Source organism: Cupriavidus consociatus (genome assembly GCF_017814975.1).
GTDB classification, from domain to species: Bacteria; Pseudomonadota; Gammaproteobacteria; order Burkholderiales; family Burkholderiaceae; genus Cupriavidus; species Cupriavidus consociatus.
This window is the reverse complement of the sequence record NZ_JAGIQA010000008.1, coordinates 57,672-113,823: the sequence shown is the minus strand read 5'-3', so window position 1 is coordinate 113,823 and position 56,152 is coordinate 57,672. Positions and strand designations below refer to the sequence as shown.

Genomic DNA, 56,152 nt, shown 5'->3' with positions numbered 1-56,152 from the left:
GCGTCCCGATCGGGCGGCACTGACTGCCGCTGTGATCGATGCAGGCGGCAAGCCGATTCTGTTTTCGAATGGCGGCGTGCTGGCCGGGCTTTGATCAGGTTCATATCCTGATCTGGAAGCAGCAGCCGCACTGACCATTTTTGGAAGAGGAACAACATAATGAAGAAAGACGGCACATCGCAGGCGACGCCGAAGCGCAAGCCAGATGTAGAGACCAGGCGGCAGCTCCTGCGCATGGCAGCTGTCGGGGCCGTGTCGCTGGCAGCGAGAGAGGTATCGGGGGCTGAAGGCGCCATGGTCACCTCCGCAGGGCGCGACGTGCTGGATGTTGCGATCATCGGCGCGGGTCTGGCGGGGCTGACCGCTGCGCGTGACCTGAAGCGCGCCGGGTGCGAGTCGTTCGTTGTCCTGGAGGCACGGGATCGCGTCGGCGGACGCACCTACAACCACGACCTTGGGCACGGTGTCGTTTCCGAGGCCGGCGGCCAGTGGATCGGCCCCGGGCAGACGGCGATTGCGGATCTGGCCCGCGAGCTTGAGGTCGACACGTTCCCGACTTACTACGCCGGCAAGACCGTCATCCTCGCTGGCGATACGCGGGTGGCTCAAGACCTCCATGGTACTGCCGGCGGTGACGAAGTCATTGGGGCCAAGCTCAACACGCTCGCACGTGGTGTGCCATCCGGTATGCCCTGGCAAGCGAAGACAGCGGCAGACCTCGACAAGCTCACGTATGGCGACTGGTTGCTGCAGCAAGGCGTGAAGCATGAAGACGGATATTTCCTAGGCATTGCAGCGCAACTATCGCTTGGCGGCGCGCCGGCGCAGCTTGGACTGCTGCACTACCTGTCGGTGATCAACAGTGCCAACTGCAACCTCGACCAACTCGAGTCAACCAAAGGCGGTGCGCAAGAAACGCGTTTCGTCGGAGGTGCACAAATTCTCAGCATCAAGATGGCCAAGGACCTCGGTGACAAGGTGAAACTGTCCCGCCCGGTACGCAAGATCTCCGGGTGGAATCGCGACATCATCGAGGTTCTTACTGATCAAGGAGCGATACGCGCTCGCCGGGTGATCGTTGCGATGAACCCGGCGCTGTGCAATCAGGTGGTGTTCGATCCGCCACTGCCCCAGGGACGATCGCAACTGCAGCGGCGATGGCCGGCGAACGCGCCAATGCGCAAGACGGTGCACGTTTATGACAAGCCATTCTGGCGGAATGACGGTCTGAATGGGCAGATCTTCCAGGTGGGCGGCCCGGTCTTCATGGCCTACGATAACTCGCCGCCGGACGGTTCGGTCGGTGTGATCTCCGCGTTCGTGGCGCCTGGCTCGCTGCCCAGCGAGCCAAAGGCTGCTGAGCGGATGTTGTCAGCCATCTATGCCAAGTCTTTAGGTGACAAGGCGCTGCGCCCGACGCAGTTCCACGATTTCGACTGGGGCAAGATTGATCCATGGACGCTTCAGTGCATCCATCCGATTCCTCCGGGCTTCTGGACGAAGTGGGGAAAATTCCTGCATCCCGCGGTGGGCCGGTTGATCTGGTCGGGCACAGAAACCGCAGACATCTGGGCCGGTGCGATGGACGGTGCGGTCCGTGCTGGCCATCGCGCCGCTTTGCAGGCGCTTGCCGCCCTGACCAGTCAAGGCGAGGTGGCGTAAATGAAGCGCACCTTGATCATCGTCGCCGTTGTTACGCTGGCAGGAGTTGCTATTGCTGGCATGCTCTATGGCCGGGATGTCATCGATGGCATGCGCTACGAGAAAGCCATGCACCAGATCGGCGAGACAAACAAGGCCAACGCCGGCCCGTGGCCGCAGCCCCAAGAGGCCTGTTTTGTCTGTCATGGCCCGCGCGGGCAGTCACTCAATGCGTGGTATCCGGCACTGTCCGGTCAGCCGAAGGCGTATATCGCCGCTCAGCTGCATGCGTTTGCTAGCGACCAACGGCCCAACGCATACATGGGCCCGCTTGCGAAGGATCTGACCGATGCAGAGATTGACGCATTCGCGATTTACTTCGCAAAACAAACACCGGCTCGAAACGAAGACGTTCCAGCCGATGCAGCGCTCGAAACACGAGGGCTGGCGCTCGTCCAGGCACGAAGTTGCCAGGCTTGCCACGGCGGGAATCTGATGGGCAAGGATCAGGTGCCGCGTCTGGCAGGGCAAGGGGCGGACTATCTGGCGAAGCAGCTCACCGACTTCAAGACGGGCGCACGCAAGGACCCAACGGGGGCAATGAACGGCGCTGCGTCAATGCTGTCGAGCGAAGACATCCCGGCTGTGGCGCGTTATCTGGCCGGAATGACACCTGAGCATGATGGTGCAGTTGCGCACTAAGTAGTTTCTGACTCGCTTCGATTCGACGGCGCGGCACCGGCACGGAAGCCGTCGGAAGCGGGCACGCCGGGCATGCATTTCTATTAATTAGTCAATATGACCTACGTTTGTCTTTGCGCTCTACAAATTGATGGCCGGATTGGTGGACTCTGATGCCCACCTTTGAAGGGAAACAGCAAGCAGCAGGCGCTTCACGTTAGGGGTGCCTGCGGATTCGGATACTCGATGCACGAGGCGGCTCAGGTATCGACACGCATTGAATTGATTCAATTCTCAACAACCTGAACTAGCAGGAGACAAATCATGGCAAAGCACCCCGTCGTCGTCTATGGCGCGAGCGGTTACACCGGCATGTTGATCATGGACTGGCTGATCGACCAGAACATCCCTTTCACCGCTGTGGCACGCAACGCTGCTCGGACAAAGGAAATGATGGCGCAGCGCGTCGTTCGCCTTGAGTCGGCGAACTACGAAATCATCGAAGCCGAACATAGCGTCGATTCGCTCGTGAACGCATTCCGTGGCGCCAAGGTCGTGTGCGCCACCGTTGGTCCGTTCTTCAATTTCGGACAGGTTGCCGTGGAGGCAGCGCTCAAGGCCGGATGCCATTACCTCGACACCACCGGCGAGCAGCACTACATCCGCCAGGTGCGGGAGCAGTTTGGCGAACTGTACCGTCAGGCCGGTTTGGTGGTGTCGCCGTCGAATGCATACATGTACTCATTCGCAGAAATTGCCGCAGAGCTTGCGCTCGAGACGCCAGGCGTCGATGCGCTGGAGACGGCTACGTTGGCGCGCGGTCCCCGTGGCGCCGGGGCCGGTGTCAGTGTGGGCTCCACAGCGACTATCTTTGGAGGTTACCGGCAGGAGGCCTGCTATCTGTGGGAAAAGGAACTGGTGTCGCACGACAAGCACGCTTCGTTCAGCATCGCCTCGCCGGATTTCCTGCAGCCCGTGTTCGCGCTGCCGTGGGGCGGTACGTCGCTGCCGGTGTACTTCCAGCACGATCCGCGTGTGCGCAGCTGCATCTCTTGCGTGGGCTTCTACGACAACAACGCGATGCAGATGGTGCATGGGCTCGGCCAGAAGTGGGATGCGGAGTACGCCCACTTGCCGCCCGAGCAACAGGAAGCGGTGCTCAAACAGCTCGTAGATTCCGTGACGCCTTCGATGCCGCCCCGGGAGCGAACGTCGCTTCATCGCACTGTCGACTTCGCGATCGGACGCGGCCAGCTCGCAGCAGTGCGGGCGACCGTGCACGGCATCACGCCGTATATCGCGACAGGGGCGCTTCAGGCTGCCGGTGCCATCAAGCTGATCGACGGCGACTTTGCCAAGGCCGGCTTTGCTTCGGGCTCGAAGGCGTTCGGCCACCGTTATCTGCTCGGTTTCCTGGAGCAGCGCGGCCTGGCGCGCGCCACGATCTCGCAGCTTTAAACGTCAGTCGGCCCATTAGTCGTCGGGCAGCGGCGGAAGCATAGAGAGAAGCGCCCCAGGCCTCGTGCTGAAGAGGCGCCAAAAATCAGTGGAGCAAGGAGTTCACCATGCAGCTCAAGCATATTGGTATCGCCGTCGTGATCGTTGGAGGCGCGCTGGTAACAGACAACCTGTGGACACGGGTTGACCACATTGACGGCTTCGAAGTCGCCGCAAAGGACTCGAGCGTTGACGCCGACACCAATACGGACAGCGCTCGGGCCGGCCGCTTCGACCCATACACGCAAGGCCGGCGCGCGGATCGTTTCGACCCGTACACGGAGGGCGCGGCCCGCCACGCCGTCGATCTGCTATTGACCCAAAGGAATACGTAAATGGCAATCATTGATTATTTCGACCGTGGCTGGCGCATTCACCCCCACGGTGTCGCCTATATCCAGGATGAGCGTAGTTTCTCATTCCAGGAGATTGGCGAGCTTTCATGTCGCGTCGCCAACGGGTTGCTCGCTGCCGGGTTGGAGAAGGAAGCGAAGGCTGCGGTATGGGCAGACAACGACGTGATCGGTTGGGGCTGCACGCTCGGCACGTGGCGCGCCGGGATGGTGTACATCCCCGTCAACGGGCGCAACGCATCAGCAGAAAACCAGTACGTACTCGACGCCTTCGACTGCGAGGCACTGTTCTTCACCCAGGCCTTCGCGTCGATCATCGAAGAACTGCGAACCAGCTTGCCGAAAGTGAAGCTTTGGGTGTGCATTGACGGAGAATTGCCATGGGCACCGTCGCTTGCAGCATGGAGCGCAAGACAGCCCTCGACCATGCCGCGTGTCGATTACGACATGGACGACATTGTGACTCTGTCGGCCACAGGTGGAACGACAGGCGTACCGAAGGGCGTGATGAACACGCATCGCGCATTCCAGACGTACTTCGCACAGTTCATGATTGCGTTCCCGTATGGATCGCAACGTCCGGTGAACCTTGCCGCGGCACCGATGACGCATACCGCGGGCATGTTGTCTCTGCCCTGTACCGCGCGCGGTGGCACGGTGGTCGTGCTGCCCAAGCCGGATCCTGTGCTGCTGTTGGCCACCATCGCCAAACATCGAGTCACCGAATTCTTCCTTCCGCCGACGGTCATCTACCGCTTGCTCGATATGCCGGGCATTGAGGAGCAGGATTTCTCGTCGCTCAAGTATTTCCTCTATGGCGCCGCGCCAATGTCGGTGGAAAAGCTCAAGCGCGCAATCGAGGTGTTCGGCCCTGTCATGGCCGGCGGCTACGGACAGACGGAAGCCGCAGCATCGATTTCTTACCTGACGCCGGCCGAGCATTTCGTCAACGGGAAGATCGCGTCTGATGAACGGTTGTCTTCGGTCGGCCGGCCGAACCCGCTGATTCGCGTCGAGATCCTGAATGATCAGGGTCAGGTGCTGCCGCAAGGCGAGACCGGTGAGATCTGCGTGCGCGGCGATCTCATCATGAAGGGCTATTTCAAGGCGCCGGACAAGACTGCAGAGGCCATCGTTGACGGCTGGCTGCACACCGGCGATATCGGCCACCTGGATGCGGAGGGCTACCTGCATATCACCGACCGCAAGAAAGACATGATCATCAGCGGCGGCTTCAACGTGTACCCGAGCGAAGTCGAGCAGGTCATCTGGGCACACCCGGCGGTGCAGGACTGCGCGGTGATCGGCGTGCCCGACGACAAGTGGGGCGAGGCCGTTAAGGCCGTTGTGGAGCTCAACGTCGGCCAGACGGCGAGCGCGGCGGAAATCATCGCGCTGTGCAAGGACAAGCTCGGTTCGGTGCGGGCACCGAAGAGCGTTGACTTCGTCGCGGCATTGCCGCGCAGCACCGTCGGCAAGGTATTGAAGAAAGATCTGCGTGAGCAGTACTGGCGGGCCCAGCAACGCAAGATCTAAGAGGTCTTCTACGAGCGACACATCATCATGAGCAACATCTACATTGTCGGCATCGCAATGACCGTGTTTGGTCGGCACATCGAGCGCAGCATCGACGACCTGGCAGGCGAGGCGCTACGCGGCGCCTTGCAGGACGCCGGGTGCAAAGCCGGCGCCATCGGCGCGGCGTTCTACTCGGGCGTTACCAATGGACATCTGCAGGGGCAAATATCGATCCCGGGCCAGGTCGTGTTCAGCAAGATCGGGCTCGAAGGCATTCCGGTGTTCAACGTCGAGAACGCCTGCGCGTCGGGCAGCACCGCCGTGCATCTGGCTGTGCAGAGCCTGAAGGCTGGTACATGCGACGTGGCATTGGCGATCGGTGCGGAGAAGATGAACGTGCCGGACAAGGCGAAGTCGTTCGCGCTGTTCGAGGGCGGCTGGGATGTGTCGCGCGTCGAAGAGAACTTTGCGAACCTGGTGAAACTGGGCGATGGCGTTGAGCCACCGTCCGGCTCGGAATCCGATCGGCCCTACAGCCGCTTCATGTCGATCTATGCGGCTCTTTGCCGGTATCACATGAAGACCTACGGCACGACGCAGCGCCAGATCGCCGCCGTCTCGGCAAAGAACCACGGGCATTCAGTACACAACCCGCTTTCGCAGTTCCGCAAGCCTTTCACCATTGATGAAGTGCTTGCGGCGCCGCCGATCACGTATCCGATCACGCTGCCGATGTGCGCGCCGGTTACGGACGGTGCGGCAGCAGCGATCCTCTGCACCGAAGAAGGGCTGCAGCGCATTGGTGCCGATCGCAGCCGTTGCATCAAGGTCGCCGCAAGTGTGATTCGCAGCTTCACGCATCGGGGTATCAACGAGCCGGAAAAGAATATCGGCCACCTGGCCGCGCTGCAAGCCTATGAGCAGGCCGGCTTGACCCCGGAAGATATGGATCTCGCCGAGGTTCACGACGCATCGGCAATGGGCGAAATCATCCAGGCCGAAAACCTCGGGTTGGTACCACTCGGCCAAGCGGGTCCTGCAGCCGAGCGAGGCGAGTTCACGATCGGCGGTCGCATCCCCATCAATACCTCTGGCGGTCTCGAATCGAAAGGTCACCCGCTGGGCGCGACGGGAATCGGGCAGCTCTATGAATTGGTGACGCAGTTGCGCGGAGAGGCTGGCGCACGCCAGGTAGAGGGCGCGCGACATGCGATCCAGGAGAACGGCGGGGGGTTGCAAGGCATCGAAGAGGCTGCGCTTGCTATCCATATCTTGAGCAGAGATTGAGGAGAGCAGAAGTGAGCAAGGGGCTCGAGACAAAACAGGCTGATCGATCCGGAATGGCCCGGCGCACATTCGTGAAAGGTGCGGCGGCCACCGCGCTCGTAATGCCCGCCATGGCCGTGATGCAAAGCGCGCGTACGGTGCCGGCGGAGGAGGTCAAAGAGACGGCCGACCTGGAAAAGTATCGCGCGCTTGGTGGGTGGGTAGAAAAGCCGGATGATTTGCAACCCGCGCTCGAAGGCGACGTCAGCGCCGATGTAGTGATCGTGGGTGCCGGCTTTGCCGGGCTTTCCGCTGCCCTGGAGCTGGCGAAGCAGGGCGCGAAAGTAATCGTGCTCGAGCGCGAGTTTGCCGGCTTTGGTGCGAGCGGGCGCAATGCAGGCTACCTGGCAGGCGCCCTTGGGCTTGAATATGAGCTGTTCCTCAAAGACATTGGCAACGAGCGCGCAAAGCAGATCGTCCGCTACTATGAAGACGCTGTCACCTTCGTCGAGGAAAAGCTCAAGGAATACAGCATTGACTGCGACTACAACCAGTCTGGGTTGATCCGCGCCGGCGTTCATCCGTCGCACGAAGAAAAAGTGCGTGAGGGCATGCGGGTCGGCGCCGAGTTGGGGCTCCAATCCGAGTTTCTGGATGAGGCTCAGATGCGCGCGCGCGGGATCCCGCCAGCGTTCCTTTTTGGCAACTACGTGTCGCGCGGCGGCACGCTCAATCCCGGCAAGTATGTGAGGGGACTGCGGTCCGCTGCGCTCCGGGCTGGCGTGAACCTTTATGAAAACACGCCAGTGCTGTCTTACATCGAAGGTCCCGTAATCCAGGTTAAGACGGCTCGTGGCAGCGTGAGCGCTCCGGCTCTGATGCTTGCCACGAACGCCTATACCCCGCAATTTGGTCTTTTAGCGGACAAGGTGATCCCCTTGCGTTTGTCGGCCATCGAGACCGAGCCGCTTTCCGCCGCGCAACTGAAGGCGTTGGGCTGGCCACGGCGTGAAGGCATCGTCACGGCGCACTGGACCATGGAAAGCCACCGCTTGACGGCCCACAACACGCTCTTGGTGACTACCAAGCGACTTCACTATCCATACGGCTCCAAGACGCCGAATGTTCCCGATTTCGACCAGTACCGCGAACTGAGGATCGCTCTGCGCGACCGCTTTCCGGCTTTGAAAGACATCGCTGTAAGGGCATGCTGGAGTGGCTATATCAGCTTCGCAAACGATGCACTGCCGGTGGTCGGCACAACCGGTGCCAACCAGAACATCTACTACGCAGCCGGGTGTTCCGGGCATGGCGTTGCCGCCCAGTCAGTGGTCGGCCACATGATGGCACAGCGGATTCGCGGTACTCAGCCTCCGTTGCTTGCAGCGCTGCGCCACGAGACGCCCTCGACATTACCCGAACCGCTCCGGTGGTGCTTCGTTAACGGGGCGTTGAGTGGGGCAGCCGCGATGGACGACTGGGTGAACCGTAAGGTGCGCGACGCTGCAGCATGAAGGCAGCGCTTTATCTGAAAAAGGAAACGAGGAGCAAAATATGATTCGCCTGAAAGAAAACGTGGAGTTGCCGTCCGTCGGGCTGACCGGCTTTGAGACACCGTTGAGCGAAGAGGAAAGCGCGATCCAGGGCACCGTCCACCGCTTCGCGCGCGAAGTGCTGCGCCCAATTGGGCGGGAGCTCGATCGCATGACGCCGGAAGAGGTGATCGCTCCCGGGTCTCCGTACTGGACGGCCATCGTCGAAAGCGCAAAGCTCGGACTCGACCCGCAATTGATCGCAGAATTTCCACCCGAAGTCGGGATCCGCATCGAGTCGATCATTGGTGAGGAACTCGGTTGGGGCGACGCGGGCCTCGCCATTTCGATTGGCGCCGCAACGATGCCAATGATGATGGCCCAGTCGGTCGGCAACCAGGAGTTGATCGAGATGTGTGCCGGGAAGGTGGGTTGCTGGATGAATACGCAGCCCGACCGCGGCTCCGACGCTGCCATCCTGTATCGGCAGGAACTTGGCATGGGCGGCAAGCAACCGGTTGGCAATGTGACAGCGAAGGTCGGCGCCGACGAAATCGTCATCAACGGCCAGAGCTCGGCATGGGTGTCGAACGGAGCGGTGGCACAGGTCGCGCTCGCCTACATGGCGGCCGACTATGGCGACGGGTTCTTCGGCACCGGCGAGCACAGCATGTTCACCAACGGCATCGGGGTGATCATACCGCTGGATCTGCCGGGCATTTCGCGCGGCAAGCCCTTGGACAAGATTGGACAGCGCTCGCTGCCGCAGGGTGAGATCTATTGCGACAACGTCAAGGTGCCGAAGCGCTTCGCCATTGCGCTGAAGGATGACTATCTCGGCAATCTCGCTTCTACGTGGTCGTACGCGGGCACGCACATGTGCCAAACATTCGTTGGGGTGGCGCGCTCAGCGTTCGAACTGGCGCTCGACTACGGTCACCAGCGCAAGCAAGGTGGTGCGCTGTTGATGGACCACCAGATGACGCACCTGCGCATCGGCGAGATGCTGCGCCGGCTAGAGATGGCGCGTGCGATCGCACGGCGTGCTCTTGCGTACTCGCGCCTGTCGCCGTCGAGCCATCCTTACGCCACCGCCCAAGCCAAGGTCAGCGTGACGGAAGAAGCGATGAAGATCACGCACGAGGCATTCCAGCTCTTTGGCGGTAATGGCACTACGCGCGAATTCCCCATCGAGAAGATCTTCCGCGACGTGCGCTCCGCACTGATCGAAGACGGTGAAAACTACATCCTCACGTCGCGCCTGGGTGTGCTGGCCGGAGAGCTCTATCAGAACGGGTGGACGAAGGAGTAAGCGTCGCGAGTGCGCAGCTGCATCAGTCAAGCAGCCACCGCGCCGGACAAGGGATTCCGCATGAGGAAGTTGACATGACGACATGCTCCAGCACGACGGAAGCCAATTGCGGGCGGCAGTCTACCGCAACGGAGCTCCTTCACTTCATCAGAGCCTCAGTCGAGAGCATTCGCAAGGATGCTGCGAACGATCTGCAGGCAGACGGCGCTGCCATTGAGCGGCGTCTGTCTTGCCTGCTGCGGCAGGCCTTGGTGACACGTTCGCCGTTTCAGATTGCGCTGGTGTTAGGGAGCGCTGCGGAGCTCATGTTGTTCCCGGAACAAGAAGTTCTGGAGCAATGCACCGCTGCGGTGCAGACGGCCAATCAGCAGGTGTTGCGCGGTCTGGTCTGGGCGGTCAGGCATCGGAGCTTCCTTGGTGGCCCAAACACACGCAGGTTCGGGATCGCTGCGCAATGAGGCATACAAGTAATCACCACATTCACAGTAGTCACAGAGACATCATGGAAGAGAAATCTCCCCCGGATTCAGCCAACCTGGCGCGCAGGCAATGGCTTAAATGCGCCGGTGTCGCAGCCGCCGCAGGCGGACTGGTCCTTGGCGCTCGCCAGGCCAATGCCGGTACCGCCAAGGCCGAACAGAAACTGGACGGCGTTTTTGACGTCGTCATCATTGGTGCGGGGCTGGCTGGCTTGACGGCCGCGCGCGATTTGCAACTGGCTGGCTGTGACTCCTTCGTGGTCTTGGAGGCGCGAGACCGGGTAGGCGGGCGGACGCTCAACTACAACATCGAAGGTGGCTATGTCTCCGAAGTGGGCGGCCAGTGGATCGGACCCGGTCAGACCGCCGTGGCGGATCTCGCCCGCCAAATGGAGGTCGGTACATTCCCGAGCTACTACGACGGCAAGACGGTCATCTTGGGGGGCGACGGCCGGCTGGAACTCGATCTCAAAGGGACGTTTGGCACGGATGAGACGGTCAGCGGAAAGCTCAGCCAGCTGTCGCGCGACGTGCCTTCGGGCGAGCCTTGGAAATCGCCGAAAGTCGGTGAGCTGGACAAGCTCTCTGTGGGCGACTGGCTGGGCAATCAGAACATCAAGCCCGAAGACCGGGCCGGTTGGAACGCAACCATCACCCTTACCGGCGGCGCGGCGCCGGCCAAGATGGGGCTCTTGCATTTCCTGTCGATGATCAATTCGGCCGATTGCGACTATTCTCAGCTCGACAGCATCAAGCACAGCGCGCAGGAAACCCGCTTTGTCGGCGGTTCCCAAATCCTCAGCATCAAGATGGCGCAGCAACTAGGAGACAAGGTGCGCTTATCGACGCCGGTGCGCCAGATTTCCGGTTGGGACCGTGATGTGGTCACGCTGCGTACAGACCATGGCGAAGTGCGTGCGCGCAAAGTCATCGTGGCCATTCATCCGGCCCTGTGCCATCAGGTCCAGTTCAACCCCCCGCTGCCGGAAAAGCGCGTCGCCTTGCAGCGTGCCTGGCCTGCGCATTCCCCCGCGCGCAAGACGGCCATGGTCTATCGTCGTCCTTTCTGGCGTGACAAGGGTCTGAATGGACATATCTTTCAGGCCAATGGGCCTCTGATCTGGGCGTTCGACAACTCGCCTCCCGGCGGAGAAATCGGGATCATCAACGCCTTCGTCGTGAATGCCATGCTGCCGTCAGATCCGGACGCCGCAAAGTCAATACTGACCGAACTCTATGCCCGGGCGTGGGGCCGTGACGCCTTGTCGCCGGTGGCCTATCACGATCAGGACTGGGGCAGGATGGATTCCTGGTCGATTACATGCATCTCCGCCATTCCGCCAGGTTTCTGGAGCACTCACGGTGAAGCATTGCGCCCGCCATGCGGCAACCTGATCTGGTCGGGCACCGAGACCGCGGAGATCTGGGCTGGCTACATGGATGGCGCGGTGCGCTCCGGCCACCAGGCGTCTCTCCAGGTGCTCAATGCACTCCGTCGAGCATAAGGAGGCGGACATGAAGAAAATCGTCTTGATTAGCGTTGCCGCCATCACCGCCGCTCTGGCGCTGGTCTTCTATGGTCCGGCTCTGATTGATCTCTATCGGCTGGATCGCTTTATCGACGCATCCGCCAAGGCATACCAGGCGGACGGAGTACCCTGGCCGCGCGTGAACGACACCTGCTTTGCCTGTCATGGTGTCAAGGGCAACTCGCTTCACCAAGGCTATCCAAGCCTGGCGGGACAGTCTGCCGCCTATCTGGAAACGCAGCTCCATAATTTTGCGAGCGGCGCGCGACGCAGTCCGAACATGGGGCCGTTGTCGATGACGATGGATGATGCGCAGATCAAAGACCTGGCGGATTACTTTTCCAAGCAGACAGTCGCTGACAACCGCTACTTCAAGCCGGATCCGCAATTGCGCGCGAAAGGGGACCAGTTAGTGGCGAAAGGCAATTGCGCGGCATGCCACGGGGCTCAGTTGATGGGGCATGACCAGTTTCCGCGTCTGGCTGGCCAAGGCTACGACTACATCCTGGCCCAGTTTGACGCGTTTGCCTCCGGCTCACGCAACGACCCCACTGGCATGATGAAGAGCATTGCCGAACATACTTCACTGGATGATCGCAAGGCGATTGCCCATTACCTCGCCAGTCTTGAAACGAAACATTGACGCGTCTGCGCAATCAATCATTGGCATTGGAGTTGAATCATGGATCTAAGATCTCTCGTTCTTGTGCTTTCCAGCGCCTTGCTGGCACTGACTTCGTTCGTATACGGATGGAAGTTCATGAAAAGTCGCAACTATCTTCTCGGAGTGGAATTGTGGATTGTCGGGATATCTTCGACGAACGCCATTGGATTCTTTTCTACCGGCTCGGAGGTTTTGTATGAGATATCGCACTTTTTCGATGCATTCTCCAGAGGTTTTGGAATTCCGATTATTTCCATTCTAGGTCTGATGGCGGTTACACACGGATATAAACCATCAATTCGCCAGGATGTCGTCGTATTTTTGGCTTCGTTCGCAGGAGCGTTTGTTCTGGTCGGGACGTCCTTCATGGGTGGGGCCTTGCCTTACTACTATTTGGTGATGTGGACTTTGATGTCACTCTATCTCCTCTATTTCATCAAGAGGTTGCTGGGCGTTGGGGCGACATTCCAGGCGATGGCCTTGTTGGTGGCTTTGATTGCTTCCCAAGCCATTGCATGCATCAATGATTTTTACAAAATCCCAGGAGAAGAAACGAACGTCGTGTTCAATTTCTTCACGCTTGCGCTGTGCACGTGGGCTTATTTCTCAGCTGCAATCTATTACGCCTACAGTGCTTTGGAACGCTCGAAAAATGAGGGCGCAGCGTTTGGTGAGCCCACCCCATATCGCATCTAAGTAAAGGGGCAATGCGGCCGTCGGTTGCGAATCGGGTTTTACTACTGACAAGTAAATGGTGGCTGGAAATTAGAACGATTTATGAAGAGACATCAATGAACAACATTCAATCCTTGTTCAGTTTGCATGGTAAGGCAGCCTTCATCAGTGGTGCTTCCAGCGGCATTGGCTTGCACGTTGCGGAATTGATGGCCGAGGCGGGTGCAAAGGTTGTTCTTGCCGCCAGGCGTGCCAGTCTGCTAGAGGACCATGTGGAGCGCCTAAGCACTGCGGGATACGCTGCATCCAGCGTGCCGCTGGACGTGAGCGATCCCGGTTCGATTGAAGAAGCGTGGAGCCAGGCCGAGAGCCAGGTTGGTGGGCCGATCGACATATTGTTCAACAATGCAGGTGTCATCTACACCGAGCGTTTTCTTTCTCAGCAACCAGAGGATATCGATCGAGTTTTCGACATCAACTTTCGCGGCGCATTCCTCCTCGCGCAGCAGGCAGCCAAGGGAATGGCGGCGCGACGTAGTGGATCCATCATCAATGTCGCTTCGACGTCCGGCTTGCGCGCGGGTGGGTACATGACCAGTTATGGAGCCTCCAAAGCGGCGCTGATCAGTTTGACCCAAACCATGGCACTCGAGCTTGCGGGAAAGGGGGTCCGGGTCAACGCTCTTTGTCCCGGAAATTTCAGGACCGATATGCACGCGTCCTTCGAGGAGAAGGGCCTGGAGGAAAACCTGATCAAGCGTATCCCGATGCGCAAGATCGGCGAGGTCGAGCAACTCGACGGGGCGACACTACTGCTGGCGTCCGATGCGGGCAGCTACATGACCGGTTCGTTGATTGTGGTCGATGGCGGTCAGGTACTGAGTTGGATGTGAAGGCTGCGGGCCCACAGGTAGCAAACGGACAATGAGTCCGGCATTTCTTAAGAGTATTGAAGTCATGAAGCTGAAAGACAAGCTGGCCGTCATCACGGGCGCGGCTGCAGGTATTGGGCAGGCGACTGCGCGCAAGTTCGCAGGTGAAGGCGCGACGGTGATTCTCTGCGACCGAGCGGCGGATGCAGTGCAGCAAGAGGCCAGAAGCCTGAGGTCGGAGGGCTATACGGTCGCTGCCTACTCATTGGACGTCACCGACCGCGCGGGCGTGGAAGCTTTGGCCGCGGATATCCTGGAGACATTTGGCCGTATCGACATTCTGGTCAACAACGCGGGCATCACGCTGGACGCAAAGGTCACGCGCATGACTGAAGAGCAGTTTGACCGGGTGATCGATGTCAACCTCAAGGGGGTGTTCAACTGCACGCAGGCGGTTATCGGCGCAATGCTCGTGCAGCAGTCCGGCGTCATCCTGAACGCGTCGAGCGTGGTTGGCATCTACGGCAACTTCGGGCAGACGAACTACGCGGCTAGCAAGTTCGGCGTCATCGGATTTACCAAGACCTGGGCGAGAGAGCTCGGGCCGAAAGGGATTCGCGTGAATGCCGTGTGTCCTGGCTTTATCGAGACGGACATCTTGAAGACGATGCCTGAGAAGGTGCTTGACGGATTTCGTTCCAGCTGCTGGCAGCGACGCTTGGGCTCTCCGAAAGAAATCGCAAATGTCTATGCATTCCTTGCGTCTGATGACGCCAGCTTTGTTAACGGGGAAGCGATCGAAGTTTCGGGAGGGCTTTCGATCTAAAAGCGGTGGAGCAAGGAGGCAGCAAGCTGTGCGACTTCGGGCTGTTTCCCGTCGCGATGGTGGAGTTTGCCGAGCGACTGCAATTGTCCTGACCCTGAGAGAGGCGGAAGCTTCTCGTTCTTCCCACCCATCCACAACTGTTGTCATCAAAGAGGAAAGAGGAGATTCACATGCACGTGACTGAGCAGATGAAGCAGGACTTGGCGCGTGACGGCGCTATCGTCGCCAGGGGCTTGTTTTCCCCCAAGCGGCTCAAGCGGATGCGCGAGGCTTTCGATTATGGGATCGCCCACCCGAGCCCACAGCATGGCTATGCCTTCGAAGGCACGCCGGAGGAGCATTTCAACGACTACGGCAATTTTGACAACCGCGACGTGCACCTCGCGACGGTCAAGGCGTTGGCGCTCGATGAATTTGTCGCGTCGCTATGGGACTCCCAGCATGTATGGTTCATCGGAGAGGAACTCTTCATCAAGAAGGGAGGCAGGGGCGGCCGGTCGCCCTGGCACCAAGACACTTCGTACATGCCGGTGAGCGGGCCGCAGATGCTCAACATTTGGACTTGTTTTGAGAAGATACCCCGCAAGAACGCGCTCGAGATCGTTAGAGGCTCCCATCTCAGCACCCAGTACAACGGTACCTCCTACGACGACGCGAACGACCACACCAAGCCGTTGTGGGCCAACACCGACTGGCCCAAACTGCCCAACATTGAGGCCGAGCGCGCGAAGGATCCGACGTCGTGGGAAGTCCTTTCCTGGGATCTGGAGCCCGGTGATGCGCTGGTGTTCCACTCCGGCACCCTGCACGGTGGTGCTCCCGCGACCGCGGACTGCCCGGACCGCCACACGCTGGTCTACCGGTTCCACGGCGACAAGCTGTCCTATCGGCCCCTGCCGACTGGGGGGTGCAACTACCCCTACGACATTAGCGAACTCAACGATCCATCGCTGACGCCGGGTGAGCCGTACCGGTCCCCTTACTGCACGCAGTTGCGCTGAGCCATGCCACCGTCGGCCGTCTGTCATGCATGACTACCATGCGCAGCGGCGCTACACACGGGCAAATGAAACGAAACGATGAAGAAGATGTCCCAACAACTCGATGTCGCTAGCCTGACACGTTATCTGGAACACCATGTGCCTGGTTTCGAAAGGCCTGTCGACGTGGAAAAATTTGCCGGCGGCCAGTCGAATCCTACCTTTCTGCTGCAGGCGCGCAGCGGCCGCTATGTGCTCAGGCGGCAGCCATCTGGCGAGCTGCTGAAGTCAGCACACGCGGTCGATCGCGAGTTCCGGGTCCTTACCGCACTGTCAGGGACCGCGGTACCTGTCGCGCGTCCATATCACCTGTGCGTGGACCGCACCGTGATCGGCAGCATGTTCTATGTGATGAGCTTCGAGGACGGGCGGATATTCTGGAATCCCGCCCTGCCGGAGCTGCCGCGATCGGATCGTGCAGTCTGCTACGACGCGGTGCTCCGGACAATGGTCGCGCTGCATGACATTGACGTCGAAGCGGCCGGACTCGCTGGCTACGGCCGGCCGGACAATTACTTCGAGCGTCAGATCGGCGTCTGGACGAAGCAGTACCGTGCGGCGGAAACCGAGCGGCTCGACGCCATGGAAGCGCTGATGGACTGGCTGCCGATGGCGTGTCCCGAAGATGCTGGTCCGCCGACGCTCGTGCACGGCGACTTCCGGATCGACAACGTGATGTTCGAGCGCGATAGCTACCGCGTGAAGGCGGTCCTTGACTGGGAGTTGTCGACGCTTGGCAATCCTCTCGCTGATCTCGCCTATTTTTGCATGTGCTTACGGCTGCCTTCCGAAGGCCACGTCCCAGGTCTCGCCGGTCTGGATTGCGTCGCGCTCGGCGTGCCGCGGGAAGCGGAGATTGTCGCGCGCTATTGTGAGCTGCGCGGCATCGAACCGATCCGTGACTGGGATTTCTATCTCGCGTTCAGCTTCTTCCGGCTCGCGGCGATCGCACAGGGCGTGAAGGCTCGCGCGCTGAAGGGCAACGCGTCGAGCACGGCGGCCCTGCGAGTCGGAGAAATGGCGGGAGCGCTGGCTGAAGAGGGCGTGCGCGTGATCGGTGCGCGCGGTTGACACACGGCCGCTCGCGGCTCGCGCGAGCGGCATCGGCGAAATTTATCGAATGCCGAAGCAATTGGATGAGAGAAACATGGCAACGAATCTGTTCGACCTGACCGGAAAGATCGCGCTCGTGACCGGCGCGAGCCGCGGCATTGGCGAGGAAATTGCGAAGCTGCTCGCCGAGCAAGGCGCGCACGTGATTGTGTCGAGTCGCAAGCTTGATGACTGTCAGGCGGTCGCCGATGATATCGTCGAGGCAGGCAGCAAGGCCGAGGCGCTGGCGTGCCACGTCGGCCGGATGGACGACATCGCCGCGGCCTTCAGGCATATCCGCGGCAAGCACGGCCGCCTCGACATCCTCGTCAACAACGCGGCGGCGAATCCGTATTTTGGCCACATCCTCGACACGGATCTCGGCGCGTACGAGAAGACGGTCGAAGTGAATGTGCGCGGCTACTTCTTCATGTCGGTCGAGGCCGGCAGGATGATGAAGTCGCAAGGCGGCGGCGTAATCGTCAATACCGCGTCGGTCAACGCGCTGCAGCCGGGCGACAAGCAGGGCATCTATTCGGTCACGAAGGCTGCCGTCGTCAACATGACGAAGGCCTTCGCGAAGGAATGCGGGCCGCTCGGGATCAGGGTGAACGCGCTGCTTCCTGGCCTCACGAAGACCAAATTTGCGGGTGCCCTGTTTGAGGACTCGGCGATGTACGAGCGATGCCTTGCCGAGATCCCGCTGCGCCGTCACGCGGAGCCGCGCGAAATGGCAGGCACGGTGCTCTATCTTGTGTCGGATGCTTCGAGCTATACGAATGGCGAGTGCATTGTCGTCGACGGCGGTCTGACGATCTGATGGCGGCTGCTCAGATGAACGGCCGCGCATGTTAGAGGGGGCACGACTCCCATGAACCATCTAAAAGAATAGCCCATATGTATATCGGAGTGCCAGTAGAAAAGCACGCGTGCGAATCGCGCGTCGCCGCGACCCCGGAAACCGTCAAGAAGTACGTCGCACAAGGCCACAAGGTCGTGGTGCAGGCGGGTGCCGGCATACGGGCCAGCCAGCCTGACAGCGCCTATGAGGCCGTCGGCGCGACAATCGGCACCGCTGCCGAGGCGCTCGGCGCCGATCTTGTGCTGAAGGTGCGTGCACCGGAAGCCGCAGAGCTGGCCCAGATGAAGCCCGGCTCGGTGCTGGTGGGCATGCTCAACCCGTTCGATACCGAGAGCAACGCGCGCATGACCGCCGCCGGTATCACCGCGTTCGCGCTCGAAGCGGCGCCGCGCACCACGCGTGCGCAGAGCATGGACGTGCTGTCCTCGCAGGCAAACATCGCCGGCTACAAGGCCGTGCTGGTCGCGGCCCATCACTACCAGCGCTTTATGCCGATGCTGATGACCGCCGCCGGCACCGTCAAGGCGGCGCGCGTGCTGATCCTTGGTGCTGGTGTGGCGGGCCTGCAGGCCATTGCCACGGCCAAGCGCCTCGGCGCGGTGATCGAAGCATCGGACGTGCGCCCGGCGGTGAAGGAGCAGATCGAATCGCTCGGCGGCAAATTCCTGGACGTGCCGTTCGTCACCGACGAGGAGCGCGAGATCGCGCAGGGCGTGGGGGGTTATGCGCGTCCGATGCCGCCGGACTGGATGCGCCGCCAGGCCGAACTGGTGCACGAGCGCGCCAAGCAGGCCGACATCATCATCACCACCGCGCTGATCCCGGGCCGCAAGGCGCCCGTGCTGCTGCAGGAAACCACCGTGCAGCAGATGAAGCCGGGCTCGGTGGTGGTCGACCTGGCCGCCGCGCAGGGCGGCAACTGCCCGCTGACCGTGGCCGATGAAGTGGTCGAGCGCCACGGCGTGACCTTCGTGGGCCATACCAATCTGGCCAGCATGGTCGCCGCCGATGCCTCGGCGCTGTATGCGCGTAACGTGCTGGACTTCCTCAAGCTGGTCATCGACAAGGACGGCCAGTTCGCGCTCAACCTCGAAGACGACATCGTCGCCGCCTGCCTGATGACGCGGCGCGAAGAAACGGCGCTGGCCGGCTAAGGAGACAACCATGGAAATGGTGAACCACACGGTGATCAACCTGATCATCTTCGTGCTGGCGATCTACGTGGGCTACCACGTGGTCTGGACAGTAACACCCGCTTTGCACACCCCGCTGATGGCCGTGACCAATGCAATCTCGGCCATCATCATCGTCGGCGCCATGCTGGCCGCCGGCCTCACCGAGGGCGCCACGGGCCGCATCATGGGCACGCTGGCGGTCGCTCTCGCCGCCGTCAACGTGTTCGGCGGCTTCCTGGTAACCCAGCGCATGCTGGAGATGTTCAAGAAGAAAGAGCCGAAGGCCAAGGCCGGCGCCAAGGAGGCTGCGTGATGACCGATCTCGTCAGCATGAACCTTGTCACCCTGCTCTACCTGATCGCCTCGGTCTGCTTCATCCAGGCACTCAAGGGGCTCTCGCACCCGGCTTCGGCCCGCAAGGGCAATGCCCTCGGCATGATCGGCATGGCCATCGCCGTGGTCACCACGCTGGTGCTGATCGTCAAGCTCAAGAACGAGTTCCTGGCGGCCGGCACGGCGCAGTCCTCGGTCGCTTCGGGCCTGGCGCTGATCTTCGGCGCGCTGGTGGTGGGCGGCGGCATTGGCGCCTACGTGGCGAAGAAGGTCGAGATGACCAAGATGCCCGAACTGGTAGCGGCGATGCACTCGCTGATCGGCCTCGCAGCGGTGTTCATTGCCGTGGCGGCGGTAGCCGAGCCCTCGGCCTTTGGCATCGCACCCGCAGGCTCGCATGAAATCCCGACGGGCAACCGCATCGAACTGTTCATCGGCTGCTTCGTCGGCGCCATCACGTTCTCGGGTTCGGTGATCGCCTTCGGCAAGCTGGCCGGGCGCTACAAGTTCCGCCTGTTCCAGGGTGCGCCGGTGGTATTCACCGGCCAGCACATGCTGAACCTGGCCCTGGCCGTTGCCATGGTCGGTTTCGGCATCGCGTTCTTCATGACGCAGGAATGGCTGCCGTTCGTGGTCATGCTCGCCATCGCCTTCGTGCTCGGCGTGCTGATCATCATCCCGATCGGCGGTGCCGACATGCCGGTGGTGGTGTCGATGCTGAACTCCTACTCGGGCTGGGCGGCGGCGGGCATCGGCTTCTCGCTGAACAACTCGATGCTGATCATCGCCGGCTCGCTGGTGGGGTCGTCCGGTGCCATCCTCTCGTACATCATGTGCCGCGCGATGAACCGCTCGTTCTTCAACGTGATTCTGGGCGGTTTCGGAGGGGAGGTTGCCGCCGCCACGGCGGGCGGCGCGCAGCAGCAGCGTCCGGTCAAGGCAGGGTCGGCGGACGACGCCGCGTTCGTGATGAGCAATGCCGAGACGGTCATCATTGTCCCGGGCTACGGCCTGGCCGTGGCGCGGGCCCAGCACGCGCTCAAGGAGCTGACCGAGTTGCTAGTTGAGAGGGGGGTGACGGTGAAGTATGCGATCCACCCGGTGGCGGGCCGCATGCCCGGGCACATGAACGTGCTGCTCGCCGAGGCCGAGGTGCCATACGACCAGGTCTTCGAGATGGAAGACATCAACAACGAGTTCGGGCAGGCCGACGTGGTGCTGGTGCTCGGCGCCAACGACGTGGTGAACCCGGCGGCCAAGAACGACCCGAAATCACCGATCGCCGGCATGCCGATCCTGGATGCATACAAGGCCAAGACCGTCATCGTCAATAAACGCTCGATGGCGGCTGGCTATGCCGGCCTGGACAACGAACTGTTCTACCTGGACAAGACGATGATGGTCTTCGGCGACGCCAAGAAGGTGGTCGAAGACATGGCAAAGGCCACGGCTTGATGTCGGGGGATGTACGCACAGAAGGCCAGGCACTGAGCCCGGCCCCGTTTCTTTGGTGAGGGACCGTCGGGCACGGCAAAACGGCGTTACGTGATGTCGAGCCCGGTCGGCGGTAGTGGCAGTGAAGTAGTAGAGATGAGATCTCCACTAGGTGCTGCAAATGGCCACCCCCCACCGCAAGGTGGGGGTTTTTTTGCTGGAGGAGGTCCCTTCCGGCGCTAGCCCCTGTGACATCAGGCATCTGAATTCGGAGCGTGGGACTCCGGGCAGAGGAGGGGGCGCAATGAGAAAGATCGAGGAAGACAGGGGGGGTGGCAAAATGTCCAGCTCGAGACACTAGCGGCGAATGAGGGAAAACATCCGCGCTGCGAACGTGACGTGGCCCGACTCCGCGAACGATTCTCGCGAAAGCCGGTGTCATACGACGTTCCGGCGCATTCGCGACATTGGGAGCGTCCCACGCGGTTGGCAGCGAGCGTGGTGGCCGTCCTCATGCTTTGCATGGCGGCCGCCATGGCCATGACTCCGCACAGCGCCTACGATCATCCCGAGGCGCCTCGCCTGCAGGCAAGCCTGCGCCAGCCCGAGCTGCACGATCAACTCGCTAGTCTGACTGACGCATCTGCCACATATATCCGGGAGGAAGCCATACAACGCGGCGACACCATCGCCTCGCTGCTCAAACGGCTCGGCGTGGACGACCCCGACGCGCAGGAATTTATCCGCGGCAACGCAGCCGCACGCAACCTTTTCGCTCTCGAGCCGGGGCAGGTTGTCCGGGTCGAGGCCGACCAGGACAACCTGCTGGTCTCGCTGCATGCCACCCTTGGCGGCAACGTGTCCACCTCGAACGAACTGGTGATCGGGAGAGCAGGCGACGACCCTGACGAGCCCGCTTACAAGGCGGAGGTCCACACGGTCAAGAATGAACTGCGCTATGAGATGCGTTCCGGCATCGTCGCGGCGGAGGGGTTCTTCAAGACAATGGACGCTGCCAAGGTGCCCGACGAGATCGTCCGGCAGATGGTTTCCATTTTCTCGGGCGTGATCGATTTCCAACACGATATCTTCGCCGACGATCGCTTTCGCATTGTCTATGAAGCCGGGTTCCGTGACGGAACCTTGGTGCGCAATGGCCGCGTGGTCGCGGTCGAACTCATCAACCGCAGCCAGCTTTACCAGGCCTTGTGGTATGCCGCTGACGGCAGCAATGCCGGGGACTATTACACCTTCGACGGCCGCAGCATGAAGCGCCCGTTCCTCCGTTCACCGGTCGAGTTCTCGCGCATGTCGTCGGGCTTCGGCTGGCGCAATCACCCCCTGCACCATCAGTGGGTCCAGCACAAGGGGGTCGACTTTGCCGCCCCCGCCGGGACCAGGGTCTTCGCCACGGCCAACGGGACAGTCGACTTTGTCGGCCGGCAGACCGGCTACGGCAATATCGTTACCCTCAGGCATCCGGGCGGCTTCTCGACTTATTACGCGCACTTGTCAGGATATGCTGACATCCAACCCGGTCAGAGCGTCACGCAGGGGCAATTGATCGGATACGTCGGGCAGACCGGCTGGGCGACCGGACCGCATCTGCATTACGAGCTTCGCTTCAATGACGTGCCGCAGGACCCCTTGAGCGCCATCCTGATGGAACCTGTCACCCTGTCTGGACGCGTACGCCAGCGGTTCCTGAATTTTACGAGCGACATGCTGAGCCGCATCAACGTGCTGCGCACTTATAGCGTGGCCTCAAACGGCAACTGATCAGGAACCGCTCTTGCCGGCGCACAGATCGGCTCAAGGCCATCTCCCAACTACGAGAAGGTGACGTTCTGTCGACCCGTGATCCGGCTATAGAGGTCTTCCCGCTTGTTACCTTGAACCGGCAGTGGCAAAGCGTATTCTGGTTAGTGCCCTTTTAGCTATGCTGACTTCAGCCGGTCGCGAGCGGCCTGACCTCTCATAGAGGTCCCTGCGTTGTTCCGACGGCTGCAGGTGATGAATCATGCGCAAGCAGCCTTCCGACCGATCAGCAAAGGATCGTTCCCTGGCGCCCGACCTTCGGGAGGGCGAACTGCACTTCAGATTGCTCGCGGACGGGATACCGCACATGGTGTTGACCGCCAATCCGGATGGCTGGTTTGATTACTGCAACCAGCGATGGGCAAGATATACCGGACTGAGCCTCGAGCAGACCCAAGCCGGCGCGTGGAGAACGGCCATACACCCCGAAGATCTGGAAAAAGTCGACCGATGGTTGGACGCCGTTGCGAGCGGGTGTGAATACGAGATTGAATACCGTCTGAGAAGGGCATCCGATGGTGCCTATCGATGGCACCTCGAGCGCGGGGCACCCCTTAAGGACGCCGACGGAAATATCGTGAAATGGCTGGCATCCTGCACCGACATCGAAGAACAAAAACAGGCGCAAGCAGCGGCTGAGAGCGCCAACCGCACAAAGTCGGAATTCCTCTCAAGCATGAGCCATGAGTTGCGAAATCCCTTGAACGCCATTCTCGGCTTCGCGCAGTTGATGTCCTCCGAGTCTCCGCCGCCCTCCCCATCGCAGCAGGCCAGCATCGACCAGATCCTCAAGGCAGGCTGGCATTTGCTGGAACTGATCAATGAGGTGCTTGATCTCGCCAAGATAGAGGCTGGACAGGCGTCGCTGTCCCCGGAGCCGGTGTCGGTCGTTGACACCTTGCACGAATGTCACTCGATGCTCGAGCAACAGGCGTTGAAGCGCGCGGTTCGCATGCGATTTCCCTTGCTCGATTCACCGTGTTTCGTCCGTGCTGACAGGACCCGCCTGAAGCAGATTCTGCTTAACCTGCTTTCCAATGCCATCAAGTACAACCGAGACCAGGGAACAGTCGAGGTGCAAGTGACGATGGGGGATCGCGTTCGCGTCAGCGTGCGCGACACCGGCCCGGGACTGGCACCGGATCGGCTGGCACAATTATTCCAGCCGTTCAACCGGCTTGGGTACGAGGCCGGCCCCGTGGAGGGCACGGGCATTGGCCTCGTTGTCGCCAAGCGGCTGGCCGAACTGATGGGAGGAACCATTGGCATCGAAAGTACGGTTGGCGTGGGCAGCGTATTCTGGGTCGAACTTCCCGTTGCACGCGCGCCGGAAATGACTGGTGAGAGCGCAGAGCCAGCGGTACCGGCCCAGCCGCAATCGGAGGGTACCTCGTCGATGCATACCCTGTTGTATGTCGAAGACAACCCCGCCAACCTGAAGCTCGTTGAGCAACTCATTTCGCGCCTGCCAGATGTGCGCCTGCTGACCGCGGTCACCGGGACGCTCGGCGTCGAACTCGCGCGCACGTCGCTGCCGGATCTGATCCTGATGGATATCCATCTGCCAGACATCAACGGCATCGAAGCACTGCGACTCCTGCGCGAAGACCCGAAGACGGCGCGCATTCCAGTCATCGCCCTCAGTGCCAATGCGATGCCGCGCGACATCGAGAAGGGCATGGAAGCCGGATTCTTCCGGTACCTGACCAAGCCGATCAAGCTCAATGAGTTCATGGACGCACTGAACGCTGCCTTGGAACAGCCGCAAGGGGGGACGGATTGGAGTCCATGAAGCCATGATCAGCGCATCGGACATTCTGGCAGCGAAGATCCTGGTCGTTGACGATCTGGAGGCCAATGTCCTGCTGCTCGAACAGATGCTGCGTGGGGCCGGCTATGTATGCGTTGCGTCGACCACGGACCCGCGCATGGTTTGCGAGCTGCACAGCAGGAACCACTATGACCTGATCCTGCTTGATCTGCAGATGCCCGGCATGGATGGGTTCGGAGTCATGGAAAAGCTCAAGGAAGTCCAGGCGGACAGCTACCTTCCGGTGATCGTCATCACCGCCCAGCCCGATCACAAAGTGCGCGCACTGCAAGCGGGTGCGAAAGACTTCGTCAGCAAGCCGTTTGACCTGGCAGAGGTACTGACGCGGGTTCGAAATATGCTGGAAGTGCGTCTGCTGCACGAGGAGTCGTTGAAGTACGGCAAAGCGCTTGAGCAGAAGGTGCGCGAACTGGAAGCGAGCCGGGAGACAATCGTTCGCCAGAGTGATGAGCTCAGACAACTCTATGAGAAGCTTGTTTGCGAGCAGCAGGTGACCGGTCGACTGCTTCTCAACGTGCTGCCCGCCCCCATTGCCGAGCGGCTTAAACTGCGTTCCGATCTCGTCGCCACCGGCCCACCAGAAATCATCGCCGACAAATTCCCGGAAGTATCGGTGTTGTTTGCAGACATCGTGCAATTCACCCGTTTCTCCCCCAGCATGAGTCCTGAACGACTGGTGGCGGTGCTGAACGAGATATTTGCGGACTTTGACAATATCGCAGACAGCCGGGGGCTCGAAAAGATCAAGACCATCGGCGACGCCTACATGGCAGCCGCCGGGCTACCCGTCCCTGCGGCAGACCATGCGGTGCGGGCCGCCCATATGGCCTTGGACATGATTGAGTCGCTGGGCCGGTTCAATGCGCGAAGCGGCTACAACCTGCAGTTGCGAGTGGGCATCCACAGCGGTGCTGTCGTAGCCGGCGTGATCGGGAGGAGAAAGTTCATCTATGACCTGTGGGGTGATACCGTGAACATTGCCAGCCGGATGGAATCGCACGGCGTAGTCGGTCGCGTTCAGGTCACGGAAGCTACGCGGCAGCAGCTTGGGGCATCATTCGTGCTCGAAGAGCGCGGTTTGATTGCAGCAAAGGGCGTTGGTGACATGCATACGTGGCTTCTGGTTGGGAGAACCACCGAGGCGAGCGGCTAAGGGCCGCTAACAAAATGGCCGGCGGTTCTGCCCCCCTACCCGAGGGGCGGCCGGAGTTCGCAATTATGCTCTGCAGCGCATACAGTTGAATGCTGCGCTCGGCCAGCGCGGCGGGAGCAGCGGCGCGGTCTGCCTCGGCCTTGTCCATGCGCCACGTGCCGGTGACTCGTCCAGCCGCGCGAGCATCTGCCCCGCGCAAACCCGGTCACCCACCTCCACCTAAATGGCCACCACCCGGGCGGCAGCCTTGACCACGGCTGCGAGGACGGTGATGCCGACAGTGGGCTGGGAATGGGTACGCACAGCAAGCCGACCTGCCGGCTGCCGTAGGGCTATTTCGACTTCAAGGCGCGACGCAGGTCAAAGGGAGTCCCAGATCCGTTCGCTGTGTACGAAGTGCGGCGCTGCGCCGCCTGCACACGCGCCTGCAGGTGGCGCAGCGCCGACGGACTGGCGTAGTCCGTCGGCCGGCAGGCCGACTGGAACAACCGCATCGGGCGCTGGAACTCGCCAGTACCGGACCGTGGCCAGATTGTCGCCGTGGTGGGCGAGGCCGGGGTGGGCAAGTCGCGCCTGTTCCGCGACTTCAACGCTGTCTCGCGGCGGGGCTGCATGGTACTGGAGACATTCTCGGTCTCGCACGGCAAGTCCTTCGCCTACCTGCCGCTGATCGAGCTCGTGAAGAACTATTTTCGAATCCAGAACCAGGACGACGAACGGCAGCGCCACGAGAAGGTCGCTGGCAGGATGCTGATACTGGGCCGTACGATCGATGACGTGCTGCCCAGCATGCTCTATCTCAGCGAACTGGGTTCGGCTTTCCAAAGATGATGAGCTGATCCTGGCAAGTAGTTTTGGCGACCGAAGCAGCCTAGCAAGGCGTGAGCCTGAACCGACTAGTCTCGGCGCGCCTGGTAGCCTGACTGGGCGGCATCTTGCGCCGGTCTCCTATAGCCAGGCCCGAGTGCAACCGTCTGTTGTCCTGCTCATGCGCAGACTTAGCACACCGGCTTTCGCTGCCGCAGGAACGTTCCACCGCAATCCATCGACTTCGGCCTCGCGAAGTGGCTACTTCGAAAGCAAAGCCTCGCGCCTCGGAATCGTCCGAGTTTTGCGGCGTTACTGTGAAAGCGCCGGCTCCACATGAAGTCTTGCCGTCTTGGGCAAATTTATTTGATGACCTACTTCCCCGGTCCGGAGTTCGGCGGCTACTAACAATAGAAATTTCAATAAATTCAGTTGGCTAGCAGAGGCTGCTTCTATTTGATGGTCATTTGACGCGCAAGGCCGCAGATGCTTCTTGCGTATCTTTTTGTGCTCGGTCACATCGAGGCACTCCCCAGAGCCAGGTGATGCAGCCAGACTGGGCGGAGGAAATCGAGTGGGCGCAAGGCTTCGCGCGCACTGCTGAGAGGCGCCTCGCGCTGCTCGTCAACCTGAAGTGTTTCCAGATCCTGCGGCACTTTCCGGCAGTGGAGGCGGTTCCCGCCGAAGTCGTCGAGCGCGTGTCGGCCTGCCTGGGCATGGCACCGGTTCAGCGGATCACTATCCCGCCGCGCATACCGCGCTCTATCGGCATCACAAGGTGATCCGCACCTTGCTGGGCATCAAGTCGTACACCGATGCCCAGACGCGCCTCGTCGCGATCCGACTTGCCGAGGAAGCCGCCGGCGTGGTGGACACACGCGTGGACATCATCAACATCACGATAGATGAACTGGTTCGGCTGGGCTACGAGCTGCCCGCCTTCAGGACGCTCGATGAGATCGCGGAGCAGGCCCATGCCGTGGCCGAAGCCGCGCTCCATCGCCACATCGCGCAGCGCCTGTCCGCCGACCAGCGCCAATGGCTCGATCAACTGCTGGAAACCGAGTTGCCGGCGCGGCGCTCGCTCTATCAGCAGATCAAGCGATCCGCAAAAAAGGCGACGCGCAAACACCTCGACCTGGTGCTGGACCAGTTGAAGTGGCTCGAATCGCTGCCTGACAACGACACGCTGCTCGACAGCGTCCCGGCCACCAAACTGAAACACTTGGCAAACATGGCATCGGCCCTCGACGCGGGTGACATGAAGGACTTCCGGCCGGCCAGGCGACACTTACCTCCCTCGGCCATTGCCTTGCAAGCCGCCATCGACAGCCGTCTCGTGCCGCGCAACCTGCTGGACTTCCTCGCCAACATCGAGCACTGGACTGGGTTCACCCGCCATTTCGGGCCGCAGTCCGGGGATGATCCGAAACTGCGCAACGCGCGCGAACGCTACCTGCTTACCGTCTTTGCCATGGGTTGCAACCTGGGCCCCAACCAGGCGGCGCGGCACTTGTCGAACGGCGTGACGCCACATCAATTGTCGTACGTGAATCAGCGCCACATGGGCCTGGAGCAGCTGGACAGTGCTTGCCGTGACCTGACCGAGCTGTATCTGCGCCTTGATTTGCCGAAGCTGTGGGGCGAAGGCAAGAAGGTGGCCGCCGACGGCACCCAGTATGACGTCTACGAGCAGAACCTTCTGGTGGGCATGCATTTCCGTTACCGCCGCATGGGTGCCGTGGCCTACCGGCATGTGGCCGACAACTACATCGCGGTGTTCCGCCACTTCATACCGCCAGGCGTGCTGGAGGCCATCTATGTCATTGAGGGCTTGCTGCAGAATACGGTCGATATGATGCGGATCATGCAAGACCTTCACGCGCCGGAAAACCAGTGTCCGCCGCCGATGTCGCCTTCATGAGCCCTTATGGCACGACCGGGGTCAAGCGCTTCGGGAACTACCACCTCGATTTGAAGAGGCCGCCGGAAGCTTGGCTCAAGGAATCCTTGTTCCGCCAAGCCATGAAACGAGCGCGCGCCGACACCGGCGATGGTTGAGCAGCAACAACAAACCCGAGCCGCTGGAACAGTTGACACCACGTAACTAATCGCATAAAGGCGGCGTTCTTTATTACTTTTAGTGTTAAGTGTCATTTCCGGCTTTATTCCGGCATGACCCCTTCTATGTTGAGAAGAAGTGGGTCAAGGTATTTTCACGTCGGAAGCCAGCGGACCTCCATTAGCGGTAGACCAGCACCGGAATTTTCGTATGCGTCAGTACCCGCTGCGTCTCGCTGCCGATCAGCAGCGCCTGCAACCCGCGCCGCCCGTGCGATGCCATCACAATCAGGTCGCATTTCCTCGCCTCGGCCTCGTCCAGGATGGCCTGGAAGATATGGTCGCCGGTCAGGCAAACGGTATCGCAGGTTACGCCTGCCGCGGCGGCCTCGTTCGCAATCGACGCCAGGTACTCCTCGGCCTGCCGGTACGCTTCCTCCATGTAGCGCGCCCGGGTGTCCTGCAGCAGGGCCGTCTGCAGGCGCATCACGTCGTAGTGTGCGACGACCTGCATGGCCGTGATGCTGGCCTTCAGCGGCCGGGCCAGTTCGATGGCCTTGCGGTACGCCGTATCGGACAAGGCCGAGCCGTCGACCGCCACGAGCATGTGCTTGACCATTTTCGTCTCCTTTCAAGGCGGTGCCCGAACACTGGCAAAGATCAGGCCCCGAGAAACAGCCGGCCTACCTCGGCGTCATGGCTCAGGTCGGCGCCGGGGCCGGCCATGGCGAGCTGCCCGGCCACGAGGACGTAGCCAAGGTCGGCAAAAGCGAGCCCCTTGCGGGCGTTCTGCTCGACCAGGATGATGGTCTTGCCGTCCTCTTGCTGCAGCTGGCGCAGCAGTGCGAACACCATTTCGATGTAGCGCGGCTCAAGTCCGATCGAGGGTTCGTCCACCAGCAGCACGGCAGGATCCATCATCAGCGCGCGAGAAATCTCCAGTAACCTGCGTTCTCCGCCGGAGAGAACGCTGGCGCGCTCGTTGCGGCGCTGAGCCAGCGCGACGTGGCGCTGGAATATGCGCTCTGCCACCGCCGCGGCGTCGCGCGGGTCGCGCATCAGGTAGGCGCCCATCAAAAGGTTTTCCTCGACCGTCATGTCGGGAAAGATCGAGCTTTCCTGCAGCACATAAGCCACGCCCGCGTGCCGCAGCTTCTGCTCGGCGCGAAGGTGCGTGACCGGCTTGCCGTCGACGCTGATGGTGCCCGCCATAACCCGGGCCAGGCCGTAGATGGCGCGCAGCACCGTGGACTTGCCGGCGCCGTTCGGGCCGATCAGGCACAGCGAGCCGCCGCGCGCCACGCGCAGGCTGAAGCCGTGCAGGATCTCCATGCCTCCGTAGCCGGCCACCAGGTCGTCGACTGCGACCATTGGCGCGGCGCCGGCCAGCTGCTCGAGCTGCGCGACGGTTGGCGCAGACCGCGCGAAGGCGGTGGCGATCTTGGCGGCAGCCGCATGTGCTGGCGGCTGCGTCAGTGGCGGCGCCGTATCGCGTATCGCATTCATGGTTGCGCCCCAAGGTAGGCCTCGATCACCGCGCGGTTGGCAGCGATCTGCGCCGGCGAGCCCTGCGCCAGCACCTCGCCATGCGCGAGGCAATAAACGTGGCCGGCCAGTTGCATCATGACCCGCATATTGTGTTCGATCACCAGCAGCGTGAGGCCGAGCCGCGCATTGATGTCGCGCAGCAGCGCGATCAGGCTCTCGATCATCACGGGGTTAACGCCAGCGGTGGGTTCGTCCAGCAGCAACAGCCTCGGTTCGTTCATCAGGGCCATGCCGATCTCGAGCAGCTTTTGCTGGCCGAACGACAGATCGCCGGCGTGCTGTTCCGTGTGTTCCTGCAGGCCGACAAGGCGCAGGATCTCGCTTGCCCGTGCCATCACCGCCGGCGGCTGCCCCGCGCACATCGCGGCGAGGCCTTCGTGTACGTGCGGCACGCTGACCAGCAGATTCTGCAGGCAGGTCATCTTGTTGAATACCCGGGTCTGCTGGAAAGTGCGCACCAGCCCAAGGCGCGCAATCCCAGGTACGCGCAGCCGCGAGATCTCGCGCCCCTCGAATGCGATCGACCCCGTGTCGATGGGGTGGTAGCCGACGATGGAATTGAACAGCGTCGTCTTGCCCGAGCCGTTCGGCCCGATCAGTCCCACGATGGCGCCATGCGGCACCGCCAGAGAGACGCTATGGTTGGCGACCACGCCGCCAAAGCGCTTGGTGACGTCGCGCACTGCAAGCAGGTCGGTCATGGCGCGGCACCCCCGGTGAGGTTGCGGCGGTTTGCCCTGGTCTCGTGCAGCCAGCCCATGATGCCGGTCGGGAACAGCACCACGATCAGCACGATCAACACGCCCAGCGCCACGCGCTGCCAGTTCAGCAGGTAGGTCCAGAACAGCTCCTGCGTGAGGTGGAAGAGGGCGGCGCCGATCACGGGCCCCCACAGCGTGCCCTTGCCGCCCAGGATCGCCATCACCACCATCCAGACGCCGAAGGTGGCCCCGGCAAAGGCCAGCTCGCGCGGATCGATGAAGCCCACCAGGTTGCCCGTCAGCGCGCCCGCCATGCCGAGGAAGAGGGCACAGACGCACCAGGCCAGGATCTTGTAGCGCGTGGTATGCAGTCCGAGCGCTTCGGCCTTGTCTTCGTCGTCGCGGATGGCGTTGAGCGCCAGGCCGAACGGGCGCGCATAGAGCCAGCGAAGCGTCAGCAGGGTGACGGCGGCCAGCGCCAGCATTGCGTAGTAGTAGAACGGCTCGCGGCTGCCGGCCGCGCCCGGGAACAAGGGCAGCGCCATGCCCGATCCCGCGCCGATGAAATCCCAGCCGGCGGCGGCATCGGCAAAGGCGATGCCAAGACCCAGGGTCCCGATGGCGAAGTAGTGGCCGCGCAGGGCCAGCATGGCCGGTCCCAACGCCAGCGCTACCACGATCGCGGCCAGCGCGGCCAGCCCGGTCCCCGCCGCCAGACCGGAGAAGTATCCCAGCCCGAAGTCGCGCTGTGCCACCGCGCACACATAGGCCCCCACGCCGAAGAAGACGATGTTGCCAAATGAGTTGTAGCCCATTTGCCCGCCCATCACGTCCCACGTCAGTGCAAACAGCACCATCAGCCAGAGAAAAGTCAGCTGCGTGGTGACGCCGCGGAACAGCCACGGCGCCGCGAGCGCGCCGATGCCGCCGGCGAGCAGAGCCAGCCAGGTGACCAGGTAGACGTGGTTCGCCGCCACATCCGCTTCGAGCCGGCGTGCGCCGCGCAGGTGGATCTTCATCGCAGGTAGCCTCGATGGCGGCGCTGCATCAGGTTGCGGCTGACCAGGATTGCGACCAACAGGGCATAAAGGAAGGCGGTCTGGTATTCGGCGCCCAGCAGGAACCCGGCGTAGTTCTCGGCGATGCCAAGCCCGCCAGCGGCACCAAGGACTGGCAGCATGCTGCCCAGGCCGGCAACCACCACGATCATGAAGGCGCGCACGGTATAGGGCAGGCCCAGGTACGGATGGATGATCCAGGTCATCGCCACCAGTCCGCCGGCCGCACCGCAGATGGCCGCATTCAAGGCGAAGGTCGTGGCATACACGCGATCCGTGTCCACACCCAGCACGCGGGCGGCGCGGGCGTTCTGCGCGGTGGCGCGGATTGCCTGGCCCCGTCGGGAATGTCGCAGGAACAGCATCAGCGCGGCGCCCAGCGCGAGTGCCGCGGCAAACGCAGCCAGCTTGACCTTCGGTACCACCAGTCCGCCGGGCAGGAACAGGCTGCCGAAGCCCGCATCGAGCGTGCGCACGTCCGCGCCGAAGACAAGGTTGGCAAGCTGCTGCAGCACGATGCTCAGGCCGAAGGTGGCCAGCACCGAGACAAAGAGATCGCGCTCGACCAGCCGGAAGATGACGATGCGGTAGAGTCCCCAACCCACTGCATACATCAACGCCGCGGCAAGCGGTACCGCCAGCGGCGCGGGCATGCCCCGCCCGACGAGCCAGATCACCATGTAGCCGCCCAGCATCACCAGCTCGCCCTGCGCCACGTTGATCAGATTCATCACGCCCCAGACCAGCGCCATGCCATAGGCGGCCAGCGCGAAGATCGCGCCGGCCAGCAGGCCATCCACCACGAGCTGCGCGTTCAGCTCGGGACTCTGTAGCAGCACCGTCAGGTCTGTCATCGGCGTCGGGCCGCGATGCAGCGGCTCCCTACTTGCGCTTGGCCCAGGACGGTGCCGGATAGATGACCTTCGACGAAGCCCACTTGCCCGGCGCGACCACCTTGAACTGGCCGTCCTGTACCTGGTACAACACCATCGACTTGGCGATGTTCTTGCCGCTCTGGTCAAACTTGAGCGGGCCGTAGAACGTCATCAGGTCGGTCCTGGCCAGCGCCTCGCGGACCTTTTCCGTATCGAACGAGCCGGCACGCTCGAAGGCGTCGGCGAAGGCCAGCACCGCGGCGCTAGACTCGGCCGCCTGGTAAGGCGCCTCGTAGCGGTACTCCTTTTCGAAGCGCTGCGCGTACTGGTCGGCGGTGCCGAACCAGCGGTCCTTGTAGCTCAGCGTGCGGTCCCATTGCGAGCCGCACACCACGAACTCTGCGCCCTTGCCGAACTTCTCGATGATCTGCGCGGAATCGCAGTGGGTCAGCGCCAGCATCGGCACGTCGAGGCGCATTTCAGATACCTGCCGCACCGCCAGCGTCGCGCCCTTTTCATGGCCTGACACCACCAGGATGTCCGGCTTGAGCGCCTTTACCTTGGCCAGCGTGACCGACATGTCGTTCAGTTCTGGCGGCAGCTTCTCGTCGATCACCACCTGCATGCCCAGGCGTTTCGCGTCTTCGGCCACGCCGTCGCGCACGTCCTGCGAGAAGTTGTCGTTCTCGATGGCGATGGCCACCTTCAGGCTCTTCGGTGACTTGCCGGCGCGCTGCACCTCCTCCGCGGCAAGGTTGATGGCAGCGCGCAGGTAATAATCCGAGGTATTGAGCACCGCGAACATATAGCGGTAGCCCTGCGTGAACAGGTTGCGGTCTGCGCCGTTGCCCTCGACCATCGGAATCTTGTACTTCTCCGTGATCGGGGCGATAGCCTTGGTCAGCCCGGAGCTGTAGGGTCCCAGCACGAACTTCACGCCGTCCTGGCTGATCAGGCGCTCGGCCAACTGCGCGCCCCGCGCCGAGGTGGATTCGTCGTCGTAGTAAAGGACCTTCAGCTGGTAGGCCTTGCCGCCGACCTTGACGCCGCCCATCTCATTGACACGCTTCACGGCGAGGTTGTAGCCGTCCTGGGTGTTTTTGCCGTTGGTGGAGTACTTGCCCGTGAGCGAGACCGCGGCACCGAGGATAATGGTGTCGCCCTCCACCTTGGCTGCGGCGGGGACAGTCACCGCCAGGCCAAGTCCGGCCAGGGCCCAGATGCAGGCATGGCGTAAAGGGATAGCCGGCCCGGCACCGGCTGGCGGGCTTTGTTCGGACGCGTGTTTCATATCACCTCCTCACTCTCTCTAACGTAGGACCCATTTCCGAAAGGGGAAGTGCCGTATGTCACGGGCCCATCACTTCATGATGTGTGCCGGGATTCCCTATTCATGAAATGAGGCCTACGCTTGAGGTGATCAGACAGATCGTTGCTCGACCGGGATGGGAGCCGACCGCTTTCTCGCAAGAGGAGATAGCCATGGCCAAGACAGCGCATCCAGGTGGACCCGACATTGCAGTCGCCACCAGCAGCCATACGAATACCAACACCGGCAGGCGCAGCTTCATCCGGGCCACCGGCGCCGTCGGGCTTGCCGCCGGCCTTGGGCCTTTCTTGATCACGCGCCACGCCCACGCCGCGAAGCGCACGCTGAAGATCCTGCAGTGGAACCACTTCGTGCCAGGCTACGACAAGTGGTTCGACGACACCTATGTGAAGGAGTGGGGCCAGAAGAACGATACCGAGGTGGTGGTCGACCACGTCGGCATCCCCGCGCTGGCCACGCGCGCGGCGGCGGAAGTGTCGGCGCAGAAGGGGCATGACCTCTTCATGTTTCTGTCGCCGCCGCCGGTGTACGAGGAACAGGTCATCGATCATCGCGAGATCTACGAGGAGTGCCAGCGCAAGCATGGCAAGCCGGTGGAGCTAGCGATCAAGAGCACCTATAACCCGAAGACGAAGAAGTACTTCGGCTTCTCCGACAGCTTCGTGCCAGACCCGATCAACTTCCGCAAGGACCTGTGGGACGAGGCCGGCATGAAGCCACCCGACACCTGGCTGGATGTCCTGGCCGCGGGGCGCAAGATCAAGATCAGCCGCGGCATCCCAGTCGGCGTTGGGCTGTCGGCGGAGCTCGACACCGCGATGGCGATGCGCGCCATCCTGTATGCTTTCGGTGGTTCGATCCAGGATGACCGGCATACCGTGGTGCTGAACTCGAAGAACACCCTGGAAGCGGTCAAGTTCGTCAAGGCACTGTATCAGGAGACGATGACCCCGGAAGTGTTGGCCTGGGACCCGTCGTCCAACAACCGCGCCATGCTGGCCGGCAAGATCTCGCTGTGCCTGAACGCCATCTCCATCACTCGCGAGGCCGAGAACAAGAACCTGCCGATCGGGCGCGACATCTGGCTGACGCAGGCGCTGCAGGGGCCGGTGCGGCGCATCGCGCTGGAGCACGTGATGGACTGCTACGTGATCTGGAAGTTCGCCGAGAACATCGCTGGGGCGAAGAAGTTCCTGGTCGACTATATCGACAATTTCAGGCAGGGCTTCCTGGGCAGCGAGTTCTACAACTTCCCGTGCTTCCTCAGCACCGTGCCCGATCTGCAGAAGCTGATCGCGGACGACCAGAAGGCCACGCCGCGCGATAAGTACAAGGTCCTCGGTGCGCTGATGAACCAAGCGACCAATGTCGGCTATCCCGGCTACGCCAACGCGGCCGTCGACGAGATCTTCAATACGTGGGTGCTCAACACCATGTTTGCCAAGGCAGCCACGGGCGACGAGACCCCGGAGAATGCCGTCCGCATTGCTGACGCCGCCTGCAAGCGCATCTTTGCCAAGTGGCGCGACAAGGGCATGGTGTAGCGCTATCGTGACTGTCTATGGCTTCGGTGGAAGTTCGCTCGCTCACCAAGCATTTCGATGGCGCCAATGCGGTCGACAACGTCGATCTTGGCGCCCGAGATGCCGAGTTCCTGGTCCTGCTGGGGCCTTCCGGTTCCGGCAAGACCACGCTCCTGCGCCTGATTGCGGGGCTCGAGGCGCCGAGCCGCGGCGACATCCTGGTAGACGGGTGTGTCGTCACATCGCTGCCGCCACGGCTGCGCAATATGGCCATGGTGTTCCAGAGCTATGCCTTGTACCCGCACCTCAACGTGTTCGACAACATCGCGTTTCCGCTACGGGCCCGGCATATGTCGCGCGAGGAGACCGAGCGCAAGGTGGATTGGGCAGCGCAGCTGTTCGGCATCGACCATCTGCTGCAGCGCAAGCCGCGCCAGCTCTCCGGCGGGGAACGCCAGCGGGTGGCGCTGGCGCGCGCGGTGGTGCGCGAGCCAGTGGCGTTCCTGCTTGACGAGCCCTTGTCCAATCTCGACGCCAAGCTGCGCACTTCGGCGCGCGACGAACTGCAGCGCTTCCAGCGCCGGCTGGCCATCACCACTATCTATGTCACGCACGACCAGATCGAGGCGCTGGGCCTAGGCGACCGCATCGCCATTCTCGATCACGGCAAGGTCCATCAGATCGGTACGCCGCAGCAGGTCTACGAGCATCCCGCCGATCTCTTCGTCGCCACCTTCATCGGCTCGCCGCCGATGAATTTGATTGAAGCCGACGGTGTCGTGACCGGCTTCCGGCCCGAGCATTTCCTGCCGCACGAAGCGTATCCCGGGGAGGCAGCGCTGCGATCCTTCGCGGTGGACGTGACGCGTATCGAGAACCTTGGCTCGGACCGTCTCGTCTATGGCAGGCTGGAGCCGCCACTGCCGCAGGCCAGCGTGGTGTCGCGCATTCCCTGCACGGTGACCGTTCCGATCGCGCCCGGCGGCGGACACCGCTTCGTGGTGCCCGAGCGCAAGCTGCGCCGCTTCGATGCCAGATCCGGCGCCAGCCTGGGAGAGCCACCGTGAAGCTGTTGCACATTGCCACCGGACACCCTGCGCAGGAAGGGGCGCGGCAGCCCGTGCCACGCCTAGCCGACGACGACCGCTGGCTCGGCCGCGTCATGCTCGCGCCAGCGGTAATCTACATCGCGCTGCTGGTCGGGTTTCCGTTCCTACTGTCGTTCTACTATAGCCTGACGGATGTCACGGTGGGCAGCCACGCGCTGAACTTCGTCGGGCTGCGAAACTTCAGGCGCGTGCTGGAGAGCAATACGTTCTGGCGCTCGCTGGGCAACGCGATGGTATTCACACTGGTGTCGCAGGTGCTGGTGGTGGTGCTGGGCAAGATGCTCGCCATGGCCCTGTACAGTGACTTCCGCGGCAAATGGCTGGTGCGCCTGCTGATCTTGCTGCCGTGGGTGGCGCCGATCTCGCTCGGCACCATCGGCTGGCTGTGGATCTTCGATCCGGTCTACAGCATCATCAACTGGATCCTGCGCGCAGTCGGGGTGCTGGGGCCGCATGGCGGTCCGGTGTGGCTCGGCCAGCCGGATCTGGCGATGGCATCGGTCATCGTGGTGGACGTTTGGCGGCTGCTGCCGCTGGCCACGGTGATCATCCTCGCCGGCCTGAGCGGCATCCCGCAGGACATTCACGACGCCGCCGAGATGGACGGGGCCGGCTTCTGGCGCCACCTGATCCTCATCAATATTCCGCTGGTGATGCCCATCATGCTGGTGGCGCTGCTTTTCGGCATCGTGTTCACCTTTACCGACATGATCATCATCTACGTGCTGACCCGCGGCGGGCCATACGACACCACGCAGGTGCTGGCCAGCCTGGCCTTCTTCACCGGCATACAGGGCGGTGACCTGGCGGAAGGCGCGGCGATCTCCCTGTTCCTGTTCCCGGTGCTGGTGGCGGTCGTGATCGTGCTGCTTACCATAGCGCGCCGCACGGAGGTGACCTAACATGCGTCCCGCTGCCATCACTTTCCGGCGCTGGGCCGCGCGCACCGCCCATTTCGGCATCATCGCCGCATTCGTGGCGTTCTGCGCGTTCCCGTTCTACTGGATGCTGATCACCACCTTCAAGGATGTGCACGACCTGATCAACACCGCCAACAACCCGTTCCTGTTTAATCTGCCACCCACGCTGGAGAACCTGCAGGTGCTGTTCGGCGAGACCCGCTATATGCGCTGGATGCTCAATACGCTGGTGGTGGCGGTCGGCGTGGTGCTGATCACACTGCTGCTGGCCGTACCCGCGGGCTACAGCCTGGCGCGCCTGTCAGGGCGCTGGGGCCGGCAGTGGGCCATCGGCATATTCCTGACCTACCTGATCCCGCCCACCATCCTGTTCATCCCGTTCTCGCGCATCATCGGCGCGCTTGGCCTGCAGGATTCGCTGTGGTCCCTGGTGCTGGTGTACCCCAGCTTTACGGTGCCGTTCTGCAGTTGGCTGATGATGGGGTTCTTCAAGGCGGTGCCGCGCGACATCGAAGAAGCTGCGATGATGGACGGACTAAGCCGCTTCGGCGCCTTCCTGAAAGTGGTGGTGCCGTTGTCGTCGAGCGGGATCCTGACTGTGGTCATCTTCAGCGCCACATTGGCAATGCAGGAGTTCGTCTATGCGTTGACCTTTATCACAAGTTCGTCGCAGTACACAGTGAGCGTGGGCGTGCCGACCTTTCTGGTGCGGGGTGATGTCTATTTCTGGGGCTCGCTGATGGGCGCGTGCCTGATCGTCAGCGTGCCGGTGGCGGCTCTCTACAACAGCTTCCTTGACCGCTTCGTGGCCGGGTTTACCGTTGGCGCGATCAAGTGAGCTCACTAGAGATCCTATGAGACAGGGGACCGTCGACAAGCGCCGATGCTTAAAATCAGCGTGTCGTGCGTGGCTCATAGAAGGAGCTTGCTGATTACCGGCGCCGCCCCCCTTTCTCCTCGCCGCATTCGCCTTGGCGAGCAGGAGGCCTTCTGCGAAGTTACTTGAAGGGAGACCGCGCCAAAGCAGGGCAGACGACCGGACTGCTGCTGAGAGCCCCATTACGCACCTACAATTCGCGCATGGCTTCCGATCCCGGGCCGGCGACCTCCGTCCTTCAACTTCGAATTGCGAACTGCCGATGATCGCGTTTCATCTCCGCGAACACGAAGGCTTCGCCTATTTGTATGACTTCAATGCGTGGTGGCGCCACGAGATAAGGGTGGAGCGGCGTATGTTGCGGCAACATCCTGGCCTGCTGCCACGGTGCGTGGCGGATTGGCGGCCTTGCCCGCCAGAGGTAGGGCTTCCCGGTATTGGGCTTGCAGCCTCGGCGCGGTCCGCGCAAGGCCCCGGCCGACTCCAATGCCGAAAGCCGCCAGCCAGCTCGCAATCGTTTCGATCCCTTTCTCCGACACATCACCTGCGCCACGGCAGGCGCAAGGGGCCAGGACGCCGCTCGCCCCGACGCGGCGTTACAAAGCTGCCGGGACGATCGCACGGCCCGGGCCTATCCTTGTTACATCGCTACTGCCACCACGAAAGGAGCGAGCGATGACGACAATCTGGACGCTAGCCGCAGATAGCACCCATGCACGGATCTTCCAGGCGCATGGAATGGAAAGGGACATGGAAGAAATTCAGGACTTTGTCAATCCGCTTGGGCGGGCAAAGGACGGCGAGCTGCGCGACGATGCGCAAGGGCGCTTTGCCGGCAAGGGCGAGCCCATGCATTCGATGGCGGCGCGGGTCGATCAGGCCGATAAGGAGCGTGACGAGTTCGCCCGCATGCTGACACGGTATCTCGAGCAGGCGCGCACCGAACAGCGCTATGACAAGCTGCGGCTTGCCGCCTCGCCGAAGTTCCTGGGCATGCTGCGCGAGCACCTGGGTAAAGAAGTGCAGAAGGTGGTCTTCGAGGAGATCGACGAGGATATGTCCAGGCTGGGCGCACGCGAAGTGCAGAACCGCCTGGCCAGCCGCTGAACCGGGCCAGCGCCGATATTCTGGCCTGGCTACCATAGAATCGGCTGGCGATCGCGGAAGAAGCCACCGGTGGGGCCATCGTCGGGCAGCGTTGCCAGCCAGATCACGGTGTCGATGCCCTCTTCGGGCGATCGTGGCGCATCCAGGCCGCCCAGGTCGGTGCGACACCAGCCGGGACACACCGAGTTCACCTTGACGCCGCTGTCGGCCATCTCGGCGGCCAGGATGCGCGTGACGGCATTTAGCGCCGTTTTCGAGATTCGGTAGGCTGGCACGCCGCTGCTCATCTCCGCCAGCTGTCCCATGCCCGACGCCAGGTTGACCACCCGGCCGGCACGGTTGGCGCGCAGCAGCGGCGCCAACGCCTGGGTGGTCCGCAGCACGCCGAAAAGATTGGTTTCCAGGGTGCGGCGCAGGGTCTCGAGCGGCAGCTCTAGCAGGCTGGTGTCGTAGTGGTCGAGCGAAACACCAGCGTTGTTGATCAGCACGTCCACGCGGCCGAAGCGTTCGGTCAGCCAGCTGGCCAGCGCAGCTGCCGAGCTGTCCTCCGTGACGTCAAGGGGGTGGCAAGCGATCGGATGACCCGCAAGCCGGAGCTCTGTCTCAAGCACCCCGAGGTCCGTCGGCTTGCGCGCCGTGGCGACGACCAGATGGCCTTCCACGGTGGCCAGCCGGCGCACGGCTGCGCGGCCCAAGCCGCGGCTCGCGCCAGTGATGACGGTAATAGGTTGGTTGACCATGCCTGCGTCTCCTCTCCGCTTGGAGTGAGGTGGGCCTGCACTTGCGGCGTAGAGACATTGCCCACATCGCACGCCCGCGCACGTTGTTAGCGGGACGCGATGAACGCGGCCCAGGGTCCTCTGAAGAGTCTCGGCGTTCGCATGTCCCTCAAGGTGCAGCTACTCATCTATACACCTCCGACGGCGGCCTGGTGATAGGGGGTTCCTCCCTATCCTCGCCTGACGCGAAACAGGGATGCCGGAACAAATGAGGACCAAAGTGGTTCTAATTTGCAAATACTGGTGGCGACGATGCTCAGACTCAGCAAGCTGACCGACTACGGCACGGTAATCATGACGCACCTGGCCCGAAATTCTGGCCGAATTTACAGTGCCGCCGAGATCGCCGCCGCGATCGGCGTGACGGTACCGACGGCGAGCAAGATTCTGAAAACGCTGGCAAAGCGCCACCTGCTGCAGTCGTTACGCGGTGCCAATGGCGGCTATCTGCTGGCACGACCGCCGGAACAGATCTCGATCGCACAGGTGATTGACGCCATGGAGGGCCCGGCCGGCATGACCGAATGCAGCGTCGCAGCCGGCCTGTGTGCACAGGAAGGTCTGTGCGCTATCCGTGCCAACTGGCAGTCGATCAATAGAGTGATCTTCATGGCGCTTAACGACGTGACACTGGCAGATATGGCACAACCGGTGTTGCACCCGGTGGATATTGGCGCCTTGCACGCCCGACACGCACACGGACCGCAAGCTGACATTTAGTGATTGAGATGACAGTGGCAAGCGCAGGCAGAACATGGCAATCCCGGCACGCAAGCTCGACGAACTGATCAGCCAGGGCTATAAGCATGGCTTCTACACGCCCGTAGAGACGGACACGGTGCCGTGCGGGCTGAATGAGGACGTGATCCGCATGATTTCGGCCATCAAGGACGAGCCGGAATTCATGCGCGAGTGGCGCCTCAAGGCCTACCGCCACTGGCTGACGATGTCCGAGCCGCACTGGGCGACGGTGAAGCACCCGCCTATCGACTACCAGGCAATCGCCTACTATGCAGCGCCACGCTCCCAGAAGGCCGGGCCGAAGACGCTGGACGAGGTCGATCCCGAGTTGTTGCGCACCTATGAAAAGCTGGGCGTGCCGCTGCACGAACGCGAGTTGCTGGCAGGCGTCGCCGTGGACGCGGTATTCGACAGCGTCTCGGTCGCCACCACCTTCAAGCAGAAGCTGGGCGAACTCGGCATCCTCTTCTGTTCGTTTTCCGAAGCGGTGCGGGAGCATCCCGAGCTGGTTCGGCAGTACCTCGGCACGGTCGTGCCCTATACCGACAACTACTTCGCCACGCTCAACTCGGCCGTATTCAGCGACGGCTCGTTCTGCTATATCCCGCCCGGGGTACGCTGCCCGATGGAACTGTCCACCTACTTCCGCATCAATGCCCGGAACACCGGCCAGTTCGAGCGCACCCTGATCATCGCCGATGAAGGCGCTTACGTCAGCTATCTGGAAGGCTGCACCGCGCCGATGCGTGACGAGAACCAGCTGCACGCCGCCGTGGTGGAACTGATCGCACTGGAAGGCGCACAGATCAAATACTCGACCGTGCAGAACTGGTATCCGGGCGACAAGGAAGGCAAGGGCGGCATCTATAACTTTGTCACCAAGCGCGGCGACTGCCGCGGCGCGCGCTCCAGGATTTCGTGGACCCAGGTGGAGACCGGCTCGGCCATCACCTGGAAGTATCCAAGCGTGATCCTGCAGGGCGACGACTCCGTCGGCGAGTTCTATTCGGTCGCGCTGACGAACCACTACCAGCAGGCCGACACCGGTACCAAGATGACCCACCTCGGCAGGAACACCAGGAGCACCATCCTCTCCAAGGGCATTTCGGCCGGCCACGGCCGGAATGCCTACCGCGGGCTGGTGAAAGTGGCCAAGAGCGCGATCGGCGCGCGCAACTACTCGCAGTGCGATTCGCTGCTCCTGGGCGACAAATGCGCCGCCCACACCTTCCCGTATATCGAGGTCAAGAACGCTACCGCCCAGGTCGAGCACGAGGCCTCCACCTCGCGCATCGGCGAGGACCAGTTGTTCTATTGCCAGAGCCGCGGCATCAGCGCAGAGGACGCGGTATCGATGATCGTGAACGGCTTTTGCAAGGAAGTGTTCAAGGAGCTGCCGATGGAATTCGCGGTGGAAGCCCAGAAGCTGCTGGGCGTAAGCCTGGAAGGCAGTATCGGATAAGGGTAGCGCGCACGCATCGGCGCTGCGTCGGAGAAAGAGGCCAGCCATGCTTGAGATTCGCAAGCTGCACGTCAGCGTAGACGGCAAGCCCATCCTGCACGGCATTGATCTCAGCATGAAGGCCGGGGAGGTGCACGCCATCATGGGCCCCAACGGTTCGGGCAAGAGCACCCTGGCCCATGTGCTGGCCGGCCGCGACCGCTTCACCGTGACTGCCGGCGAAGTCTTCTACGAGGGCACGAGCCTGCTCGGCGTGCCGCCGGAAGAGCGCGCCCGCGCGGGCATCTTCCTCGCCTTCCAGTACCCGGTGGAAATCCCCGGCGTCTCCAATATCTACCTGCTCAAAGCGGGGCTCAACGCAATCCGCAAGCACCGCGGCGAGCCGGAGCTGGACGCCATGGATTTCCTCGCCCTGGTCAAGGACAAGCTCCGGCTCATGGAGATGGACCAGGACCTGCTTTACCGCTCGGTGAACGAGGGCTTCTCCGGCGGCGAGAAGAAGCGCAACGAGATCCTGCAGATGGCGGTGCTGGAACCCCGGCTGGCCATTCTCGACGAGACCGACTCCGGCCTCGACATCGATGCGCTCAAGATTGTCGCCAGGGGCATAGAAGCGATGCGCAGCCCCCAACGCGCCATTGTGCTGGTCACGCACTACCAGCGCCTGCTCGATTACATCGTGCCGGATCAGGTGCACGTGCTTGCGCACGGCCGCATCGCCAGGTCCGGCGGGCCCGAGCTGGCGCGCGAACTGGAGCAGCACGGCTATGCCGGGATGGAGGCGCAGGCCGCTGCCGGGACGGAGTCTTCAGCATGAGCGCGAGCGGACTGGAACACTATCTCGCCGAGTTCAACCGCGTTGAGGCCGCACTGCCGGGCCGCCGCCTGGGCTGGCTTGCGCACGCCCGCCGCCAGGCGCTGGATCATTTCGCCCATGCCGGGTTCCCCACGCTGCGCCAGGAGGACTGGAAATACACCAGCGTAGCCGCACTCGAGAAAAGCCGCTTTGCCGTGGCACTGCCGCAGGCCGGCGACAGCCTGGAAGCCGCGGTGGCAGCGCAGGTCGAGGCGCTCGCCCTGAGCGGCGCGCACCTGCTGGTGTTCGTCAACGGCGCGCACCAGCCACAGTGGTCGCGCATCGGTGCCCTGCCTGCGGGGATGGAGCTCGCCAGCCTGGCCGCCACGCTGGAGCGCGCACCGGACTGCCTGGAAGCGCTGCTCCTGCGCGATGCAAGCGACTACCCGTCCGGTTTCGCCGCCTTGAACATGATGTTCATGACCGACGGTGCCTATGTCCGCGTGGCGGCGGGCACCGTCCCGGAACAACCGATCCACTTGCTGTTCGTCACCACCGCCGGCGAGCTGGCAACCCATGCGCGCAACCTGGTGGTGGCGCAAGCCGGCAGTCAGGTCTGCATCGTGGAGCATCACGCGGGACTGGACGGCCTGGGCTATTGCACCAATACCATCACTGACATTGTTGCCGAGCGTGATGCACAGGTCGAACATCACAAGCTGCAGCAGGAGAGCCTCAAAGCCTTCCATATCGCCGGCGTGAACCTGGACCAGCGGCAGGGTAGCCACTTCGCCTCCAGTTCCTTTGCCCTGGGCGGCGCCCTGGCGCGGGTCGACATCGATGTCGGGCTCAATGCCGAGCATACCGAGTGTTCGCTGGACGGGCTGTATATGACCGCCGGGCGGCAGCATATCGATCACCACACCCGCATCGACCACGCCAGCCCGCACAGCAAGAGTCGCGAGTTGTATAAAGGCGTGCTGGCGGGCGCCTCGCGCGCCGTCTTCAACGGCAAGGTGGTGGTGCATGCCGATGCCCAGCACAGCGATGCCCACCAGTCCAACCGCAACCTGCTGCTGTCCGACCACGCCGAGGTCGACACCAAGCCGCAACTGGAGATCTATGCCGACGACGTCAAATGCAGCCACGGCGCCACCGTAGGCCAGCTCGATGCCGAGCAGATCTACTACCTGCGCTCGCGCGGGATGGACGAGGGCGCGGCGCATGCCCTGCTGACCTTTGCCTTTGCCGAGGAGGTCGTCAAGCGGCTCGGTCCCGCCCCATTGCGCACGCGGCTGGATACACTCTTGCGCGGCCGGCTGCCCGAGCCTGTGAAGGAGCTGCCATGAACACGGCAGTGCATGAACCGATGGCCGTGGAGCGGGCGGTACCGGCCGCCAGCCTGGAGGTAGAGCGGCTGCGGCAGGATTTCCCTATCTTGCGCCAGACCGTCAACGGCAAGCCGCTGGTCTATCTGGACAACGCCGCCACCACCCAGAAGCCGCAAAGCGTGATCCATTGCGAAGCGCGTTACTACAGCGCGCTCAACGCCAATGTCCACCGCGGCGTGCACACCCTGAGCCAGCGTGCCACCGATGCCTACGAGGCCGTGCGTGACGCGGTGCGAGGCCTGATCAACGCGGCCGGGCGCGAGGAAATCGTGTTCGTGCGCGGCACCACCGAGGCAATCAACCTGGTGGCGGCAAGCTTCGGCCAGCGCCTGCGCCCGGGCGACGAGATCCTGATCAGCGCGATGGAGCACCACTCCAATATCGTGCCGTGGCAACTGGCGTGCCAGCGCACCGGCGCGTTGCTGCAGGTGGCGCCGATCAATGATGCCGGCGAGCTGATGCTGGAGCAGTTCACGCAATTGCTCAGCCCGCGCACCAGACTGGTCGCGCTGACGCACCTTTCCAACGCGCTCGGCACGGTCAACCCGGTGCGACACATCATCGAGCTGGCGCATGCCCAGGACATCCCGGTGCTGATCGACGGCGCCCAGGCGGTGCCGCATCTCAAGGTCGACGTACAGGCCCTCGATTGCGATTTCTACGCCTTCTCCGGCCACAAGCTCTATGGCCCCACCGGCGTCGGCGTGCTCTACGGCAAGGCTGCGCTGCTCGATGCCATGCCGCCTTACCAGGGCGGCGGCGACATGATTCGCGAGGTCACGTTCCGCAAGACCACGTACAACGCGCTTCCCTACAAGTTCGAGGCCGGCACCCCCAATATCGCCGGCGTCATTGCCCTTGGCGCCGCCATCGGGTATGTGAGCGCGCTCGGCCTGGAGGCCATCGCCGCCCATGAGCATGCGCTGCTCGCCTACGCCAGCGCGAAGGCAACGCAGGTCGCCGGCCTGCGCGTAATCGGCACGGCTGCCGACAAGGCGAGCATCCTCTCGTTCACCCTGGACGGCATCCATCCCCACGATGTCGGCACCGTCCTCGATCAGCACGGCGTGGCGGTCCGAGCCGGCCACCATTGCGCCATGCCAGTGATGGAGCATTTTGGCGTGCCTGCCACGGTGCGTGCTTCCTTTGCGCTGTACAACACGCGTGAAGAAGTCGATGCCCTGTTTGCTGCCGTGCGCGCGGCACAGGAGGTATTCGCCTGATGTCTGACCTGCGCAACCTCTACCAGGAAGTGGTTGTCGACCACAGTCGCTCGCCGCGCAATTTCGGGCGTCTGGCGGCGGCGAACCGCAGCGCCGAGGGCTTCAACCCGCTGTGCGGCGACCGGCTGACGCTGTACCTGCGAATTCGCGATGGGGTGATCGAGGACGCCAGCTTCGAGGGTTCGGGCTGCGCCATCTTCACCGCCTCAGCCTCGCTGATGACAGAAGCGCTCAAGGGCAAGACCGAGGCACAGGCGCGGGCCATGTTCTCGGGCTTTCACGCGCTGGTGACCGGAGTGCCGGAGCAGGGCGGCGTGCCGATGGGCAAGCTGGAGGTCCTGGCCGGGGTGCGCGAGTTCCCGACGCGCGTGAAGTGCGCAACCCTGGCCTGGCACACCATGCAAGCCGCTTTGGAGAACAGCGCCAAGCCGGCTTCAACGGAGTAAAACGATGAGCATTATCGATTGGCTGCGCAAGGCCGAGGAACACGAAGACAGGCTCGAGCCTGAGCCGGACAGTCTGGAGGGGCGGGTAATAGCGGCCTTGCGTACCGTGTACGACCCCGAGATCCCGGTCAATATCTACGACCTTGGCCTGATCTATCAGTTATCGGTGGACGAATCCAGCGGCCAGGTGGGCATCCGCATGACGCTGACTGCACCGGGCTGCCCGGTGGCGCAGACTTTCCCCGGTGTGGTTGAGGGTGCCGTGATGGAAGCCAGCGGGGTGGAAGAAGTCGAGGTTGAACTGGTGTGGGACCCGCCCTGGTCGAGAGAACGAATGAGCGAGGCGGCCCGCCTGGAACTGGGGCTGCTCTGAGATGAGCGAGTGGATCGATGTCGCCAGGGCCGACGAGTTCGCGCCCGGCACTTGCCGCAGCGTCGATGTCGATGGCGTACAGGTCGCGGTATTCAATGTGGGCGGCAATTACTACGCCATCGAGGACCTCTGCTCGCACGAGGCCGAGCCGCTTTGCGGCGGTGACGTGGAAGGCCAGGAAGTCGTCTGCCCGCGCCACGGCTCGCATTTTTCCCTGCTTACGGGCGAGGCGCTGTCCCCGCCGGCCTACGAGCCGGTGGCGACCTTTCCGGTTCGGGTGGAGGCCGGCACGGTACAGGTCAGGGACGAACGCTGGAAATAATTGGCCGCGCCCTCTGGCCATTCGACTTGGTTGTCAAATGGCCGAGAATGTTAAGGGTTATTCGATGCCTGCTCTCGCGCGCTGTGGGGATGGCAAGGATTTGCTTGTCGTATCGGTCCATGTCCGTTAGCTGGCTGAGCCCGAGGCTTGAGTAAAGTCCGGGCGGAGCATCAGTAGCTTGTCTTTCACTTTCTCTCTCAGGAGCGGGTCAAACATGCGCCCCAGCGTCTGCGAGTCAATGGTGGGCCGCTGTTCCTGACCTCGAAACGAACTTCTGCATCAGCGTCGATCACCACCACGCGTACCGGCATATCCGGTGCTCCGTAATTGATGGCGTTAAGCACCAGATTGCCGAGCAGTTGCTGCATACGCTGACCATCCAAGAACCCCTGCAGGTTACCCTTTGCGTCCAGATCGATCTGGCGGCCTGGATGGGCTGCGCGCAACTGGTCCACCACATCGGCAAACACTTCAGTCAAATCCACGTCACTGCGGACGATGTTGATACCGCGTCCGCTTGACGACCCCTCGAACCGGCGTCCACAGGTCCGCGACATTGAGCCGGCGTGCGCGGCCCGAATGCTGCTCCCCCGGCGCGCCTTTGGACGAAGCCGTTAGGCCAAAGTGGGGCCATGAAGAGACATCCGACCTTGTTGCCGGGATCGGTCATTCAACGCCGCCTTTGCCGCGATGACCGCCCCTGTGCTAGAGAGCCCTTGACAGGGTCAATTCATATCAGTGTCCTGCGTTTGCGGATAGACGAAGGTCAGCTAGATGCCCCGCATCTCGAGGGAGAGCCAAGCATGCTTGAACGACTGCGTGCGCACGTGCCGTCCGATTTCGGGCTGCCGTCAATCGTTGCCCATGAGCTGTTCTATGGTGCCTACAAGAGCCAGCGGGCGGCTGCGAACCTGGCACGCATCGAAGTGTTGCAGTTCGAGGTGGTTCCGTTTGATGCCGAGGACGCTCAGCATGCCGGAGAGATTCGCGCGCAGCTGGCGGCGGTCGGTACGCCGATCGGCCCTTATGACGTCTTGATTGCAGGGCAGGCGAGGGCGCGTAACCTGATTCTCGTGACGCACAATATCCGGGAATTCGCCCGCGTCGCGCAACTGACGGTCGAGGATTGGCATACCGGTCACTGACAGCACCTAAATCGCCGCTGCGCGCGTTACACTTGCATCGGCTGTCGATCTGGGCAAGCTCAGTACGCTGCGCCACGATTCGCGAGCGCTCTTTCTGAGCAAGGCTACTTGAATTCGCCCCAACTCAATCGCATCGCTGTCTCCGACCGAAGAGTCCCGTACTTAGCAATCTCTCGGCTATCCTCAGAGCGATGGCAATGCGCTTTCGTTCCGTGCTGCAAATAAGGAGCCGGCCCTCGGCGGCTATTTGAACATAACGCCCGATCAGCGATTTTTGCTTGTTGCTGTTTGCGTTGAGCGTCCCGATTGATGCAGGCGTAGCAAGCCGGAATCAGCTGAACTAGGTGCGCACTAGCTGGACTGAGAATCCGGAGTTAATTCCTTACCGCTAACTCGGCAAGATCGACGTTGGGAGTCGTGGAGACGATTACGTCCATACTCTGCTACTTCCCACGTCCACTGCCGAGGTAGACATCTGGACGCAGTATCTCCATATGGGCGTCGGGCGAGTGCCGCCGCCGGGGACGTAGCGCTTCGCTCCGGGCTGATAAGTTGGCGTGGTGACGCATTCAGCTTCCTGTTAAGCAGCCAAGCGAACTCAATTCGCGTTTTGTGCAGTCCATCCTTAGAGCAAGACTCGATGCAGCAGATCAGTGCCTAGCTGCACGAGTTGCCTCGCCATGTCAGCAATGCTCAGATCCATCCCCAAGGCCCTTCCTGAGACGTAAATGACAGCCGCCAGCGCAGCTAAGACCAGAAAACTCACCTTAAGGCTGTCGCTCATCACGCCTCCTCGCTATGTGCCTGGGTCTGGATTTCCCCGGTTTACGCATAGCAAGCAGCGGCGCGTAACACTCGAATCCGGACCGTTTCTCTATAGAAACATTGACACACCACAATGCGCATACTCTGTGCGACATCGCTCATGGCGCAGTCCAAGTAGACGCGACGGGCGGTATCCATCCAAGCGATTACGTGACGGCATTGAAGCCGGCTAGCCTTCGGTCCGGTCTCCGGGGAATATCGCGTCATCAACCAGCTCGGAGGCCGTTCCAAGGCCGGGCTAAACCAATGATCCTCTGCTGAGAGGCGAATGAGCCAAGTTGAAAACCTTCGGCACGGTGAGCAGCCCGACAGTTATGTTGCACGGCAAACGTTTCACTCTCGCCAGAGGGCGTTTCCTCAATGAAACTTAAATCTATGTCGGCGCGATTGGGAGGATCTTGACATTTGCATTTTTGCCCATAGCCTTTCCAGGCTGCGTTCTCGGCCGATGTTGATACTCGAAATATGGGGTCCCAGGGCGCCAGGCATAAATTCCTAACAAGCGATCCTGTTCGGCGTGACGACGCGTGGGTTAGGGTAGCGAGATAAGAACCAAGAGTCAGTGTTGCCCCTCTAGTGGAACGCTGGCAATACGTGAGAATGCGATAGCCTGGCCGTCGGGCCAGTTAGGGCAGTCGGCCGGGGGGTCATATTGTGAGCACAATCGCAACCGTTCCTTGCTTACTATGCGCTGCACTGGCGCGACGCTGGCAAGACCCCAACGATCGTCTGCGTGGTACCCGTATGTACCGCTGCGCTGCCTGTGGCGGGCGATTCGCAGTCACTGGCGATGCTTTAGGACCCATCGAGCAGGGGCAATGGGATGCTGCTGAACTGCTGGCTGCCGTCAGGCAGCATATCGCTGCGGGCGCCCTACCGCGTATCGAGAATGTTGAAGGCAAGCCATGCGTGATTGCCGTCGGCCGTCAGACACCCTGAACTCCATCGCAACGAAGTGGGCGGCTGCGTCGGCACCGCGGAGCATCAGTTGCATCTCGGCCAGCGTGATGTGGGCGTGGTGCCATCCCGCCCGCTACCTTCAGGCTGTCACGCGTGCTGGATCGCGCAGCGGCCGGCAATGCCCTCGGCGTTAGAATCAGCGGCATCAGTGTCGCGGCCGGCGGCGCGGCGGGTTCGGCGCTGGGCGACAAGCGTCGCGCAACACGTATGCCGACGACTACAGCATGGCAATCGCGGCAAGCACAAGGGCCACAAGGATCATCGTCACAATGGCCAAACCGAACCAAGCAACCAAAGCCGGAGAACCATACAGACGTTTCAAGGCTGAATCAGTCTTCTGAGGCCAGCGCCGCAGAAGTGGACATTTCTACTAGCCTGCTTGGGTGATTGGCTCCGCGTGCTGATGCACTATGCTCCAAATATCACACCACTGAAACCGGGGGGAATCATGGGTGAGGGGAATCCGTGCGTGCGGCACGAGTCCGCTGGTCTTGCGCTATGCGAGGCGCCGGCACCGGAGGTAGGAGGTGTATCAACACCAGGGCGGCTGGCACAGGAAATCAAGACAATACCCGCAACGCACCCCAACACTTCCGATTTATACGTCATGGCCGGCCACTGTGAGCCGCCTGCTGCGATGAACCAGCTGCCGGGTGCGGACGATCCAATGCTGGGCAGCCTAATGTTGCTGAACCGGGCCTTGCACCGGCCCGTTCCGCCTGCAGTTCTGCTAGAAGGGCTGCCACTGGAAGGCCAGCGTCTGACGTTGCCGCTGCTCTCGGCCGTGGCGGCGCGCGCCGGCTTGTCGACCTGGCTGGTGGAGCGGGATCTCGACGAGATCCCGGACACCTCGATGCCGGCTATCTTGTTGTTGGGCAAGAACAGACCCTGCGTACTGCTGCAGCGCTGTGAGCACGGACGGTTTCTCGTCGCACTGTCAGGTTGGGGCGGCGGAGAGCAGGAAGTCAGTCGTGACGAACTGCTGGCCCAGTACAGCGGATATGCAGTCTTTGCGCAGCCCGTGCAACAAGCGGAAGTGTGGCTCTAATCATTGCTGCTCTAACGGCCGACGAAGTATTTTTTTCGTAAGCACGCACTTACTTAAATCGTGTATTGCACACACAATACCTTGACGTAGTCTTTTTGCCCACCCTGTCCGATTAGGGTAAAACCCCAGAATCCAGGGTACACCTTAAAAAGGATACATTTAAAGAGGTTGCAACGCCTCAGCGGGCTGGTCTCCGACGCGCCGCGCATCATCGTCTTGGGGATAGAGAGTGCGCGGCACGCTACCGAGCAAGCCGCGCTGTGGTGTTTCCCTAGGTTTTCGGTCCCTACGAAAGGGGGACGCCAGCAAGCACGATCCCGTGTGACGATGTCGGCGACAGGTCTGCGACTACCCGTCAACTCTCAAAGCCCTCGACCAACTTGGCCGGGGGCTTTTCTTTCATCGGACGCCAGCCTGTAACGCAACTGGCGCGCGTAGACCGCTTCTCGCCCCTGCTTTGCAAGCAGGGGGTCGTCGCTTCGACGCCCGGCACCGCAGCAGCAACTTGCCCCGTTCCAGTTCACTGGCCGCATCTTTCGTATGTCTGCGCACAAAACATGCTGGTCAGGCACCCGTTTGCGTTTTGATTGCTGCGAGTGCATGAGCAACAATGGACTGCGAGGGAAAAGGAAGGCTTCATGCAAGAAATCGCCACAGAATGCGACGCGAAGCATACTGGATCTGATCTGGTACGCGAGCCGATGAAGGGTGATTCCCGGAGTGCGGGGGAGGCGCCAGGTGTCGCCGTGCTCCCCGTCCTTGCGTTCGTGCTTACGTCAGGCCATGGCACGTCCTGGGAGCACGAGTTTGTGAATCGGCTTCGTGCGTCCGGCATCTGCGAGGCCGTTGTCTGGGAGCTTGAACCGGGTCATGACCACTGCACAGGCTCGGCGCGACCCAGTTGCGATGAGGCTGCACCCAAGGTGCGCGACATCACTGCAATCGTCGATCTGACCGGCCGGCTTGGCACCGACTGCGAGGGCGACGCTGTCGTAGATGTATGGCGCATCTGCGATCGGCGAGGTGTAGTACTAGGTGAGAAGCACCACGGACTCGAAACGATTGCGGCGGGGGTTGGTATTCAACTGCACTTAGTGGCGAGGACGCCGTCGGGAACCACCCTGATCGACAAGGCGGGGGCGTTTGCATGTCCAGGCGAGCGGGTATCAATGCAGCGATTGTGCGGTTATGCGGCGACGTTGCTACTTTCGGCTGTGCGCGAGATTGCGGTGCTCGGTGCCCTGGAGCCGCGTCCCGCGTGGAAGCCAGAAGGCAAGCGGGCGACTTCATTGCAACGGATGAAGTGGAAGGTCCTAGAACTGGGCAACCGACTGTTGCGCTGGCTTAAGGGTGGCCTGCTGATTGACTACTGGATGGTCGGCATCGTCGACATGCGGCTGACAGAAGCCATGCGCGCGCCACACTTGCCAATACGATGGGTCGGCAAGCGCAGGGGAACCCGGTATTGGGCTGATCCGTTTGGCATGCCCGGCAGCAAGGATGAGATCTATTGTGAGGAGTTCGATCTCAAGCGGAACGTTGGCCGCATTGTCAGATTGAAGCTTAACGGGTCTGCCGACCCGGATCCGCCGGCGCCTGTCGATCTCGGGCTGGCGGGGCACGTGTCCTACCCATACCTGTTTTCTCACGAGGGCGCGTTGTATTGCGTCGCGGAATCGGCACAATGCCGTCGCTGCGTGCTGAACCGGCTCGACGAATGCGGGCAGTGGGCACAGGTCGCGGTGCTCCTTGACAATACGGAGGTTGCCGACCCCACGATCTTCAGGCACCACGGATACTTCTGGCTGGCGTACACCGACGTATCACTGGGGGCGTTTGACAATCTTTGCCTGTGCTATGCATCCGATCTTCTCGGGCCATGGCACGGTCATCCACAGAATCCCGTGAAGATCGATCACCAGTCATCTCGCCCTGCGGGCGCCGTCGTCAAGGACGGCAATCAGCTACTGCGTGTGGCGCAGGTATGCAAGAGCGGATATGGACAAGCCATTGCTGTCAATAGAATCCTGCATTGCACGCCACACCTCTATCGAGAGGAGGTGATTCGAACTGTCAGCGCGGAGCGAGATCAACTGAATCCACGCGGTCTCCACACGATGTCGGCCTGGGGCGATCGTACGCTTGTGGATGGCAAGCACTCCGTTATCAATTTTTGGGTCCTGCAACGCAGGATAGGAGCTCGCATCTTGCGCGCGGCGAAGACGTTGCTTTGTCTTGGCATCTACCAGCATTGCGACGATCCCCTGCTTCGATGCGTGCTGGAAGTGTAGTGGGGTTTGGCAGACTGATCAGCAGAGCGTGGATTCAACGGCTCTGCAGGTCTGAGCGGGACTCATAGTGCCGACACGGGTTTTCTGACAAACCGTCGTCTGGCGGCTCCATGTTAGCTGCAGTAACAACGCGGGCGTATCTCGAATACAAGCAGCCTGGCGAACCAGTAACAATTCGAATCACCTCGGACTGCGGGATCGACACGCTCTTTGAGGCGCTACCGATATCTAGCTACAACGCGAGCGTTATTTCCCGAACGCTGGTTGTTAGTGATGGTGATGGTGACTCCCATCGCTTCACGTGGCCCCCTGGGCAGGAGATACTGCCAGCCGGGGCTTCTCGTCTGACCATTTCAGTCGTCGATGTAGGCCCTACCGTCGAAGGGGAACACGTTGCTTTCTCAGTTAAACCACCGCTTCAATTCAAATTCGTCGCTCGAGGTTACGAATGGCTGCACTGGCTCTTCTTTTGGCCCCTGTTCGTTGCGTTACTTGCCATCTATGGCGCCATACTCTTATGGCGTAGTTATCGGACAATAAGGCAGTGAAAGGTAGGCTACAACGCCACAGTGAATTGGCCGAGAAGGGGTAGCGCCGGAAGAAAGACTGCAGGCGCAAGCACGCCACGCGAGGGCCGCCGGCTGGCCGGACATCCCCGCTCTTCCACGCGCCGGTAAAAGGTGGCGCGGTTGGCCAGCCCCGTGAGGGAATCTGTATCGGGACGCCTCGGCACTGTGCGCGGCCGGGATCCGCGCGCTGATGGTCAGCTGCCCCGAAAGACGCTGGCTGCCTTCCTGCGCGGCCATTTCGATGCGGCGCAGCTCCAGCCTGTCGGCCGCCATCCGCCCCAGTTCGCGCAGGCGCTCACAGTCCTCGTCGGAGAAATCGCCATGAGGATGGACATCGATGACGCAAAGCACCCCGACCGCATGGCCGTTTACGGACGATCAAAAACAGCGGCAGTGGCAATCGCCGGTCAAAATATACGAAATTGGCGTCAACACGGGCCCGGCTTCGCGTGATGCCGAGTGCCACGGCTTCACGCATTGTGGTGCAAAAAAAAGCACCTCGCAAGGACCGTAAAACGGGGCGCTTCGATAAATTCGATAACACACTGCTTATCGCGCGGCGTGCCGGAAGCCGGGAGGGCGCAGTTTGAGGGGAGCGGGTCGGTCGAGCAGTGAAACGGCGTGACCAATCGTCGACGGAATTGGAGCTCGACTCACCCAAGAGTGCGCCGAAGAAGCGAAAACGAGCGATCGCTTACTGACCCCATCATCGGCCCAGGCACGAAATGAAGTTAGTTGCTACTGTCGGCTCGCCACGTCCACCGGCATCCGGTGTTATACGAAGCGAGCGGCAGTATCGTAGCAGCCACGCCAGCGGGTTATTTTTCCACCTTGAACGGTGAACACATGAATCCATTCGGTCTCGACCAGTTTCCCCTCTGGCCGGCAAGTGAACCGTTCAAAGCCTAGGACGGTCACGTGTTCGCCGGATTGGATGAACTCTCGTGGCTCGAAGCTTTGCATGTCATCTGCCTGCGCGACCTCAGCGAAGAAGCGCGCTACGTCGTGCTTGTCGTTGCGCTGGCCTGCGTAGGGAATTGCCGATGGCCCCAATAGCTTCCAGTCCACTTTTTCAGCGACAAGATCCAGGATGGCTGCGACATCGCCTCGCCCAAAGGCGTCGTAAGCAGCTTTGACGACAGATAGTGAGTCGGCCATGGGAGCTTCCAAGTCGCAGTTGCGGGAGACAGGCGATTCCAACTTAGTCTCAAACAAGAGCGTGTTCAACCTTCAAGACGACCAAGCGTCGTCTTTGGCTCGCGACCGCCCCGAGGCGAGCGATGGGGCCCACGAAGAACGACCATCGAATGCCGCACCGAAGTTGGTGGCGGGACGGCCAAGGTTTCCGCGCGTTGACATGTGGCAAGCATGAAGCGCAGGCACAAAATGCAGAGTACCAGTTTGCGGTTCAGGAGCGACTCTCACAGCCAGCCATGGAGGCATTGGCAGAACATCACCACATGCGCATTCCGGCCGGCAAGCCGATTTCTTTCCCTCCGCATGACTCATGTGATGTTTGCGCCGCGTGCCGTGCCGGTTTGCCCTTTGGATTGCGGGTGAGCCCCCTCGCGCCTTGCGGCAACGAAGTACTCGCCGCGCCTCCGGCATTCATCCTTAGCAAGGAGTTCATATTGACACTTCTCCTTTGGTGAACCATCTATAGGAGGGGAGGGCAAGATGAACCAGGCACAGGTGGTCCGGCGTCGGGCGTTCTCCAGCTTAATTCACGACGGCAGATCATTCCTGACCGGGCTCCTGCTGTTGGTGACCGTTCCATCGTGCCTAGCGCAGGTCTACCAGTGGCGTGCCGAGGTTCCTGGCGGACTACCAGAATCGGAAGTGGCGGCTGTCGCCAGGCTCACTGAGCGCTTCAGCGCCCAAGCCTCGCGGGCATTGCGGATTGCGCCAGCGACTGCCTCCCCGATCCCACCGCAACAGCTCATGGAGAAGGTAAAGCGCGGTGATGTCCAGCTGGCGGTGATCCCGATCGATACCGTGGCCACGCAAGTGCGTGATTTCACCATTTTCGATTCACTGTTTCTGTTCAAAAACCTCGATGCGGTGGCGCAATATGAGCGCAGCATGGATGGCCTGCACCTGCTGTCGCATCTCGGCAGCCAAGGGTTGGCCGGGCTCGGATACCTGCACGGCGGGATGCTGCAGCTCGTCTCGAGCAAGCCCCTGCCGGCGCTCAGCAATCTGAAGGGACTGCGACTGGGCACCCGCAGAGCGGGCGACATGGCGAAGCAATGGGCCCGCCTCAGTGTAATTCCGGTCCCGCT

Annotated in this window: 55 protein-coding genes and 1 pseudogene (2 of these 56 only partly in view); 46 read left to right on the top strand and 10 right to left on the bottom strand. The window is 61.8% G+C overall.

The window, feature by feature from the left end; genetic code table 11:
• From J8I82_RS13290 to J8I82_RS39595, 27 genes and pseudogenes are all read left to right on the top strand, one after another.
• Positions 1-94: the 3' end of a WD40/YVTN/BNR-like repeat-containing protein gene (locus tag J8I82_RS13290; protein WP_209758108.1), read on the top strand. The gene continues 878 nt to the left of window position 1, outside the view; only the last 94 of its 972 coding nucleotides appear in the window; the start codon falls outside the window, past its left edge; its stop codon occupies positions 92-94.
• A 65-nt stretch (positions 95-159) separates the two neighbouring features.
• Positions 160-1,662, top strand: coding sequence for an NAD(P)/FAD-dependent oxidoreductase (locus tag J8I82_RS13285; RefSeq protein WP_209758106.1), 1,503 nt, complete (start codon positions 160-162; stop codon positions 1,660-1,662).
• Positions 1,663-2,343, top strand: a complete 681-nt coding sequence (locus J8I82_RS13280) for a c-type cytochrome (RefSeq protein WP_209758104.1) — start codon at positions 1,663-1,665, stop codon at positions 2,341-2,343.
• Between the two features lie 303 nt (positions 2,344-2,646).
• Entirely contained in the window at positions 2,647-3,780 is a 1,134-nt protein-coding gene (locus tag J8I82_RS13275; RefSeq protein ID WP_209758102.1) for a saccharopine dehydrogenase family protein, read from the top strand.
• A 107-nt stretch (positions 3,781-3,887) separates the two neighbouring features.
• Positions 3,888-4,154, top strand: a complete 267-nt coding sequence (locus J8I82_RS13270; protein WP_209758100.1) for a hypothetical protein — start codon at positions 3,888-3,890, stop codon at positions 4,152-4,154.
• A complete protein-coding gene (locus J8I82_RS13265) occupies positions 4,155-5,708 on the top strand; it encodes a class I adenylate-forming enzyme family protein (RefSeq protein ID WP_209758098.1) in 1,554 nt (517 codons plus the stop codon). It abuts the gene before it with no gap.
• 27 nt (positions 5,709-5,735) lie between these two features.
• Entirely contained in the window at positions 5,736-6,977 is a 1,242-nt protein-coding gene (locus J8I82_RS13260; RefSeq protein ID WP_209758096.1) for a thiolase family protein, read from the top strand.
• A gap of 119 nt (positions 6,978-7,096) precedes the next feature.
• Positions 7,097-8,470 carry an NAD(P)/FAD-dependent oxidoreductase gene (locus J8I82_RS13255; protein ID WP_431831548.1) on the top strand — a complete coding sequence of 458 codons (1,374 nt, stop codon included), beginning with the start codon at positions 7,097-7,099 and terminating at the stop codon, positions 8,468-8,470.
• A gap of 40 nt (positions 8,471-8,510) precedes the next feature.
• Positions 8,511-9,800: an acyl-CoA dehydrogenase family protein gene (locus J8I82_RS13250; RefSeq protein WP_209758094.1), complete on the top strand. Its 1,290-nt coding sequence runs from the start codon at positions 8,511-8,513 to the stop codon at positions 9,798-9,800.
• Between the two features lie 74 nt (positions 9,801-9,874).
• The gene (locus J8I82_RS13245) at positions 9,875-10,258 is read left to right on the top strand and encodes a hypothetical protein (RefSeq protein ID WP_209758092.1); all 384 of its coding nucleotides are present in this window, start codon (positions 9,875-9,877) and stop codon (positions 10,256-10,258) included.
• Positions 10,259-10,302: 44 nt separating this feature from the next.
• Positions 10,303-11,784 carry a flavin monoamine oxidase family protein gene (locus J8I82_RS13240; RefSeq protein ID WP_209758090.1) on the top strand — a complete coding sequence of 494 codons (1,482 nt, stop codon included), beginning with the start codon at positions 10,303-10,305 and terminating at the stop codon, positions 11,782-11,784.
• A gap of 10 nt (positions 11,785-11,794) precedes the next feature.
• Positions 11,795-12,451 carry a c-type cytochrome gene (locus J8I82_RS13235; RefSeq protein ID WP_209758088.1) on the top strand — a complete coding sequence of 219 codons (657 nt, stop codon included), beginning with the start codon at positions 11,795-11,797 and terminating at the stop codon, positions 12,449-12,451.
• Positions 12,452-12,490: 39 nt separating this feature from the next.
• Positions 12,491-13,168 (top strand): hypothetical protein, encoded by a 678-nt coding sequence (locus J8I82_RS13230; protein ID WP_209758086.1) that lies wholly within the window; start codon positions 12,491-12,493, stop codon positions 13,166-13,168.
• Between the two features lie 95 nt (positions 13,169-13,263).
• Positions 13,264-14,040, top strand: coding sequence for an SDR family NAD(P)-dependent oxidoreductase (locus J8I82_RS13225; RefSeq protein ID WP_209758084.1), 777 nt, complete (start codon positions 13,264-13,266; stop codon positions 14,038-14,040).
• 64 nt (positions 14,041-14,104) lie between these two features.
• A complete protein-coding gene (gene fabG, locus J8I82_RS13220) occupies positions 14,105-14,845 on the top strand; it encodes a 3-oxoacyl-ACP reductase FabG (protein ID WP_209758082.1) in 741 nt (246 codons plus the stop codon).
• Positions 14,846-15,015: 170 nt separating this feature from the next.
• On the top strand, positions 15,016-15,846 hold the full coding sequence (locus J8I82_RS13215; protein WP_209758080.1) for a phytanoyl-CoA dioxygenase family protein: 831 nt from the start codon (positions 15,016-15,018) through the stop codon (positions 15,844-15,846).
• A gap of 78 nt (positions 15,847-15,924) precedes the next feature.
• Positions 15,925-16,956 carry a phosphotransferase gene (locus J8I82_RS13210; RefSeq protein WP_209758078.1) on the top strand — a complete coding sequence of 344 codons (1,032 nt, stop codon included), beginning with the start codon at positions 15,925-15,927 and terminating at the stop codon, positions 16,954-16,956.
• Positions 16,957-17,032: 76 nt separating this feature from the next.
• The gene (locus J8I82_RS13205) at positions 17,033-17,797 is read left to right on the top strand and encodes an SDR family oxidoreductase (protein ID WP_209758076.1); all 765 of its coding nucleotides are present in this window, start codon (positions 17,033-17,035) and stop codon (positions 17,795-17,797) included.
• Between the two features lie 77 nt (positions 17,798-17,874).
• Positions 17,875-18,993, top strand: a complete 1,119-nt coding sequence (locus J8I82_RS13200; protein ID WP_209758074.1) for a Re/Si-specific NAD(P)(+) transhydrogenase subunit alpha — start codon at positions 17,875-17,877, stop codon at positions 18,991-18,993.
• A 10-nt stretch (positions 18,994-19,003) separates the two neighbouring features.
• On the top strand, positions 19,004-19,327 hold the full coding sequence (locus J8I82_RS13195) for an NAD(P) transhydrogenase subunit alpha part 2 (protein ID WP_209758073.1): 324 nt from the start codon (positions 19,004-19,006) through the stop codon (positions 19,325-19,327).
• Positions 19,327-20,802, top strand: coding sequence for an NAD(P)(+) transhydrogenase (Re/Si-specific) subunit beta (locus tag J8I82_RS13190; protein ID WP_209758071.1), 1,476 nt, complete (start codon positions 19,327-19,329; stop codon positions 20,800-20,802). The genes J8I82_RS13195 and J8I82_RS13190 overlap by 1 nt, the downstream gene beginning before the upstream one ends.
• 513 nt (positions 20,803-21,315) lie before the next feature.
• A complete protein-coding gene (locus J8I82_RS13185) occupies positions 21,316-22,560 on the top strand; it encodes a M23 family metallopeptidase (protein WP_245179704.1) in 1,245 nt (414 codons plus the stop codon).
• A 241-nt stretch (positions 22,561-22,801) separates the two neighbouring features.
• Positions 22,802-24,391: an ATP-binding response regulator gene (locus tag J8I82_RS13180; protein WP_209758068.1), complete on the top strand. Its 1,590-nt coding sequence runs from the start codon at positions 22,802-22,804 to the stop codon at positions 24,389-24,391.
• 4 nt (positions 24,392-24,395) lie between these two features.
• Positions 24,396-25,583 (top strand): adenylate/guanylate cyclase domain-containing protein, encoded by a 1,188-nt coding sequence (locus J8I82_RS13175; RefSeq protein WP_209758059.1) that lies wholly within the window; start codon positions 24,396-24,398, stop codon positions 25,581-25,583.
• Positions 25,584-26,123: 540 nt separating this feature from the next.
• Positions 26,124-26,414: a hypothetical protein gene (locus tag J8I82_RS13170; RefSeq protein WP_336620898.1), complete on the top strand. Its 291-nt coding sequence runs from the start codon at positions 26,124-26,126 to the stop codon at positions 26,412-26,414.
• 539 nt (positions 26,415-26,953) lie between these two features.
• Positions 26,954-28,233, top strand: a pseudogene (locus J8I82_RS39065) (Tn3 family transposase); the annotation flags it as partial.
• 53 nt (positions 28,234-28,286) lie between these two features.
• Positions 28,287-28,451: a hypothetical protein gene (locus J8I82_RS39595; protein WP_245179703.1), complete on the top strand. Its 165-nt coding sequence runs from the start codon at positions 28,287-28,289 to the stop codon at positions 28,449-28,451.
• A gap of 181 nt (positions 28,452-28,632) precedes the next feature.
• Here J8I82_RS39595 and J8I82_RS13160 read toward each other — a convergent pair whose 3' ends face one another.
• The 6 genes from J8I82_RS13160 to J8I82_RS13135 are packed head-to-tail and all read right to left on the bottom strand — an operon-like array spanning position 28,633 to position 33,924.
• Positions 28,633-29,070 carry a universal stress protein gene (locus tag J8I82_RS13160; RefSeq protein WP_209758057.1) on the bottom strand — a complete coding sequence of 146 codons (438 nt, stop codon included), beginning with the start codon at positions 29,068-29,070 and terminating at the stop codon, positions 28,633-28,635.
• Positions 29,071-29,111: 41 nt separating this feature from the next.
• Positions 29,112-29,957, bottom strand: coding sequence for an ABC transporter ATP-binding protein (locus J8I82_RS13155; RefSeq protein ID WP_209758055.1), 846 nt, complete (start codon positions 29,955-29,957; stop codon positions 29,112-29,114).
• Positions 29,954-30,700 carry an ABC transporter ATP-binding protein gene (locus J8I82_RS13150; protein WP_209758053.1) on the bottom strand — a complete coding sequence of 249 codons (747 nt, stop codon included), beginning with the start codon at positions 30,698-30,700 and terminating at the stop codon, positions 29,954-29,956. The genes J8I82_RS13155 and J8I82_RS13150 overlap by 4 nt, the downstream gene beginning before the upstream one ends.
• Entirely contained in the window at positions 30,697-31,719 is a 1,023-nt protein-coding gene (locus J8I82_RS13145) for a branched-chain amino acid ABC transporter permease (RefSeq protein WP_245179702.1), read from the bottom strand. Before J8I82_RS13145 ends, J8I82_RS13150 begins: the two co-directional genes overlap by 4 nt.
• On the bottom strand, positions 31,716-32,612 hold the full coding sequence (locus J8I82_RS13140; protein WP_209758051.1) for a branched-chain amino acid ABC transporter permease: 897 nt from the start codon (positions 32,610-32,612) through the stop codon (positions 31,716-31,718). The genes J8I82_RS13145 and J8I82_RS13140 overlap by 4 nt, the downstream gene beginning before the upstream one ends.
• Positions 32,613-32,640: 28 nt before the next feature.
• Positions 32,641-33,924 (bottom strand): amino acid ABC transporter substrate-binding protein, encoded by a 1,284-nt coding sequence (locus J8I82_RS13135; protein WP_209758049.1) that lies wholly within the window; start codon positions 33,922-33,924, stop codon positions 32,641-32,643.
• A gap of 191 nt (positions 33,925-34,115) precedes the next feature.
• Between J8I82_RS13135 and J8I82_RS13130 the strand changes: the two genes are divergently transcribed.
• From J8I82_RS13130 to J8I82_RS13105, 6 genes are all read left to right on the top strand, one after another.
• On the top strand, positions 34,116-35,507 hold the full coding sequence (locus J8I82_RS13130; protein ID WP_209758047.1) for an ABC transporter substrate-binding protein: 1,392 nt from the start codon (positions 34,116-34,118) through the stop codon (positions 35,505-35,507).
• A 17-nt stretch (positions 35,508-35,524) separates the two neighbouring features.
• Positions 35,525-36,553, top strand: coding sequence for an ABC transporter ATP-binding protein (locus J8I82_RS13125; RefSeq protein ID WP_209758044.1), 1,029 nt, complete (start codon positions 35,525-35,527; stop codon positions 36,551-36,553).
• Positions 36,550-37,497, top strand: a complete 948-nt coding sequence (locus J8I82_RS13120; protein ID WP_284183060.1) for a carbohydrate ABC transporter permease — start codon at positions 36,550-36,552, stop codon at positions 37,495-37,497. The genes J8I82_RS13125 and J8I82_RS13120 overlap by 4 nt, the downstream gene beginning before the upstream one ends.
• 1 nt (position 37,498) lies before the next feature.
• Positions 37,499-38,353, top strand: coding sequence for a carbohydrate ABC transporter permease (locus J8I82_RS13115; RefSeq protein WP_209758042.1), 855 nt, complete (start codon positions 37,499-37,501; stop codon positions 38,351-38,353).
• A 301-nt stretch (positions 38,354-38,654) separates the two neighbouring features.
• Positions 38,655-39,071 (top strand): plasmid pRiA4b ORF-3 family protein, encoded by a 417-nt coding sequence (locus J8I82_RS38275; protein WP_245179701.1) that lies wholly within the window; start codon positions 38,655-38,657, stop codon positions 39,069-39,071.
• Positions 39,068-39,499 carry a host attachment protein gene (locus J8I82_RS13105; RefSeq protein ID WP_209758040.1) on the top strand — a complete coding sequence of 144 codons (432 nt, stop codon included), beginning with the start codon at positions 39,068-39,070 and terminating at the stop codon, positions 39,497-39,499. The genes J8I82_RS38275 and J8I82_RS13105 overlap by 4 nt, the downstream gene beginning before the upstream one ends.
• A 29-nt stretch (positions 39,500-39,528) precedes the next feature.
• Here J8I82_RS13105 and J8I82_RS13100 read toward each other — a convergent pair whose 3' ends face one another.
• Positions 39,529-40,239, bottom strand: coding sequence for an SDR family oxidoreductase (locus tag J8I82_RS13100; protein WP_209758038.1), 711 nt, complete (start codon positions 40,237-40,239; stop codon positions 39,529-39,531).
• A gap of 291 nt (positions 40,240-40,530) precedes the next feature.
• Here J8I82_RS13100 and J8I82_RS13095 point away from each other — a divergent pair, with 291 nt between their 5' ends.
• From J8I82_RS13095 to J8I82_RS13060, 8 genes are read left to right on the top strand one after another with little or no spacing between them, the layout of a single operon-like run.
• The gene (locus J8I82_RS13095) at positions 40,531-40,998 is read left to right on the top strand and encodes an SUF system Fe-S cluster assembly regulator (protein WP_209758332.1); all 468 of its coding nucleotides are present in this window, start codon (positions 40,531-40,533) and stop codon (positions 40,996-40,998) included.
• A gap of 34 nt (positions 40,999-41,032) precedes the next feature.
• The gene (gene sufB, locus J8I82_RS13090) at positions 41,033-42,481 is read left to right on the top strand and encodes a Fe-S cluster assembly protein SufB (RefSeq protein WP_209758036.1); all 1,449 of its coding nucleotides are present in this window, start codon (positions 41,033-41,035) and stop codon (positions 42,479-42,481) included.
• A 46-nt stretch (positions 42,482-42,527) separates the two neighbouring features.
• Positions 42,528-43,298: a Fe-S cluster assembly ATPase SufC gene (gene sufC, locus J8I82_RS13085; RefSeq protein ID WP_209758034.1), complete on the top strand. Its 771-nt coding sequence runs from the start codon at positions 42,528-42,530 to the stop codon at positions 43,296-43,298.
• On the top strand, positions 43,295-44,626 hold the full coding sequence (gene sufD, locus J8I82_RS13080) for a Fe-S cluster assembly protein SufD (protein WP_209758032.1): 1,332 nt from the start codon (positions 43,295-43,297) through the stop codon (positions 44,624-44,626). Before sufC ends, sufD begins: the two co-directional genes overlap by 4 nt.
• A complete protein-coding gene (locus tag J8I82_RS13075) occupies positions 44,623-45,891 on the top strand; it encodes a cysteine desulfurase (protein WP_280906857.1) in 1,269 nt (422 codons plus the stop codon). Before sufD ends, J8I82_RS13075 begins: the two co-directional genes overlap by 4 nt.
• Positions 45,891-46,337: a Fe-S cluster assembly sulfur transfer protein SufU gene (gene sufU / locus J8I82_RS13070; RefSeq protein WP_209758030.1), complete on the top strand. Its 447-nt coding sequence runs from the start codon at positions 45,891-45,893 to the stop codon at positions 46,335-46,337. The genes J8I82_RS13075 and sufU overlap by 1 nt, the downstream gene beginning before the upstream one ends.
• A gap of 4 nt (positions 46,338-46,341) precedes the next feature.
• A complete protein-coding gene (locus J8I82_RS13065) occupies positions 46,342-46,710 on the top strand; it encodes an SUF system Fe-S cluster assembly protein (protein ID WP_209758028.1) in 369 nt (122 codons plus the stop codon).
• Between the two features lies 1 nt (position 46,711).
• Positions 46,712-47,032: a Rieske (2Fe-2S) protein gene (locus tag J8I82_RS13060; protein WP_209758027.1), complete on the top strand. Its 321-nt coding sequence runs from the start codon at positions 46,712-46,714 to the stop codon at positions 47,030-47,032.
• Between the two features lie 197 nt (positions 47,033-47,229).
• On the opposite strand, the gene J8I82_RS13055 is transcribed toward J8I82_RS13060, so the two are convergent.
• Entirely contained in the window at positions 47,230-47,517 is a 288-nt protein-coding gene (locus J8I82_RS13055) for an ATP-binding protein (RefSeq protein ID WP_336620897.1), read from the bottom strand.
• Positions 47,518-47,835: 318 nt separating this feature from the next.
• On the opposite strand from J8I82_RS13055, the gene J8I82_RS13050 reads away from it, so the two are divergent.
• Positions 47,836-48,177: a type II toxin-antitoxin system VapC family toxin gene (locus J8I82_RS13050; RefSeq protein WP_209758025.1), complete on the top strand. Its 342-nt coding sequence runs from the start codon at positions 47,836-47,838 to the stop codon at positions 48,175-48,177.
• A gap of 625 nt (positions 48,178-48,802) precedes the next feature.
• On the opposite strand, the gene J8I82_RS13045 is transcribed toward J8I82_RS13050, so the two are convergent.
• A complete protein-coding gene (locus tag J8I82_RS13045; protein ID WP_209758023.1) occupies positions 48,803-48,961 on the bottom strand; it encodes a hypothetical protein in 159 nt (52 codons plus the stop codon).
• Positions 48,962-50,599: 1,638 nt separating this feature from the next.
• Between J8I82_RS13045 and J8I82_RS13040 the strand changes: the two genes are divergently transcribed.
• From J8I82_RS13040 to J8I82_RS13030, 3 genes are all read left to right on the top strand, one after another.
• Positions 50,600-51,010, top strand: coding sequence for a cysteine peptidase family C39 domain-containing protein (locus tag J8I82_RS13040; RefSeq protein ID WP_245179700.1), 411 nt, complete (start codon positions 50,600-50,602; stop codon positions 51,008-51,010).
• Positions 51,011-51,648: 638 nt separating this feature from the next.
• Positions 51,649-53,301 carry a glucosamine inositolphosphorylceramide transferase family protein gene (locus tag J8I82_RS13035; RefSeq protein ID WP_209758021.1) on the top strand — a complete coding sequence of 551 codons (1,653 nt, stop codon included), beginning with the start codon at positions 51,649-51,651 and terminating at the stop codon, positions 53,299-53,301.
• A 906-nt stretch (positions 53,302-54,207) separates the two neighbouring features.
• Positions 54,208-54,384, top strand: coding sequence for a hypothetical protein (locus J8I82_RS13030; protein WP_209758019.1), 177 nt, complete (start codon positions 54,208-54,210; stop codon positions 54,382-54,384).
• Positions 54,385-54,644: 260 nt separating this feature from the next.
• Here the strand turns inward: J8I82_RS13030 and J8I82_RS13025 are convergent, their stop codons facing one another.
• On the bottom strand, positions 54,645-55,028 hold the full coding sequence (locus J8I82_RS13025) for a nuclear transport factor 2 family protein (RefSeq protein ID WP_209758017.1): 384 nt from the start codon (positions 55,026-55,028) through the stop codon (positions 54,645-54,647).
• A gap of 519 nt (positions 55,029-55,547) precedes the next feature.
• On the opposite strand from J8I82_RS13025, the gene dctP reads away from it, so the two are divergent.
• Positions 55,548-56,152: the beginning of a TRAP transporter substrate-binding protein DctP gene (gene dctP / locus J8I82_RS13020; protein WP_209758015.1), read on the top strand. The gene runs 2,293 nt beyond the window's last position; only the first 605 of its 2,898 coding nucleotides appear in the window; its start codon is at positions 55,548-55,550; the stop codon falls past the right edge of the window.

Excerpts from the sequence above, each read along its gene's own strand:
- J8I82_RS13285 (WP_209758106.1), top strand. The coding sequence starts at position 160 with ATGAAGAAAGACGGCACATCGCAGGCGACGCCGAAGCGCAAGCCAGAT.
- J8I82_RS13280 (WP_209758104.1), top strand. The coding sequence starts at position 1,663 with ATGAAGCGCACCTTGATCATCGTCGCCGTTGTTACGCTGGCAGGAGTT.
- J8I82_RS13275 (WP_209758102.1), top strand. The coding sequence starts at position 2,647 with ATGGCAAAGCACCCCGTCGTCGTCTATGGCGCGAGCGGTTACACCGGC.
- J8I82_RS13270 (WP_209758100.1), top strand. The coding sequence starts at position 3,888 with ATGCAGCTCAAGCATATTGGTATCGCCGTCGTGATCGTTGGAGGCGCG.
- J8I82_RS13265 (WP_209758098.1), top strand. The coding sequence starts at position 4,155 with ATGGCAATCATTGATTATTTCGACCGTGGCTGGCGCATTCACCCCCAC.
- J8I82_RS13260 (WP_209758096.1), top strand. The coding sequence starts at position 5,736 with ATGAGCAACATCTACATTGTCGGCATCGCAATGACCGTGTTTGGTCGG.
- J8I82_RS13255 (WP_431831548.1), top strand. The coding sequence starts at position 7,097 with ATGCAAAGCGCGCGTACGGTGCCGGCGGAGGAGGTCAAAGAGACGGCC.
- J8I82_RS13250 (WP_209758094.1), top strand. The coding sequence starts at position 8,511 with ATGATTCGCCTGAAAGAAAACGTGGAGTTGCCGTCCGTCGGGCTGACC.
- J8I82_RS13245 (WP_209758092.1), top strand. The coding sequence starts at position 9,875 with ATGACGACATGCTCCAGCACGACGGAAGCCAATTGCGGGCGGCAGTCT.
- J8I82_RS13240 (WP_209758090.1), top strand. The coding sequence starts at position 10,303 with ATGGAAGAGAAATCTCCCCCGGATTCAGCCAACCTGGCGCGCAGGCAA.
- J8I82_RS13235 (WP_209758088.1), top strand. The coding sequence starts at position 11,795 with ATGAAGAAAATCGTCTTGATTAGCGTTGCCGCCATCACCGCCGCTCTG.
- J8I82_RS13230 (WP_209758086.1), top strand. The coding sequence starts at position 12,491 with ATGGATCTAAGATCTCTCGTTCTTGTGCTTTCCAGCGCCTTGCTGGCA.
- J8I82_RS13225 (WP_209758084.1), top strand. The coding sequence starts at position 13,264 with ATGAACAACATTCAATCCTTGTTCAGTTTGCATGGTAAGGCAGCCTTC.
- fabG (WP_209758082.1), top strand. The coding sequence starts at position 14,105 with ATGAAGCTGAAAGACAAGCTGGCCGTCATCACGGGCGCGGCTGCAGGT.
- J8I82_RS13215 (WP_209758080.1), top strand. The coding sequence starts at position 15,016 with ATGCACGTGACTGAGCAGATGAAGCAGGACTTGGCGCGTGACGGCGCT.
- J8I82_RS13210 (WP_209758078.1), top strand. The coding sequence starts at position 15,925 with ATGAAGAAGATGTCCCAACAACTCGATGTCGCTAGCCTGACACGTTAT.
- J8I82_RS13205 (WP_209758076.1), top strand. The coding sequence starts at position 17,033 with ATGGCAACGAATCTGTTCGACCTGACCGGAAAGATCGCGCTCGTGACC.
- J8I82_RS13200 (WP_209758074.1), top strand. The coding sequence starts at position 17,875 with ATGTATATCGGAGTGCCAGTAGAAAAGCACGCGTGCGAATCGCGCGTC.
- J8I82_RS13195 (WP_209758073.1), top strand. The coding sequence starts at position 19,004 with ATGGAAATGGTGAACCACACGGTGATCAACCTGATCATCTTCGTGCTG.
- J8I82_RS13190 (WP_209758071.1), top strand. The coding sequence starts at position 19,327 with ATGACCGATCTCGTCAGCATGAACCTTGTCACCCTGCTCTACCTGATC.
- J8I82_RS13185 (WP_245179704.1), top strand. The coding sequence starts at position 21,316 with ATGGCCATGACTCCGCACAGCGCCTACGATCATCCCGAGGCGCCTCGC.
- J8I82_RS13180 (WP_209758068.1), top strand. The coding sequence starts at position 22,802 with ATGCGCAAGCAGCCTTCCGACCGATCAGCAAAGGATCGTTCCCTGGCG.
- J8I82_RS13175 (WP_209758059.1), top strand. The coding sequence starts at position 24,396 with ATGATCAGCGCATCGGACATTCTGGCAGCGAAGATCCTGGTCGTTGAC.
- J8I82_RS13160 (WP_209758057.1), bottom strand. The coding sequence starts at position 29,070 with ATGGTCAAGCACATGCTCGTGGCGGTCGACGGCTCGGCCTTGTCCGAT.
- J8I82_RS13155 (WP_209758055.1), bottom strand. The coding sequence starts at position 29,957 with ATGAATGCGATACGCGATACGGCGCCGCCACTGACGCAGCCGCCAGCA.
- J8I82_RS13150 (WP_209758053.1), bottom strand. The coding sequence starts at position 30,700 with ATGACCGACCTGCTTGCAGTGCGCGACGTCACCAAGCGCTTTGGCGGC.
- J8I82_RS13145 (WP_245179702.1), bottom strand. The coding sequence starts at position 31,719 with ATGAAGATCCACCTGCGCGGCGCACGCCGGCTCGAAGCGGATGTGGCG.
- J8I82_RS13140 (WP_209758051.1), bottom strand. The coding sequence starts at position 32,612 with ATGACAGACCTGACGGTGCTGCTACAGAGTCCCGAGCTGAACGCGCAG.
- J8I82_RS13135 (WP_209758049.1), bottom strand. The coding sequence starts at position 33,924 with ATGAAACACGCGTCCGAACAAAGCCCGCCAGCCGGTGCCGGGCCGGCT.
- J8I82_RS13130 (WP_209758047.1), top strand. The coding sequence starts at position 34,116 with ATGGCCAAGACAGCGCATCCAGGTGGACCCGACATTGCAGTCGCCACC.
- J8I82_RS13125 (WP_209758044.1), top strand. The coding sequence starts at position 35,525 with ATGGCTTCGGTGGAAGTTCGCTCGCTCACCAAGCATTTCGATGGCGCC.
- J8I82_RS13115 (WP_209758042.1), top strand. The coding sequence starts at position 37,499 with ATGCGTCCCGCTGCCATCACTTTCCGGCGCTGGGCCGCGCGCACCGCC.
- J8I82_RS38275 (WP_245179701.1), top strand. The coding sequence starts at position 38,655 with ATGATCGCGTTTCATCTCCGCGAACACGAAGGCTTCGCCTATTTGTAT.
- J8I82_RS13105 (WP_209758040.1), top strand. The coding sequence starts at position 39,068 with ATGACGACAATCTGGACGCTAGCCGCAGATAGCACCCATGCACGGATC.
- J8I82_RS13100 (WP_209758038.1), bottom strand. The coding sequence starts at position 40,239 with ATGGTCAACCAACCTATTACCGTCATCACTGGCGCGAGCCGCGGCTTG.
- J8I82_RS13095 (WP_209758332.1), top strand. The coding sequence starts at position 40,531 with ATGCTCAGACTCAGCAAGCTGACCGACTACGGCACGGTAATCATGACG.
- sufB (WP_209758036.1), top strand. The coding sequence starts at position 41,033 with ATGGCAATCCCGGCACGCAAGCTCGACGAACTGATCAGCCAGGGCTAT.
- sufC (WP_209758034.1), top strand. The coding sequence starts at position 42,528 with ATGCTTGAGATTCGCAAGCTGCACGTCAGCGTAGACGGCAAGCCCATC.
- sufD (WP_209758032.1), top strand. The coding sequence starts at position 43,295 with ATGAGCGCGAGCGGACTGGAACACTATCTCGCCGAGTTCAACCGCGTT.
- J8I82_RS13075 (WP_280906857.1), top strand. The coding sequence starts at position 44,623 with ATGAACACGGCAGTGCATGAACCGATGGCCGTGGAGCGGGCGGTACCG.
- sufU (WP_209758030.1), top strand. The coding sequence starts at position 45,891 with ATGTCTGACCTGCGCAACCTCTACCAGGAAGTGGTTGTCGACCACAGT.
- J8I82_RS13065 (WP_209758028.1), top strand. The coding sequence starts at position 46,342 with ATGAGCATTATCGATTGGCTGCGCAAGGCCGAGGAACACGAAGACAGG.
- J8I82_RS13060 (WP_209758027.1), top strand. The coding sequence starts at position 46,712 with ATGAGCGAGTGGATCGATGTCGCCAGGGCCGACGAGTTCGCGCCCGGC.
- J8I82_RS13050 (WP_209758025.1), top strand. The coding sequence starts at position 47,836 with ATGCTTGAACGACTGCGTGCGCACGTGCCGTCCGATTTCGGGCTGCCG.
- J8I82_RS13045 (WP_209758023.1), bottom strand. The coding sequence starts at position 48,961 with ATGAGCGACAGCCTTAAGGTGAGTTTTCTGGTCTTAGCTGCGCTGGCG.
- J8I82_RS13040 (WP_245179700.1), top strand. The coding sequence starts at position 50,600 with ATGAACCAGCTGCCGGGTGCGGACGATCCAATGCTGGGCAGCCTAATG.
- J8I82_RS13035 (WP_209758021.1), top strand. The coding sequence starts at position 51,649 with ATGCAAGAAATCGCCACAGAATGCGACGCGAAGCATACTGGATCTGAT.
- J8I82_RS13030 (WP_209758019.1), top strand. The coding sequence starts at position 54,208 with ATGACGCAAAGCACCCCGACCGCATGGCCGTTTACGGACGATCAAAAA.
- J8I82_RS13025 (WP_209758017.1), bottom strand. The coding sequence starts at position 55,028 with ATGGCCGACTCACTATCTGTCGTCAAAGCTGCTTACGACGCCTTTGGG.